Below are 55,080 nucleotides of genomic sequence, written 5' to 3'. Positions count from 1 at the left end.
ATCGCGAGTCCGCGGGCGCGGCGCAGCTGCGCCGCCTCACCGATACCAGCACCGAGGCGAGCCTCCTGCGGCTCGAGCAGCTCGCCCACCTGATGGACTCGGCCATCCTCCTGCCGGGCATCAACCGCCGCGTCGGTCTCGACGCGGTGATCGGTCTCGTTCCCATCCTCGGCGACATCGCGGGCATGGCGATCGCCTCGTACATCGTCTACGAGGCGAAGCGGCTCGGCGCACCGCGCTGGCTGGTTTGGCGCATGATGGGCAACGTCGCCATCGACGGCGCGGTGGGCTCGGTGCCGCTGGCCGGCGACCTGCTCGACGCGGCCTTCAAGGCGAACCGCCGCAACGTGCGCCTGCTGCGTCGCCATCTGGAGCGCAAGGGCGCGCTGCGGCCGAGCGAGATCGAGGGCACCGCAACCCGGCTCGACTGAGCCGGCATCGGCCGCCCGAGTGTGAGGGTTGGAGCCGATGAACGAGCACCTGCGACCCGAACTCGATGCGGTGCCCGTCACCGCACCGGGCAACGCGCCGCAGATGCGAGCCCTGCCGACCGCCACCCGCCGCGGGCTCTCGCCGCTCAATCGGCGGCGGCTCGCGAACTTCCGGGCCAATCGGCGCGGTTATTGGTCGGCGGTGATCTTCACCGTGCTGTTCGTGCTGAGCCTGTTCGCCGAACTCATCGCCAACGATCGCCCGATCGTGATGCAGTACAAGGGCGAGTGGCTGTTCCCCGTCCTGGTCGATTACACGGACGAGAAGTTCGGCGGCTTCCTGGCCCAGACCGATTACCGGGCGCCCGAGACGCGCAAGGAGATCGAGGAGAACGGCTGGGTGCTCTGGCCGCCGATCCCTTACGCCGACAACACCTTCATGCGGGATCTACCGACCCCGGCCCCCTCGCCGCCGACGTGGATGTTGAGCGACGCCGAGTGCCGCCCGGTCGCCGAGCGGGCGGGCGTGAAGGCCGAGGGGCGCGAACTCGGCTGCCGTGACATCGAATGGCACTGGCTCGGCACCGACAACGCCACGCGGGACGTGCTGGCGCGCGTCATCTACGGCTTCCGCATCTCGATCCTGTTCGGCCTCGTGCTCGCTGGCGTCTCCTCGGTTATCGGCGTGATCGCGGGGGCGGTGCAGGGCTATTTCGGCGGCTGGACCGACCTGATCTTCCAGCGGATCATCGAGATCTGGGGCGCGATCCCGACGCTCTACCTCATCATCATCATGTCGGCCTTCCTCGTGCCGAGCTTCTTCACTCTGCTCGGCATCCTGACGCTGTTCTCATGGACGGCTCTAGTCGGCGTGGTGCGCGCGGAATTCCTGCGGGCGCGCAACTTCGAGTACGTCCGCGCAGCGAGGGCGCTGGGCCTGTCGAACGTGCGCATCATGACACGGCACCTCCTGCCCAACGCCATGGTGGCCACGCTGACCTTCCTGCCGTTCATCCTGAACGGCTCGGTCACGACCCTGACCTCGCTCGACTATCTCGGCTTCGGCCTGCCACCCGGCTCCCCCTCGCTCGGCGAGCTGCTGGCGCAGGGCAAGGACAACATCAACGCGCCCTGGCTCGGGCTCACCGGCTTCTTCGTGGTGGCGACGATGCTGAGCCTGCTCGTCTTCGCGGGCGAGGCGGTGCGCGACGCGTTCGACCCGCGCAAAACCTTCGGCTGAACCGGGTCAGCGCCGCGCCTCGTCGCTGCCCGGCGGGCCGCGCCAGCCGGTCTCGACGGTGAAGCCGGCGCTGCGGGTGGCGATCGCGTCGCCGCCGACATGGGCGAGGTAGGTGCCGGCCTCCACCACCAGCGTACCATCCGGCTCGTGGTAGCCGAGGTCGCGCGCCGGCACGCGGAAGCTCGCGATACCGGTCTCGCCCGAGGCGAGATCGAGGAGCGCCACCCCCTTCAGCAGGCGCCTCGGTCGACTGCGGCTCGCCACCGGTTGGCCGACATAAAGCTGCGCCACCGCCCGGCCCGGACGCGTCCCATAGTTGGTGACGGAGGCGCGCACCTCCAGCATCGCGTCGTAGCGATCCCCGACGCCGACATGCGGCGTCACGATCTCCGGCTCGCCATAGGCGAAGCGGGTGTAGGAGAGGCCGTAGCCGAACGGGAACAGCGGCAGCGGCGATTCGTCGGCATAGCCCATGGTCCAGCGCGTGCCGGGGATATGCGGGCGCCCGCCCGGCAGGGTGTCGTAGGTCAGCGGCAGTTGCCCGACTCTACGCGGCCAGGAAACCGGCAGCCGGCCCGACGGGTTGGCGTCGCCGAACAGCGTCTCGGCCACGGCCGGACCGCCCTCGGTGCCCGGAAGCCACGCCATCAGCACCGCCTGCGCCTGCCCTAACGCATCCCCGAGTTCGGTCGGGCGCCCGCCGACCACGACGAGCGCGACCGGCTTGCCGGCCTCGGCGACCGCCGCGAGCAGATCGTGCTGCAGGCCGGGCCAGGAGAGGGAGGCGCTCGACGAGCCCTCGCCGGAACGGTCCCGCGGCTCGCCCATCACCGCCACGACGAGGTCGGCGCCCGCCGCCGCCTCGCCCGCGGCGGCAAAACCCGCGCGGCTGTCGCAGACACGCGAACAGCCCGGCGCGAAATCGATCGCGACACCGGAGGCGGCCGCCCGCTCGCGCAGGCCCGCCAGGATCGTCACCGCGTCCCATTCCTGCCCCGTGCCCTCGTGCGGCCCGACCTGATCCCAGGCGGAATCGGCGAAGGGACCGACCACGGCGATGCGGCGCACCTTGGCCGGATCGATCGGCAGCAGATCCTCGCGATTCTGCAGCAGGACGAGGCTCGCCCGCGCCGCCTCGCGAGCGAGCCGCCGGGTCTCGGGGCGCAGAAGTTTCTCCTCCGCGCCGTCCGGATCGAGCACGGGGCGGTCGAACAGACCGAGACCGAATTTGAGCCGCAGCACCCGGCGCACCGCCGCATCGACCGCGCCTTCGGGGACGCGCCCGGCGCGCACCTCCTCGGGCAGATGGCGGAGAAACAGCCCGCTCGTCATGTCCATGTCGACGCCCGCCGCCAGCGCCTTGCGCGCGGCCTCCGCGCCATCGCGGGCGACGCCGTGCTTCATCAGGCTGGAGATCGCCTGCCAATCGGCCACGACGAGGCCGGGAAAGCCCATCTGCCGCCGCAGCAGGCCCATCATCAGCGCCGGGTCGGCGGTGGCGGGCAGGCCGTTCAGGGCGGTCAAAGCCGTCATCACCGCGTCGGCGCCGGCCCGGATGCCGTCACGGAACGGCGGCAGGTGGAGGTCGTGCAATTCGGTGGGTGCCACGAAGGTGGCGTCGTAATCGCGCCCGCCGAGCACCGCGCTGTAACCCGCGAAATGCTTGAGCGTGCTCGCGAGCCCGCCATCGCGAAAGCCCTCGACCTGCGCGGCGGTGAGCCGCCCCGTCAGCCAAGGATCTTCGCCCAAGCCCTCGACCACCCGGCCCCAGCGCAGGTCGCGGGCGACATCCGCCATCGGCGAGAAGGTCCAGTTGAGGCCGACCATCGCCGATTCGCGCGCTTGCGCGGCGGCGGCACGGCGCACGAGCCCGGCATCGAAGCTCGCGGCCATGGCGAGCGGCAGCGGGAAGATGGTGCGGTAGCCATGGACGATGTCGAGGCCGACGAGGAGCGGGATCCCGAGCCGCGACGCCCGGGCGAGCCGGTCGGCCTGCGCCACGAGACCGGCATTGTTGAAGTTGATGACCGCCCCGACCTCGCCGCGGCGGAAGCTGTCGAGATCGAAGATCGGCTCATGCGAGATCAGGTTGAGCTGGCCCGCCTTCTCCTCCAGCGTCATCCGGGCGAGCAGCGCCTCGATCCGGCTCTCGACCGGCTCGACGGCGCTGGCCGGAGCGCCGAGGACGACGGCCCAGGCTGCGGCACCGCGGATGATCCACCGAGCCAGCCGTCGCATCGTCACCGTCTCCCCGGAGCGGTTTCCACCGCGCTCTCTTACGGGGCGTGACGATGCCTCACGAAGGGGCGTGCCGTCGATGGAGCACGGTCCGGCTTTTGATCGGCGGCAGGCAGATCGATGTGGACGGCGCTCACGGCGACCGCGTCCGGCTTCGCCGGCCCGCGTTGACGCGAAGGCCGGTGCTCGGGTCCGCCGCTTCGGCGAAGGGAAGACGATCCTCGCCGGCGGCGACCACCCGGTCGCGGCCCGCGTGCTTGGCTTGATACAGGGCGTCGTCGGCCCGGCGCAGGAGGTAATCCAGACTGCCGCCGATCTGGCTTTCGGCCGCGACGCCCACGCTCACGCGAATTGCCAGTTCCGGGTAATCCGGGTGCGCGAAGCGAGCGATTGCGGCACGGACGTCCTCGGCGATGCGCATGGCCGCCCGCTCGTCGAGCCGCGGCAGCAGGCACGCGAATTCCTCGCCGCCCATTCGCCCGAACACCGCCCCGGGCGGCAGCAAGGGGTCCGCGACATGGCAGAAAGCGGCCAGCACCGCGTCGCCGACGCTATGGCCGTAGCGGTCGTTGACCGCCTTGAAGTGGTCGAGGTCGAACAGGAGCAGGGCAGCCGGTGCAACGGCGAGGTGCCGCTCGGCGCCCGCGACCAGCGCACGGCGGTTGGCGATGCCCGTGAGTGAATCGGTCTCGGCCGCCAACCGCTGCTCACGCTCGGCCCGCTCCTTCGTCAGCGCCATGAACACGAAGGCGATTGCGACCGAGAACAGCGTTCCGGCAAAGCAGAGGATGGCGAACCACGGCGAGGCGATCGCGACGGAGGCCGGGATCGGCATGGTGAAGGCCAGCGGTAGGCGGATCCAGTAGAGGCCGGCATAGGTGGCAAGCAGCACCAGCGCCGGATAGCGGGAGACCAAGGGCTCGTCGCGGCCCTGCCAGATCGTCAGCGCGCCGGAGGCGCAGTAGAGCCCCGCGAGCGTCGAGGCGAGGCTGACGCGGGCGGCGAGTGATTCGAAGAAGGGGGGAATCAAGCAGGCCGCGATCCAGAGCGCCCCGCCGCCCACGGCCCAACCGAGCCGCAACGAGCGGCCCTCGAAGGCCCGCACGCCGCTCCAGATCAAGCCATAGCCGCCGATCATCATCGCGTTGGCGAGGCCGATGGACAGGCTGTCCGGGATCTGGCCGCGCAGGGCCAGCATCAGCGAAGCAACACTGCCGACGATATGGGCGATGCCCCAGACCGCCAGCGCCCGCTCGCGGCGGGTCTGGCTCCACGACAACAGGAACAGCACGCCCACCATGAAGGTGACGGCGACCGTCATCAGAAAGAGCGTCGGGAGATCGAGGCGCATCGTGTGTTTGGCACCGGCCCGATCGGACCGCTGCGCCGCCTCCCCTTCATCGTGGTGGCTTTAGAAATGGTCCGGGAACGACTTTGAAGTCAACAGCATCGCTGAACACTTACGGCAACGACTTATAAAATTCCGTTGCCGAACCGACCAACAAATGAAAAACGTATGCTTCAATACGGTTCGTCAGAAGAAACACTGCTCGCCTCGATCTGATCGCCCCGATCGTTGAGTGGGTGAAGATCGCGCATCATGCCTTTCAAACGTTCATCTAGGACGTGGGTATAGATCTGCGTCGTCGAGATATCGGCATGGCCCAGCAATTCTTGGACGATACGCAAATCCGCGCCGTTCTGGAGCAGATGGCTGGCGAAGGCGTGGCGCAGAACGTGCGGGCTCACCCGGTCGGTCCGCAGGCCGGCGGCGGCAGCGGCGGTCTTGAGGTCGCGGGCGAAGGCTTGCCGGGTGAGATGACCGCTCTCGCTCTCGGCGGGAAACAGCCAGGCCCCCTCGGCGGTCAGGTGCGCGACGTGGGTGCGCATCGCCTCGCGCGCGAGGTCGGTGAGCGGCACGAGGCGCTCGCGCCCGCCCTTGCCCTTGACCACGAGGTAGCGCTCGCGGGTGGCGGCGGCCGAGCGCGGCAGGGCGACGAGTTCCGAAACGCGCAGGCCAGTGGCGTAGAGGAGTTCGAGCAGGCAGAGCATCCGCGCGGCCGAGCGGGCCTCCGCCCGGTCGTCGCCCGCCGCCTCGACCCGCTCGCGCGCCGTCGCGAGCAGGCGATCGACCTCCGCCACCGACAGGACCTTCGGCAGGCCCTTGGCGCGCCGGGGGGCTGCGACCGGCGCGGTCGGATCGGTTTCCGAATAGCCCTCCGCGTAGAGGAAGCGGTGGAAGCCGCGGATGCAGGAGAGGCGCCGGGCGGCCGACGACGCCTTCAATCCGCGCGGCTCCAGGGAGGCGATGTAGGCGCGAACTTGCTCGGCCTGCGCCTCCTCCGGGTCGATCCCGCCTTCCGCGAGGTATCCGAGATAGTCGTCGAGGTCGCGCCGATAGGCGGCCAGGGTGTTGGCCGCCGCACCGCGTTCGGCGGCGAGCATGTCGAGAAAGAGCTGACCCGGATCCTCCGCCCCGCCTGGGAGCGCGGAACCGTCCCCGCTCATCGCCCGCCCGGCTGGAGCTTCGATGGGGGAATGGTGACGCTGATCTCCCGCGGCGTCGGCTCGACGAAGGTCGCCAGCGCGAACATGCCGGCGAAGACGAGGCCCGCGAGGATCGCGATCGTGGCAAGGAAACGGAACAGGGTGGGCAAGGGAACCGGCCTTTCGCCGAGGATACGCGGACGAGCGGGTCGTGTTGCGATGCGCAAACCGTGGGTTTCGATCACATGCCGGAGGCTCGAAGGCAAGGTCTGGCGGAGCACAGGCGGCGCGGTCAAGGGACAGGCCGCCGGCCAGCATGGCAATCGCTCGACGGCGATGGCCTTGGTTTGTTGCTGGCCTCAATCGCCGACGCCAGCCTCCGCAGGCTCAGGCTTCGAGCGATAGCCCTGCGCCGCCTCCTGCCTGCTTCTCAGAAGCGGTTCTTCCAGGCCCGCAGCGCGGTGAACACCGCCGCCGGGTCGGAGCCCGGCTCAAGGCCCGCCGAGCGAGCGAGGACCGGCTGGCCCACCCGCAGGAACGGGTTCGTCGCCTTCTCCTGGCCGATGGTCGACGGAATCAGGAAGCCGCCCTGCGCAGCAAGCCGCTCGGCCTCGGCCACGCGCTCCTTCAGGTCGGCGTTGTCCGGATCGGCAGCCAGGGCGAAGCGGCCATTCGAAAGAACGTAATCGTGACCGCTATAGACCGCGGTCGCGTCGGGCAGGTCGAGGAAGCGGCTGAGGGAGCGCCACAGCGTCTCGGGCTCGGCCTCCATCACCCGGCCGCAGCCGAGGGTGAACAGGGTGTCGCCCGAGAACACGACGCCGGCATCGGCGAAATAATAGGTCACGTGGTCGGCGCAATGCCCCGGCGTCTCCCAGACCGCGGCGGTGAGACCGCCGACCGTCACCGTATCGCCCTCCTTGACGGTGCGCGCGGCACCCGGCACCGCCCCGCGCGCCTTCTCCGGCACCGTCACCCGCGCGCCGGTGCGCTCCACCACCTCGGGGATCCCCTCGATGTGGTCGCCGTGGCGGTGGGTGACGAGAATGTCGGTGAGCTGCCAGCCCTCCGCGTCGAGGGCGGCCAGCACGGGCCCGGCCTCCGGCACGTCGATGGCGGCGCAGGCGCCGCTGGCGGGATCGCGGATCAGCACGCCGATATTGTCGCTCCGGCACAGGAAGGTGCGGATTTCGGGGGCCGCTCTCGTCATCGAAGACCTTTCGCGAAAACTGACTTTTCCACTCGCACGGTCGCGGGGAAAAGGTCCGCCGAGCGTGACCGGCGCCGAGGCGCGCGGTACAAACCCGGCCGAGGAACCGTTACATCGCGGTGACGGTTCCGGGATCGGAGGCGCAGCCACGCTTGCCCCAGGCCTCCGCGATCCCCATTGATGCCGCATCAGCCCTACGGAGGACAACCGGCCGTGCCGGCACCCCATCCGATGCGCCTCGACGTCACGGACCTGCGCGCTTTCTACGCCAGCCCGCTCGGCGTCGTCACGCACCGTGTCGTCGGCCGGACGATCCACGGCTTCCTCGGCTCGGTCTCGGGGCTGCGCGTGCTCGGGCTCGGCTACGTCACGCCCTATCTCGGCCCGGTCCACGTCATCGCGGAGCGGACGCTGGCCTTCATGCCGGCGACGCAGGGCGTCGTGAACTGGCCCTCCAGCGGGCGCTCGGTGACGGCGCTCGCCGATCTCACCATGCTGCCCCTGCCCGAGGCCGCGGTCGATCGCGTCATCCTCGTCCACGGCCTCGAAGCGGTGGAAAGCCCGAGCGAGCTGCTCTCGGAAGTGTGGCGGGTGCTGACGCCCGGCGGACGCCTGATCCTCGTCGTGCCCAACCGCACCGGCGTATGGGCACGACGCGACGCGACGCCCTTCGGCCACGGCCAGCCCTATAGCCGCTCGCAGCTCTCGCGGCTGATGCGCGACACGCTGTTCTCGCCGGAGGGCTGGGCCGAGACGCTCTACATGCCGCCGATCCGCAGCCGGTTCTGGCTCCGCACCGCCGCGGCCTGGGAGCGGTTCGGCACCGGCCTCGCCATGCCGTTCGCCGGCCTGCACGTCGTGGACGCGACCAAGCAGCTCTACCGGCCGATCGCCGTGCGGCAGGTGCGCCGGCTGGAAAGCCGGGTGCCGGCGCGGGTGCTGGTGCCCGCCGGACAGCCGGGCTAAAGCCGGCGCGTTTCCCCCGTCGCCGAGCCGAGCGAGCATGCTGCCATCCATTGGCTTCGAGACCGTGCTGACGAGCTTCCTGCTCGCGCTGTCCAGCCTGTTCTCGATCGTGAACCCGGTCGGCTCCGCGCTGATGTTCGCGCAGATCACGTCCGACCGCTCGCAGGCCGAGCGGGCGGAGCTGTCGCGGCGGATCGGTTTCTATGCCGCCCTCGTGATGCTCGCCGCTCTGTGGGCCGGCGCCCCGATCCTCAATTTCTTCGGCGTGTCGCTGGCGGCCCTGCGCATCGCCGGCGGCCTGTTCGTGGCGGCCTTCGCCTGGACCATGCTCACCGCCCCCGAGGCGCGGGAGGCCCGCAAGCATGCCGAGGTCGAGGCCGAGCCGGAGGCTGGCGAGAACCTCGCCGAGGTCGCGTTCTTTCCGCTCACCCTGCCCTTCACCACTGGGCCCGGCACCATCGCCGTCGCCATCGCGCTCGGCGCCAACCGCCCCTCCGAGCCCGGCGAACTCGCCGGCTTCTTCCTCGGCGCCTCCCTGGCGGCCCTGGCCATCGCCGGCGTGATCCGTCTCGCCTACGGCTCGGCGGACCGGGTCGTGACCCTGATCGGATCGGTGCGGGCACGGGTGCTCGGGCGTCTCTCGGCCTTCCTGCTACTCTGCGTCGGCACGCAGATCACCGTCAGCGGCGTCTCGGACGTGCTCGGGCCGTTGATCGCCTCGCAACGGGTATAGACAGTCAACGGCCGCCATCCGCGCTATGAGCGCTGGGTGAGCCGGCCATTCATCGGAGCGAAGAGTCGATCATCATGAAGCTCGTCGTTGTGGGCGCCGAAGGGCGCATGGGGCGGATGCTGATCCGGGCGGTGGCGGAGGCCGAGGGCTGCACGCTGCACGGCGCCGTCGAGCGCCCGGGCTCGGCCGTCCTCGGCCAAGATGCCGGGCTCTTGGCCGGGATCGGCGAACTCGGCGTGCCGGTGAGCGACGACCCCCTGTCGCGGTTCGTGGCCGCCGACGGGGTGCTGGACTTCACCGCGCCGGCCGCGACGGTGGCCTTCACCGAACTCGCGGCGCAGGCCCGCATCGTCCACGTCGTCGGCACCACCGGGCTTTCCGAGGACGACCTGACGCGGCTGAAGGCAGCGAGCTACCATGCCCGCGTCGTGCGCTCGGGCAACATGTCGCTCGGCGTCAACCTGCTGGCCGGACTCGTGCGCAAGGTCGCCGCGACGCTGGGCCAGGAATTCGACATCGAGGTGCTGGAGATGCACCACCGCATGAAGGTCGATGCGCCCTCCGGCACGGCGTTGCTGCTCGGCGAGGCGGCGGCGGAGGGCCGGAACGTGGCCCTGGCCGAGACCCGCGTCTCGACCCGCGACGGCCATACCGGGGCGCGGCGGCCCGGCGATATCGGCTTCGCGACCCTGCGCGGCGGTTCGGTGGTCGGCGACCACAGCGTCATCTTCGCCGGCCCCTCGGAGCGGATCACCCTCTCGCACCATGCCGAGGACCGGGCCATCTTCGCCCGCGGTGCGGTGCGGGCGGCGCAATGGGCCTTCGACAAGCCGCCGGGCCTCTACGGCATGGACGACGTGCTGGGGCTTCGCGACTAGACTGACGTCCGAATAACGAATCCAACAGAACGTCAGGCTTAGGCTTGGGAGGCGCCGCTGCCTCTGGTAGAGGCCCGCCCACGATCGCGAGGCGCCGTGCGGCGGCCTCGCCCCCTTCTCCGGAGAGACCCATCCCATGGAGCGCCTGCTCGTCCTCGCTCGGCATGGCCAGAGCGAGTGGAACCTGAAGAAGCTGTTCACCGGCTGGCGCGACCCCGAGTTGACGGAGCTTGGGATCGACGAGGCACGTCGGGCCGGGCGCTGGCTCAAGAGCCAGGGCACGCAGTTCGACGTCGCTTTCACCTCGAACCTGCGGCGCGCCCAGCATACCTGCTCGCTGATCCTCGAGGAGATGGGCCAGGGTGGCCTGGAGACGATCCGCAACGAGGCGCTGAACGAGCGCGACTACGGCGACCTCTCCGGCCTCAACAAGGACGATGCCCGCGAGCGCTGGGGCGATGCGCAGGTCCACGAATGGCGCCGCTCCTACGACGTGCCCCCGCCCGGCGGCGAAAGCCTCAAGGACACCGCCGCACGGGTGCTGCCTTACTACATCCAGACGATCCTGCCGCGCGTCATGTCGGGCGAGCGGGTGCTGGTCGCGGCCCACGGCAACTCGCTGCGGGCGCTTGTGATGGTGCTCGACGGCATGACCACCAAGACGATCGCCAGTCTCGAGATCGCCACCGGCATCCCCCTGGTCTACCGGCTGAAGGCCGACACCACGGTCGAGTCGAAGACGGTCCTCGACAAGGATATCGACCAGGACGACTGAGGCGCGGAGAGGCGCAGAGACCTCACCCGGCCCCCAGCACCTCCTCCACGGCCCGCGCCACGCGCGCCGTGGAGCCCGACTCGTCGAGCGGGTTGCGGCGCAGGCGGTGACGAAGCGCGCTCGGCGCCACCTGCCGCAGATGCGCGACCGAGACGATGTCCGCACCTTCGAGGGCCGCGAGTGCCCGGGCGGTGCGCATCAGCGTGAGTTCGCCGCGCAGTCCGTCGGTGCCGAGCGCAAGGCAGAGCCGGGCTGCGTTCTCCAGAACCGCATCGGGCACGCTCACGCTGCCGAGACGCTCGCAGGCTGAGAGGATCGTCTTCTGGAGCGCTTTTTCCGCCTTCCCTTGCGCGGCGCAGAACGCCTCGCCGTCGCGCTCGTAGGCGTCGCGCCGCCGCACCACCTCGATGCGCGTGGCGATATCGGTCGGTGTCGTTACCTCGCAGGCGAGGCCGAAGCGGTCGAGAAGCTGCGGACGCAGCTCCCCCTCCTCCGGGTTGCCGCTGCCGACGAGGACGAAGCGGGCCGGATGGCGCAGCGACAGGCCCTCGCGCTCGACCGTGTTGACGCCGGACGCCGCCACGTCGAGCAGGAGGTCCACGAGATGGTCCTCAAGCAGATTGGCTTCGTCGATGTAGAGGAAGCCGCGGTTGGCTCGCGCCAACAAGCCCGGTTCGAACGCCTTTTCCCCCTTCGTCAGCGCCCGCTCCAGATCGAGCGCGCCGACCACCCGGTCCTCGGTGGCGCCGAGCGGCAGTTCGACCACCGGCACCGGGATCTGGTGACTCTTTCCCCGCCCCCGCGCGCAATGCGGGCAGGCCTCGGCCGGACTGTCGGGCGAGCAGGAATAGGGACAGCCGGCGACCGCCCGGATCTTCGGCAGCAGCGCCGCGAGGGCGCGCACCGCCGTGGACTTGCCGGTGCCCCGGTCCCCGAAGACGAGAACGCCGCCGACCGACGGATCGACCGCGGCGATCAGCAGCGCCTGCTTCATCTCCTCCTGGGCGACGATGGCGGTGAAGGGAAAGGCAGGCACGCGCGATCAGCTTCCTGAGCCGGAGGGACCCGAACGAGGCTCACGGGCGGTTGTACCGATCATGCACGAATTGCGCGGCACGAACAGCCGCGCTCGCGCTCACATCGGGGCCATCGCTCTTCGCGCGGAGGCGCGTCACATCCCGCGGCAGCGGCTGCGCAGGAGGCCCGAGAATTCCTTTTCCGAGGTCTGGACCTGGGTCAGGCGCTCGGTCCGTTCGGGGCCGGACAGGCAGCGGCCGTAGACGCCGGCGATCCGGCGCATGGTCTCGACATGGCGGCGCCAGACGCGGCACAGGCTCGCCTCGTCCTCGCCGCCGCCTTCGAGTTGCTCGATCGCCTGCCGCTGCATCGAACCGGCGACGAGCACGTCGCGGGCGCAGGCCGCCTCGCCTTCCGCATGCAGGCTGGTGGGCGTGAGGAGCGCCGCCAGAACAAGGGCGGCGCGCGGAGAGAAAACGGCCATGTCAGGCAGCCTGGGTCGTCGGGCCGTTGGCGAGCAGGGCGTAGAGAGCGGTCGCGTCGCGGGCGCTACGGATGCGCTCCAGCATGCCGGGCTCGCGCAGGAGCCGGGCGACCTGGGCCAACGCCTTCAGGTGGTCGGCCCCCGCGCCCTCGGGAGCGAGCAGGAGAAAGGCGACGTCGATGGGCTGGCCGTCGAGGGCGTCGAAATCCACGGGCTTTTCCAGCCGTGCGACGAGGCCGAACAGCCGGTCGAGCTGTGGGAGCTTGCCGTGGGGGATCGCCACGCCGTCGCCGATCCCCGTGGAGCCGAGGCGCTCACGGTGGAGCAAGGTTTCGAAGACGTCCCGCTCGGACAGGTTCGGGAGGCGGCGGACCGCATGGGCGGCCAATTCCTGGAGGACGTGCTTCTTGTCCCGCACGCGCAAGGAAGAGACGACCGAGTCCGGGTTTAGAAATTCGAGCATCGGCATGAAAACTAAACGCCTCGTGGGCGGGATCCATCCAGAGATCCCGCGTTCCCATGCACGACTGCCGAAACCCAATGGTCTCGGCACGGAGCGCCGCACGAGCCCGTCCGGATCCCGGAATCCGTCTCCGGCACCGGTCTCCGGGGCTTCGTGACGGGCACCTGAGTCCCCATCCGAGAAGGCTTGAACCGGCCCTTGCCTCAATCCCGCTCGCCGGGCGGATCGACCCATCCGATCGCACCGTCACTGCGCCGATATACGACGTTGATGCGTCCGGTGCCAGCGTGAACGAAGACGACGACCGGGGCGCCGGTCATGTCGAGGGCGGTGACCGCCTCGCTGACGGATTGGCGCTTGAGCGTGCGCGTGCTCTCGGCCACCACCGGCGGATGCGCGCCCTCCTCCGCCTCGGCGTCGAGCGGGTCCTCGTCCACCTCGTCGTCGGGCGCGGCGAAGACGGCGTAGGCCGCCTCGATATCCGCCCCGTTGTGGCTCGCCGCGCCGTGATCCTTCAGCTTGTGCTTGTAGCGGCGCAGGCGCTTTTCGAGCTTGTCGGCGGTCTGCTCGAAGCTCGCATGCACGTCGTGCGCCGCGCCCGAAGCTTCTAGCGTCAGCCCGGTGACCAGGTGCAGCACGCAATCGGTTCGGTATGCCGCCCCATCGCGCCGCAGCGTCACGTGCCCCGTGCAACTGCCGCTCATATGCGGATCGAGATACTTCGCGAGGGTCGCCGCCATGCGGTCCTCGACCCGGCCTCGCAGGGCCGTACCGAGATCGAGGCCATGCCCCGTCACCCGCAAACCTGCCATCGACGTCTCCGCTCTTCCTCCCGGGACATCGAGAGTTAGAAAGGGGGACGGGGCAAGTCAAACACGAAGGCGAGCCGGCGCAGGGCTTTCACGCGCCGACGAGGCGACCGGGATCAGCGGACGGCCGTGGCCATCTTCTCCCGGCGCCGCTCGATCGACGAGGGGATCCGCAGCGACTCCCGATACTTGGCGACGGTGCGGCGGGCGATGTCGATGCCCTCGTCGCGCAGGCGCTGGACCAGCGCGTCGTCGGACAGGACGTCGGAGGCCTCCGCATCGACAAGTTGTTTGATGCGGTGGCGCACCGATTCCGAGGAATGGGACGCGGCACCGGCGGCGCCGGGGATCGCGGCGGTGAAGAAGTACTTCATCTCCAGGGTGCCGCGGCTGGTGCCGATCGACTTGTTGGAGGTGACGCGGGAGACGGTCGATTCATGCATGCCGATCGCCTCGGCGACCGTCTTGAGGTTGAGCGGACGCAGGTGGGCGACACCGTGCAGGAAGAAGGCGTCCTGCTGGCGGACGATTTCGGTGGCGACCTTGAGGATGGTGCGCGCCCGCTGCTCCAGGCTGCGGGTGAGCCAGTTCGCCGTCTGCAGGCACTCGGACAGGAACGCCTTGTCGCCGTCCGCCACCGCGCCTTTCGAGACGCGTGCATAGTAGCTCTGGTTGACCAGCACCCGCGGCAGCGCCTCGGAGTTCAGCTCCACCAGCCAGGAGCCGTCCGGCGCGGGGCGGACGAACACGTCGGGGACCAAAACCTCGACCGCGTGGGCGCCGAAGGCGCGGCCGGGCTTGGGGTCGAGACGGCGGATCTCGGCCAGCATCTCGACGAGATCCTCGTCGTCCACGCCACAGAGGCGGCGCAGGGCCGGGAAATCGCGCTTGGCCACGAGATCTAGGCGCGAGACCAGCGCCTGCATCGCCGGATCGAACCGATCCTGCTCGCGAAGCTGGATCGCGAGGCATTCGGCGAGGTCGCGGGCGGCCACGCCCGGCGGATCGAAGGTCTGGACGAGTTTCAGAATGCGGGCGACGTCATCGAGCGAGGCGCCGAGCCGCTCGGCCACGCCGTCGATGTCCTCGCGCAGGTAACCCGCATCGTCCACGGCATCGATCAGGAAGCTGCCGATCAACCGGTCTGAGGGGTTTTGCGTCGCGAGATCGAGCTGTGCGGCGAGGTGCTCGCGCAAGCTGGTCTCGGCGGTCAGCGTCGCCTCGAAATCGGGAAGCTCGCCGTCGAAGCTGCCGCCAGCATTGCCGTAAGGGGCCGGGGTCAGCGAGAGCATGTCCCCGGTCCCGGTCTCGCGCGGGGTGGGGTTCTCGTCGGCGAACACGTTGTCGAGGCGCGTGTCGAGGTCACCCTCGATCTCGCTGCGGCTCTGCGTCATCTCGGAGCCGAGCCAGGTCTCGGCTTCCGGCCCGTCGCCGCCGTCGTACTCGCCGTCGCCCGAAGCCTCCGGCGCCTCGCGCTCGGATTCCCCTTCGGACTCGGCGCGCTCCAGAAGCGGATTGCGCTCCAGTTCGGCATCGACATAGGCCGAGAGATCGAGCTGCGAGAGCTGCAGGAGCTTGATCGCCTGCAGCAGTTGCGGTGTCATCACCAGGGCTTGGCCCTGGCGCATCTCGAGCCGCTGGAGCAGACTCATCTCGACGCCCAACCTTCAGAAATCATTGACAAATCGCAGCTCGCGTACGAGCCGCGCCGAACTCGGCACGTTCTTTGCTTCTCCTTTGATAGGTCTAGCGCCATCGGCCCGACACGTCAAAGCGGTTTGTCCGGCCGTCACCCAAATTCTCGCATCGCGGTAGCCGCGCAACAGAGGCGGACCACGCCGGTTCACTCTATTGGCGATCACACACGCATTGCCACGCCTGCATTTGTCAGAGGCAGACGAAGAAAGGGTTTCCGGCGGGGTGGCCACGGTGAGCGTGGTTCAGCGGTCGTTACCGGATCGGCGAAAACTCGCTCCCGACGGTCCGCGACCGCGACCGGGGGAGGACGCCCCCAGGGCCCGACAGGCGTGAAGAGGAGCCATCAGGCTCTCGAGACGGCATCGTCACGCAGGGCAGCGCCCAACGAAGTGCAGCGCGGCGAGAACGTGTCTTAGCCTGCGTGCTGCTGCAGTCCGTTACGGGAGAGAATGGACGCCGTTTCAGTGCGGGTCGATCCGGCTGCCGATCCTCGATGCCGGCCCAGCCTTTGAGACGTCCGATCCGACCTAAAGCCGGAAATCCTCGCCGAGATAGAGCCGGCGGGCGTCCTCGTTGGCGACGATCTGCTCGGGCGTGCCCTCGGTCAGGATGCGGCCGGAATGGGCGATGTAGGCGCGATCGATCAGGCCGAGCGTCTCGCGGACGTTGTGGTCGGTGATGAGCACGCCGATGCCACGCTGCTTCAGGTGCTTCACGAGATCCTGGATGTCGCCGACGGCGATCGGATCGATGCCGGCGAAAGGCTCGTCGAGCAGCATGAAGGTCGGAGAGGAAGCGAGCGCCCGGGCGATCTCGCAGCGACGTCGCTCGCCGCCCGAGAGCGCGATCGACGGCGACTTGCGCAGGCGCGCGATGTCGAACTCTTCGAGCAGCGAGTCGAGCTTGCGCTCGCGGGCCTTGCGGTCCGGCTCGGCCACTTCGAGCACGGCGCGGATGTTGTCCTCGACCGTGAGCCCGCGGAAGATCGAGGCTTCCTGCGGCAGGTAGCCGATGCCGAGCCGAGCCCGCTGATACATCGGCAGGTGGGTGATCTCCATGCCGTCCAGGCTGATGAAGCCGCGGTCGGCCGGGACGAGGCCGGTGATCATGTAGAAGATCGTGGTCTTGCCGGCGCCGTTGGGTCCCAGCAGCCCGACCGCCTCGCCGTTATGGACGGTGAGCCCAGCCTCGTGGACCACGGTGCGGGCGCCGTAGCTCTTGCGAAGACCGCGCACGTGCAGCACGCCCGGACCACCGCCGTCCTCGGTGAGCACGCCGCCGGGCGCCGCCTGCGGTGCCGATCCAGCGCGCCCGAGAAGCCGGCCGAACCACGAGGCTTTGCGGCCCCGGCTCGCCGGCTTCGGCTCGGCGACCGCGCGAAGCGGCACGCCCGCAGGCATCCCGGCTCCCGTCACCGTCAGTTCGCCTGCGCCCGCGTCTTCACGGCCGGCTTCTCAGAACCCTTGTCGGCCCCCTTGGCACCAGGCTTGGCCGCGATAGCCGGCTGGGTGCAGCCCTTCGGCTGACTGCCCTTGGCCTGGCCGGCCTCGCCCGGAACGAACATCGCCGAGACGCGACCGCCGGCCACCGGGTCCATGTTGGCCCGGCCGCTCGCCATGTCGTAGACGAGGCGCGAGCCGCGGGTGACGTTCTGGCACTGGCTGAGCACGACGTTGCCGGTCAGCACGATGCGCTTGGCCTCCTGATCGAACACCGCATTGTCGCCGGTGGCGATCTGGTCCTTCTGCGCGACGGTCACGGGGCCGGCGCATTCGACCTTGCGGATGCCGTTGCCGCCGAGCGCCGCCTTGGCCTTGGCATCCTCGGCGGCTTCAGCCTCCGACTTCGCCGCGTCCTTGTTCGCGTCCTTGGACGGATCCTTGTCCTTGTCGCGCTTGTAATGGACCGTCATCGCCGAGCAGCGGATCGTGCTCTCGCCCTGCACCGCCACGACGTTGCCGGCGAAGATCGCCTTGTTCTCCTTGTCGAACACGTCGAGCCGGTCGGCGTCGATCTTGATCGGCCCCTTGCCGCCACCGACGGTGCCGAGCGCGGCGGGCTTCTCCTTCACCGTCTCCTTGGCCGGAGCCGCGGCGGCGGAATGCGCCAGGAGGAGAGCGAGGCCGACGGCAAGCGCCGGGCCGAGACGCGGCGTCATCGCGTGGGTTCCGCAGCGGAGGTGTGGATGCGCTCCTGATCCGTCCGCAGGGCGACCTTGGCACCGCTCTCCTTCTCGGCCTCGTCGCCGTGGAACACGGCATGGACGCGGCCGACGAAGGAGACGACCCGGCCGTTCTCGACCACGTCGAGCGTGTCGGCGACGATCGAGCCTGACGGGACCGTGACGGTGACGGCCTTCGACGAGCGCAGACTGCCGGTCTTGAAATCGACGGTGGCGACCGAGAGGCGCACTTCCTCGCCCTTGTCGGTCCAGAGGCGGATATCGTTCTCGAGGTTGAGCGATTCGCGGGTGGAATCGAACACGCCGCCCTGCGCCTGAAGGTAGGCACGGCCGCCCTTGTCGTCGGTGGCGACGTGGCCTTTCATGGCCTGAAGCTCGATGATGCTGGGCTTGCGCACGTCCTGCTGCGCCGCGTCGGCAACCACTTCGTAGCCGCGCTCGCCCTTGCGGAAGCCGGACAGGCGCGGATTCTCCATCGTCACCTTGGTGCCCGAGACGCTGATCGGGCCGAACGAGACGTTGGGAATGCTGCCCGTGAGGGGGCTCCAGAGCACGATCGCTGCGAGCCCCAGCACGGCGATGCCGGCGGTGACCGGGATCACCCGGCGCAGCGTGCGCACCTGCGCGCTGTGCCGCCGCGCGCGTCCATGCGCGCGCTTGCGACGCGCGTTCTCGTTCGCGGCGAGCGCGAGGAGATCCGTCTCCCCCTGGATGGTGTCGGCCGCCTGCATCGCGTTCCTGAAGGGTCGGCGCGCTTGCGGTCGCGCCCCGCCGGCCGGATGCCCCGGTGCGGTGGCGAAGTTATGGCCTCGTCTTTGCGAAATGATCAACGGCGCCCGCGTGCGTCCTCGCACCGAATGCGGCATGGAACACGGCGTCTCGGCACGAGTCCCGCGCGGCGTTGCCGGCTGGCATCGCTCGCGGCACCGCACGGACGCCGCTCGCTCAGCTGCCCTGCACTTTGCCGGATCAGCCCTCACCTTCGGGAAGGGCCCTGAGTCTCAGGCGTGGGCGAAGATGTCGATCTCCGGCCAGCCGGCGAGATCGAGCTTGGATCGGGTCGGAAGGAAGTCGAAACAGGCCTGCGCCATCTCGGTGCGGCCCTCGCGGGCCAGCATGGCGTCGAGACGCTCGCGGGCGGCATGCAGGTGGAGCACGTCCGATGCCGCGTAGTCGATCTGAGCTTGGCTCAGGGTCCCCGCGCCCCAATCGGAGGATTGCTGCTGCTTGGAGAGATCGACGCCCACGAGCTCGCGCACGACGTCCTTGAGGCCGTGACGGTCGGTGTAGGTGCGCGCGAGCTTCGAAGCGATCTTCGTGCAGTAAACCGGAGCCGGCATGACGCCGAACGCGTTGAACAGCACCGCCAGATCGAACCGGGCGAAGTGGAAGATCTTGACGACCCCGGCATCGGCCAGGACCGCCTTGAGCCGCTCCGGCGCCGGGTCGCCGGGCCGGATCTGCACGACATCGGCGCTGCCGTCGCCGCGGGACACCTGCACGACGCAGAGCCGATCGCGATGCGGGTTGAGCCCCAGCGTCTCGGTATCGATCGCGATCGCCGCGCCCGGCGCGAAATCGGGCGGCAGGTCGCCGTGGTGGAGGCGGATCCGGGAGGGGGCGGCAGCCATCGTTGGTTCAAGCGTCTTCAAGGGGCGGGACGGCCCGCGCGTAGCACCGCGCGCGCCGTCCCGATAGCTCCGCCGATCCGCGGGCGGATGCAAGTCTACTTCTGACCGTCTATTTCTGTTTGGCGATGATCTGGTCCTTGATGCCGGCATAGACCGCCTCCGGCACGATCTTCTTGCGGACCAGTTCGTCCTTGCCCCGGTAGGGGCGGCCCTTGACGATGGCTGCCGAGCGCGCCTCGCCGATGCCCTTGAGCCGGCTCAGCTCCTCGGCGCTGGCCGAGTTGATGTCGATGAGTTCCGCCTTCGCATCCGCCTTGGGGGCGGCGGAGGGCGTGGCGGCCGGCGCGGTCACGGGGGCGCTGGCCGGGGGCTTCGTGGCGGTGGGCGGCGTGGCCGGACTCGGCGCCTGTGCCAGGGCCGGGGCAGCAGCAAGCCCGATCAGAACGGTGAAGGTACGCAGCAGAGACGAACGCATGTCGATCTCCCGACATCTCGGGGCGGCGGGGCGCCGCGCCGGTTTTTGAGATGTAGGGCGGGCCGGTTGAACCGTCCTTGAACGCGGTCCGGCATCGATCCGGGCACTTCGGGCGACGACGTCCGTTGGAAACATATCGAGATTGGGCGCGGGCGACATGGCGCGATTGTGACTGTGGATCCGCAGGGTGGTGGCGGAACCCGAGAGTTCGCAACCCGTTCGTGCACCGCTGTCTGGTCGAGCTGACAACCGGCACCGAATGACGCTCCGCCCCGAAAGACGGCGCGACAGGCACTTTTCGAACGAGGAATGCGACCATGGTCGATGGGAACAGGATCACGGGCGCCGCCCGGGAGTTGGGCGGTAAGGTACAGGGCGCGATCGGCGACCTGGCCGGTTCCCACACCGACTCGGCCGAGGGCCGTATGCGCGAAGCCGCCGGCCGGGTGGAGAACATCTACGGTCAGGCCAAGGATGCCGCGCGGCACGCCGCGGACGAGGCCTACGACACCGCCGAGGACATCTACGATCGCGGTCGCCGCTCCCTGCAGGAGGGACACGAGCGCTCGGTCGAGTGGCCGCACACCTCCCTGCTCATTGCCGGCCTCGTCGGCTTCGGCCTCGGCCTTCTCGTGCGCGGGCGCAACTGACGCCTGACCACGTCTTCCTCGAACGACCCCAGACTCGGAGTACCAGCGTGACTTACCCATCCGGCTTCCAACCCTCGCCCATCGACGGCACGCGGAGCCTCGCCCACGAGACCGTGGCCCTCAACCAAGTCTCCTGGGGCGCCGTCTTCGCTGGCGCCGCGACGGCGCTGGTGACGCAGGTCGTCATCAACCTCGCGGGCGTCGCCGCCGGCCTCGCCTCGGTCGGCCTCGACACCGCAGAGAACCCGTCCGCGTCGAACTTCTCCCTCGGGGCCGGCGCATGGTTCGTCGTCTCCGGCATCGTCGCCTCCCTCGTCGGCGGCCTGATCGCCGGGCGCCTCGCCGGTAAGCCCCTGCGCGACATCGCCGGGCTGCACGGCTTCGTATCGTGGGCCGTCACCACCCTCGTCGTCCTCTACCTGCTGACCTCCGCTGCCAGCGGCGTCGTCGGCAGCGCGGTCAATACCGTGGGTTCGGCGTTGGGCGGAGCAGGCAACCTCGTCGGCGGAACGGTCCAGACCGCGGCGCAGGCCGTCGCTCCCTCGCTCAGCAAGGTCTCCAATCCGCTCGACCGGATCGAGCAGCGGGTGAAGGATCAGGCCGCCGGCCAGGACCCGCAGGCAGCCCGCGATGCCGCCGTCTCGGCCGTGCGTGCCCTGCTTTCGGGCGACGCCGCCGACAAGCAGCAGGCAGAAACGCGCGCCGCCGACGCGCTCGCCAAGGCGCAGAACATCCCGGTCGATCAGGCGCGCCAGCAGGTCCAGGACTACCAGAAGCAGTACGAGCAGGCGGTCGCCACCGCCAAGAAGCAGGCGGAAGAGGCGGCCAAGACCGCCAAATCGGTCGCGACCCAGGGTGCGCTCTACGCCGCGATCGCGCTGATCCTCGGTGCCATCGCCGCCTTCATTGGCGGGCTTCTCGCCGCGCCGAAGCCGGCATCCCTGACCGTTCGCGACTGATCCGTCGATCCGGTCCCGTTCCGGTGGTCATCCCGCCGCCGGACGCGGGCACCCGGTTCGCACGTTGTACAGAAGGGGCGCCGGCCGTTCGAACCGGCCGGCGCTCCCGTTTCGAGTCCAGTCTCGACGATTCAAGGAGTTTCCAGACTGATGAAATCGACCTTCGCCCTCACCGCCATGACCGCCCTCCTCGTTGGCACGCCGGCTTTGGCTGCACCCGCGCCGCAGAGCCCGGTTGAAGCCCTGGTTCGGGGCGACCTGCCGACCGACTATGTCCAGTACCGCCGCTACGGCCACCGCCCTTACGGGCACCGTCGCTACGGCTACGGTCGGGGTTATCGCCGCGGTCCGGGCGTCGGCGCCGCGGTCGGCGCCGGTGTCGCGGGGCTGGCGGCCGGGGCCATCCTCGGCGGCGCCATCGCCAACTCGCAGGCCCAGGCCGCGCCCGTCGTGGTCCAGGGCGGTGCCGACCCGGAGGCCGTAGCGGCCTGCGCCCGCCGGTTCCGCTCCTACGACGCGCGCAGCGGCACCTATCTCGGCAACGACGGCGCCCGCCACCCCTGCCCGTAAGCGCAACGGCTCACCCGCGCACGCACGATCTCGGTGCGCGGGTGGCCGGGCGGGGGCGCCTGTGACCAGGAGCTTCGGCCCGACGCGGCCGACAGCGCCGCCTGGTCAGGCCGCCGATCGGGTCTGATTCCGCCCGCCCGCCTTGGCCTCGTAGAGCGCCGCGTCGGCCCGCCGGTAGAGATCCTCGGCGGTGCCGCCGCCGGAATCTACGGCGAGGCCGAGGCTCACGGTGACTGTTCCGGGATCGATGCCGACGGAGGGCACGGCGAATCCGGCGATCGCCCGATGAATCGTCTCGGAGACGCGCATCGCGCCATCGTGGTCCGTCCTGGGCAGCAGGACGGCGAACTCCTCTCCGCCGACGCGAGCGACGAGGTCGCCCGGCCGGCGAACGCTGGCGCTCAAGCTGTCAGCCAACCCCCTGAGCACGGCGTCGCCGACCGCGTGGCCGTAGCGATCGTTGTAGCGCTTGAAGTGATCGGCATCGATCAGGATGAGCGCGAGCGGTGTGCCCGTGCGCCGGGACGTCCCCCAGGCCTGCGTGAAGACCGTTTCGAAATGCCGCCGGTTCGGCAGGCCGGTCAGAACGTCGGTCTGGGCGAGGCGAGCCAGTTCGGCCTGCATGGCCGCGCTGCGGCGCAGTTCCCGCCCGAACAGCAGCGAGAGCAGAACGGTCGATCCGCACAGGACGAGGACCGCCAAGCCGATGACCGCGGCCGTCTCCCGCCATTCCGCCTCGATCTCCCGCGTTCCGAGGGCGACGTTGAGGACGAGCGGCCAATCCCCGACCTGGGTGAAGGTGTAATAACGCTCGACGCCGTCGCGGACGGAGATGCCCTTGAAGCTGCCTTCGCGCTTGGCGACGAAGTTCTGGAAGGTGGGGGCACCGGTGATGTTGGCACCGATATCGCTCGCCACGAAGGGGTAGCGCATCACGCGGGTGCCGTCGCGCAGGTAGAGGTTGATCCCGCCTTCGCGACCAAGCCCGATCCGGGCGAACAAGCTGCTGAAATAGGACAGTTTCAGGCTCGCCAGCACCACGCCGCCGAAGCTGCCGTCCGGCTTGTCAATGCGCCGGCTCAGCACGATCACCGGTTCGCCGAGCAAACGCGAGATCAAGGGCCGGCTGATGTGCAAGCCGAGACCGGCCTGCGTCTTGTGGGCCTGGAAGTAATCGCGGTCGGCATTGTTGAGCCGGCGGGGCGTGTCGGCGTTCGCATCGATGATGCTGTCGCCGTTCTCGTCGATCACCAGCATGACCCCCATGTCGCGGGCGGTCGCGGCGCGATCGAACAGAGCGATGCGGCGCAAGGACGGGCTGGCACCGGCCAAGCCGGGCACCTTGAGGTTATCGACAACGCCCTGGAGGGACAGATCGATGATCTCGACATTGCGGGCGATGTCGCGCTCGATCACCTGAAGCAGGTTCTTCGAGGTCTGTTCGGCCTTGTCCCAAGCATCCTGGCGAAGCTCGAGCAGCATGATGGCTGAGAGCACCAGCATGCCGATCGGCGCGAGCACACCGAGGATGATCCAGCTCCGGGCGGAGCGGACGTGCCGGGACAGCGGAAGCCACCGCGCCGAAAGCGGGCGTCTCTCCATCCGGTTCTGTTCGCCTTCGGAGATACGCATCGGCTTCGGTCTGACGAATCGGTCGCCCTCTTTGGGTGCGGTGCTCTAAGCAAACCTTTCGCCGGGGCGCGATGCCGACGCCCGGTCCGACTATGGCTAAAGCGGCGTTACCGGCCGCCGCTTGCGACCGGCCGGGCGGTAGCGATCATCCCAATTCCACGGATTCGTGATCGCGATCTCGGGATTAAAATCCTCAGTAGTCGGAACGATCAGGCCGAGCGGGCTTTAGCGCCGGGATCGAACGGGCATGCGGTCGTCTCAAGACTCCGCTTGTGCCGCCCGACCCCTGGAAACGCCGATTTCGCAACGTCCTTTCCGGCGGCGGATCTTCGCCGTCCGGGACGCTGCGCTGACCCGTGGACATTGCCGATGCGTGGCGACGCACTTCCCTCGATCGATCCCGCGCCGCGTCAGCCCTCCCGGCGCGCATTGCGCGGACTCGACCTGCTCAACGTTACCCTCGCCGACGTGCGCGACGGCCTCGGCCCGTATCTCGCCATCTATCTTCTGGCCGTGCGCGGGCCCGACCAGGGCTGGAACGAGGCGACGATCGGCCTCGTGATGACGATCGCCGGCATTGCCGGATTGCTCGCCCAGACGCCCGCGGGCGCCCTGATCGACCGCACCAACGCCAAGCGCAGCGTCGTCATCGCCGCCGCAATCGTCGTCACGGTGAGTTGTCTCGTTCTGCCCTGGATCTCGAATTTCACGCTGGTGGCCGCCACGCAGGCGCTCGCCAGCATGGCGGGTTCGATCTTCGCGCCGGCGCTCACCGGCATCACGCTGGGCATCGTCGGCCCGAAATTGTTCTCCAAGCGCATCGGCCGGAACGAGGGCTTCAACCATGCCGGCAACGCGGTCTCGGCGATGCTGGCGGGCGGCTTGGCCTATATCTTCGGCCCCATCGTCGTGTTCTGGCTCATGGGCCTTCTCGCCGCCTGCTCGATCGTCGCGATGCTGATGGTGCCGGCAGAGGACATCGACGACGACCTCGCCCGCGGCCTCGATTGCGCCGAAGACCAGAGCTGCGAGCAGCCCTCGGGCCTGAGCCTGCTGCTGCGCAACCGCCACCTGATGCTGTTCGCGCTCCTCTGCGCCGCGTTCCACCTCGCCAACGCGGCGATGCTGCCCTCGGTCGGACAGTTGCTCACCAAAGTCGTCGGCAAGGACAACGCGACGTCGCTGATCGCGGTCTGCATCGTCGCCGCGCAATGCGTGATGGTGCCGATGGCGGTGCTGGTCGGCGCCAAGGCCGACAGCTTCGGGCGCAAGCCGATCTTCCTCGTCGCTTTCGGCGTGTTGGCCCTGCGCGGCGTGCTCTACACCTTCTCCGACAACCCGTTCTATCTCGTGGCGGTGCAGTGCCTCGACGGCGTCGGCGCCGGCATCTACGGCGCGCTGTTCCCGATCGTGGTCGCCGACCTCACCCGTGGCACCGGCCGGTTCAACGTCGCCCAGGGCGCGGTCGCGACGGCGCAGGGGCTCGGCGCAGCGTTGAGCGCGACGCTGGCCGGTGTGGTCATCGTCGGCGCAGGCTACTCGGCGGCCTTCCTCGTGCTCGCGGCAATCGCGGCGGCGGGCTTCACGCTCTACCTGCTGTTCATGCCCGAGACCTTTGCCTACGAGCCGCGCCCCACGGACGTGCCGCCCAGAGCTCCGTCGACACCTCTGGGGGCGCCGGCCGAGTAGGGCTCGCCTCCGGGCCCAGACCGCGCCTCGGCCGCATTCGCTGGAGCGCGCGGCCTCACCGCTCCGGCGGGATCGAGTAGGTGCCGGTGGCGTGGGCAACGAGCGCCTCCGCGCCGACACTTCGGATCGCGACCTCGCCCACCGCGAGTCGCCGGCCCAGCTTCATCAGGCGGCATTCGGCGACGAGGGCGGCGGGGCCGGGCCGGCGCAGGAAGTTGACGTTCAGGCTCGTCGTCACGGCGAGCGCGACCGGGCCGATATTCGCGAGGATCGCCGCGTAGAGCGCGTAATCGGCCAGCGCCATCATCGACGGGCCGGACACCGTGCCGCCGGGGCGCAGGTGGCGCTCGTGGTAATCGAGCCGCATCCGTGCGGAGAGCGGGCCAACCGCCTCCAGGTGGTAGTGGCGCCCGCCCGCATTCATCTGCGGGAAGTCGCGTTCGAGGAAGGCGGCGGTCTCCGCCAGGTTCATCACGGTCTCGCTCATGCCTGAGCCTTGCAGCATGCCGACGCATGGCGGACAAGGGCGGCATGATCCCGACGATCGACGACGCGCCTGACGGTATCGCCACACGGCACGACCGCTATCCCGATGCGCAGATCCGCGCCGTCCTCAGGGAGGCGCGCTCGATCGCCCTGGTCGGCGCCTCGGCCAATCCGGCGCGGCCGAGCTACATCGTCTTCAAGTATTTGGCCGAGCGCGGCTACACGGTGACGCCGGTCAATCCGGGCCTGGCGGGCCAGACCCTGCTCGGCCGGCCGGTGATCGCCCGGCTCTCGGAGCTGACCGGACCGGTCGACATGGTCGAGATCTTCCGCAATTCCGCCGCGGCGGGACCGCTGGTCGATGAGGCGCTGGCGCTGCCGGTACCGCCGAAGGTGATCTGGATGCAGCTCGGCGTGCGCGACGCCGCAGCCGCCGCGCGGGCCGAGGCCGCGGGCATCACGGTCATCATGAACCGCTGCCCGAAGATCGAATACGGCCGGCTCTCCGGCGAGATCGGCTGGACCGGCGTGAACTCCCGCATCATCAGCGCGAAGAAGCCGGTGATGGCGAAGGGTGGCGTGCAGAAGCGGACGATCGAGGGGACGTAACCTCCATTTCGCATCCTCATCCTGAGGTGCGCCGCGAAGCGGAGCCTCGAAGGATCTTCCAGGGATCGCGAGACCGCTGAAGGATCCTTCGAGGCCGCTTTCGCGGCACATCAGGATGAGGCGTGCATGGGATCAATGGTTGGAGGTCGCTTACGCCACCGTCAGGCCGACATCGACATTCCCCCGCGTCGCGTTGGAATACGGGCAGATCTGGTGGGCCGCTTCGACGAGGCGCTCGGCGTCGGCGCGGTCGAGCCCCGGCAGGCTGACCTTGAGGTCGGCGGTGATGCCGAAGCCGCCCTCGGAGCGCGGACCGATGCCGACTTGGGCGGTGACGGTGGTCTCGGCGGGCACCTTCAGCTTGAGCTGGCCGCCCGCGACCTTCAGCGCGCCGATGAAGCAGGCCGAGTAACCCGCAGCGAAGAGCTGCTCGGGGTTGGCGCCAGGGCCGCCCGCGCCGCCGAGTTCCTTCGGGGTCGAGAGCTGGACCTGGAAATTGCCGTCCTCGGTGCGGGCGGAGCCGTCGCGGCCACCCGTGGCGGAGGCGGTGGTGCGGTACTTCACATCGACGGTCATGGGTCTGTCCTCATGTTCGGGGCGAACGGGGATTGCTCCGCTCGGCTCCAAACCGGGATAGTCGCATTTTAAATTGCGCGCAATCTAAATCGTGCGCAATTCATTTTCTGGGCGGGACTACTCGGCTCGCCCGTGCGGCGTCAGGCGTCCCGCCCCGTCTCTGGCATGGCGATGACGGCGGCAAAGCTGATCCCCGCGGCGACGGCGAGATAGAGCCCGACGAAGCCGATGCCGCCCGACTCGGCGAGCCATTGCGCCGCGAAGGGTGCCCCGGAGGCGCCGACGATCCCGGCGAGATTGTAGGTCACCGAGGCGCCGGTATAGCGCACCCGGGTCGGGAACAGTTCGGGCAGCAGCGCACCCATCGGCCCAAAGATCCAGCCCATGGCGAACAGCGCGAGGCAGAGGAAGGCGAGCACCAGGGCGGGTTCGCCGCTGCCGAGCATCGGACCGAGCACAACGCCGAGCGCCCCCGTGACCGCGAGCCCCGAAAGCATCACGGGCTTGCGTCCGAACCGGTCGGCCGCCCATCCCGATAGAGGGATCGCCAGCGCCATGAACAGGATCGCCACGCACTCGAACAGCAGAAAGGATTTACGTGCGTAACCAAGCGTGCCGGTGCCGTAGCTGAGAGCGAACACCGTCGAGAGATAGAAGACGGCGTAGGCTGCCACCATCGCCAGCGTGCCAAGCAGCGTTGCGCGCCGATGTGCGGAGAAGATCGTGGCGAGGGGCACCCTTTCCGGCGGCGCTTGTTCGAGGGCGGCGCGGAAGGCCGGGGTCTCGGTGAGCTTCAAGCGGACATAGAGCCCGACGCCGACGAGGACAGCCGAGGCGAGGAAGGGCAGACGCCAGCCCCAGGCTTCGAAATCCGCCGGGCTCAATGCCACGCTGAGCCCGAGGAACAGAAGGTTGGCGGCGATGAAGCCGATCGGCGCGCCGAGTTGCGGGAAGATCCCGTAGAGCGCGCGGCGCCCCGGCGGCGCGTTCTCGACCGCGAGCAAGGCCGCCCCGCCCCATTCCCCGCCGAAGCCGACGCCCTGACCGAAGCGCAGCAGGCAGAGCAAAGCCGGCGCCCACCAGCCGATGCTGGCATAGCCCGGCAGGCAGCCGATCAGGACCGTGGACAGCCCCATGATCATCAGCGAGGCGACCAGCGTCGCCTTGCGCCCGATCCGGTCGCCGAAATGCCCGAAGGCCGCCGCCCCGATCGGCCGGGCAAGGAAGGCGATGGCGAAGGTGGCAAACGCCTGGAGCGTCTGAACGCCGGGCTCGCCATGGGGAAAGAAGATCGGCCCGATCACCAGCGCGGCAGCGGTGGCGTAGATGTAGAAGTCGTAGAACTCGATCGCGGTGCCGACGAAGCTGGCGACGAGGATCCGGCGGGCGGACGGAGCGCTCATGCGGCCGGGGGCTCCCACTGCCAGAACACCGTGCCGGTGAATTCGAAGACCGGCTCGCCGCGCTGATTTTGCGCGGTGTTGTGGTGCGTGGCGATGCCCCAGCCGGGCCGCGAGCGGGAGGCGCGCCGGTCGATGAGCGTGCTGGCATAGCGGATCGTATCGCCGGCATAGACCGGCCGCAGCCATTTCAGATCCTTGAAACCGGGCGAAGGGCCGAGCTGCGGCACCGAGCCGGAGCGGGCGGTGAGGGCGATGTCGCGGGCGAAGGTCGCGTTGAGCCGCTTCATCCAGACCGCCGCGGTCTGCCAGCCCGAGGCGCAGAGCGCGCCGAAATGCGTGGCCCGCGCCGCCTCCGCATCGAGATGGAAGATCTGCGGATCGTAGGCCCGCGCGAAGGCGATGATGTCGTCCGCCTCGAAGCGGTGGGCGCCGAGATCGCGGGTGGTGCCGAGTTCGGCCTCAGCGAGATAGGGCAGCGGCATCGCGTCGTCCGGCTCCGCCACGGGGCCCATCTCCGTCGAGCGTTCGACCGGGCGCGGTGCGGGCACGGCGCCGGCACGCGCGAACAGCACCGCGAAGGCCTGGGTCATCACCGCCTCGCCGCGCCCGTTCGTCAGCGTCATCGAGAGCCGCGCCATGCCGCGGTCGGGCTTCGAGGATGACGGGCGGACCTCCTCGACGCGGATCACCGCACTCAGGGCATCACCCGGCAGGACGGGCCTCAGCCAGCGCAGGGCGGTGATGCCGGGCGATCCCATCGAGGTGGACTGCGAAACCAGGGCCTGCGCGAACAGGCGCATGCCCAGCGCCGCTGTCTGCCAGCCCGAGCCGATCAGGGTGCCGACGAAGGTCTCCTTCGCGGCCGCCTCGTCGAGGTGGAAAGGCTGCGGGTCGTATTCTCGGGCGAAGGCGACGAGTTCGTCACGGCTGACGGTGATCGGCCCGGCCGAGTATTCCTGACCGGGTGCGAGATCGTCGAGGGAAAGCAGAGCCATGGGGTGCCGCGCCGCGGTGGAGGTCCGCGCGTGGCTACAGCATCGAACGGCCGAGTGCATCCGGGGATCGGGCCGAGGGGGCCGCTGGCCCCGCAGCCGCTTACTTCATCGCCTCGTAGACCTGGATACCCGCAGGCGTCAGGAGAACCACGAACAGCACCGGCAGAAAGAACAGGATCATGGGCACGGTCAGCTTCGGCGGAAGCGAGGCGGCCTTCTTCTCGGCCTCGGTCATGCGGTAGTCCCGGCTCTCCTGCGCCAGCACACGAAGGGCCTGCCCCACCGGCGTGCCGTAGCGCTCGGCCTGCATCAGCGCCGTGGTCAGCGACTTGACGATCTCCAACCCCGTGCGCAGGGCGAGATTCTCATAGGCCACGCGTCGCTCGGGCAGGAAGGACAGCTCGGCGGTCAGGAGCGCCAGTTCCTCGGCGAGCACGGCCGATTGGCTCGCGACCTCCAGGCTGACCCGCCGGAACGCGTTCTCGACCGACATGCCCGACTCGACGCAGATCAGGCACAGGTCGAGGGCGTCGGGCCAGGCGCGGCGGATTTCCGCCTGCCGCTTGGAGGTGATGTTCGACAGGTACACCTCCGGCAGCTTGAGACCGAAGAAGCCGGCAGCAAAGACGAGGCCGAGCCGGATGACGAACGGCTGGTCGAGCACTTCGAGCACGAACAGGTAGAACAGCGCGACGGCCGTGAGGGTGATCGGCATCACCAGGCGAAAGAAGAGGAAGGCGGTCTCCGCCCCGGCGCCGCGATACCCGGCCCGGATCAACTTGGCTTTGGCGGTCTCCGTCCCGAGCCAGCGGCCGAGGTTGAACTGCTCGACGACCCGCTTCATGTAGGCCTTCGGTTCCGCGCGCAGCGTCGTGCGGCTGTTGAGCCGCTCGCGTTCGCGCTGACGGATCTGCTCGCGCTCGTCGCTGACGAGCTTCATCCGCTTGGCGAGCGGGTCGCCCTCGATCAGCGGCTGCACCAGGGTGAAGGCCGTGGCCGCCGCGGCGACGCCCGCCAGGACCGCAGCGATGGTGCGGGGCGCGAACGCGGTGTTGACGAAGTCATCCAGCATCGGTGTCCGGCCCAGTCCGCCCCTTGCGGAGCGGCTCGAACCGCCCCTTCACGTCGCCTTCCGGCGCGCGACTCAGATGTCGAAATTGATCATCTTCTTCATCACGAAGACGCCGGTCAGCATCCACAGACCCGAGATCACGAGGGCGATCTTGCCGAACGAGGTGGTCCAAAGGAGCGCGGTGTAATCGGGACTCGACAGGTAGGTCCCCCCGCCGACGACGAACGGCAGGGCACCGATGATGGCGGCCGACGCCTTGGCCTCCATGCTCATCGCCTGGATCTTGCCGGCCATCTTCTTGCGCTCGCGCAGCACCCGCGACAGGTTTCCGAGGGCCTCCGAGAGGTTGCCGCCGGCCTTCTGCTGAATGCCGATCACGATCGAGAAGAAGTTCACCTCGGTGACGGGCACGCGCTCGTACATGCGCAGGATCGCGTCGGACATCGACAGGCCGAGCGCCTGGGACTCCATCGTCACCCGGAACTCGCTGCGCAAGGGCTCCTTCGCCTCGCGCGCGATCATGCGCAGGCAGTCGCCCAGGGGGATACCGGATCGCAGACCGCGCACCACGACATCCATGGCGTTGGGCAATTCCTCGATGAAGGCCTCGACCCGCCGCTTCTGCCGCCGCTTGAGCCACCAGGCGGGCAGGCCGAACCCGCCCACGAACAGGGCGAGCCCGGCGACGATCACATTATGCGAGACGAGGAAGGCGGCCAGCGCGAGGACGACGGCGGTGATCGCCGAGACGACCCGATACTTCTGTCGGCTCCAATCGAGGCCGGCGCGGGCGAGGCGCAGCTCGAGCGTGACCTTGGTCTTGTCCTTCTTGGCCTCCAGCTCCTTGAGGCTCTTGGCGACCTGCTCGCGGCGGCTGGCGGCCGCGCCGCGCTCCGCGAGCACGGCCTGCGGCTGACCCAGCGCCCTGCGACGCTGCTCGGCCCGCCGCTCGCCCGAGAGGGCGGGCATCAGGAACACGTAGGCGAGCGAGCCGGCGGCCACCGCCACGAGCCCGACCGCCAGAGGGGCGTTGAGCGCGCTCACGATGCCGCCTCCCCTTCGGCCACGGCGGCATCAAGGGCGGCGGCCAGCGCCCGCTCCTCGCCGTAATAGCGTGCCCGCTCCCAGAAGCGCGGACGGCCGATCCCGGTGGAGCGGTGGCGGCCGATCAGGCGCCCGTTCGCGTCCTCGCCGAGCACGTCGTAGACGAACAGATCCTGGGTGATGATGACCTCACCCTCCATCCCCATCACTTCGGTGATGTGGGTGATGCGCCGGGAGCCGTCGCGCATGCGCATGGCCTGGATGATCACGTCGACCGAGCCGGTGATCATCTCGCGCAAGGTCCGCGAGGGCAGCGAGAAGCCGCCCATCGTGATCATCGATTCGATACGCGCGAGACATTCGCGCGGGGAGTTGGCGTGCAGCGTGCCCATCGAGCCGTCGTGGCCAGTGTTCATCGCCTGCAGCAGATCGAAGGCTTCGGGTCCGCGCACCTCGCCGACGATGATGCGCTCGGGGCGCATGCGCAGGCAGTTCTTGACGAGGTCGCGCATGGTGACCTGCCCCTGGCCCTCCAGGTTCGGCGGCCGGGTCTCCAAGCGAACCACATGCGGCTGCTGGAGCTGAAGCTCGGCCGCGTCTTCGCAGGTGATGATGCGCTCGTCGTGCTCGATGAAGGCGGTGAGGCAGTTGAGCAGGGTCGTCTTGCCCGAGCCGGTGCCGCCCGAGATCACGACGTTGCAGCGGACCTTGCCGATGATCTGCAGGATCTTCGCGCCCTCGGGCGAGATCGCCCCGAAGCGCACGAGCTGGTCGAGGGTGAGCTTGTCCTTCTTGAACTTACGGATGGTCAGCGCCGGCCCGTCGATGGCGAGCGGCGGAGCGATGACGTTGACGCGCGAGCCGTCGGGCAGGCGCGCGTCGCAGATCGGCGAGGACTCGTCCACGCGGCGGCCGACCTGGCTGACGATCCGCTGGCAGATGTTCATCAGTTGCTGGTTGTCGCGAAAGCGCACGGAGGTGAGCTGGATCTTGCCGGCGACCTCGATGAAGGTCCGGTCGGCGCCGTTGACCATCACGTCGGCGATGTCGTCGCGGGCGAGCAGCGGCTCCAGCGGACCGTAGCCGAGCACGTCGTTGCAGATGTCGTCGAGCAGCTCCTCCTGCTCGGCGATCGACAGCACGATGTTCTTGAGACCGATGATCTCGGAGACGATGTCGCGGATTTCCTCGCGCGCCGCCTCGCCTTCGAGCCGTGCGAGCTGGGCGAGGTCGATCGCCTCGATCAGCGCGCCGAAGATCATGCTCTTCGTGCGGAAGTAATCCTCGGATTTCGGCTGCTGCGCCTGAGGAACCGGGGCGCTCGCCGCCTCGGGACGCGCGCGCACGGCCTCCTGCTGCAGGACCGGCGGGGTGACATTCGCCGGTCCGGCTGCAGGAGCGGCCGGGGCGGGAGCCGCGGCGGTATTGGAGCGTCGACCGAACATGGCGCCGCGCCTTCAGCAATCGTGGGAGGAAAGAGCGCAGGACACCGTCAGGACGCCTTCTTGCGGGTCAGCCGGGCGAGCAGCGGTTCCAGGAGGTTGGCCCGGACCCGGCGGATCTCGGTCCGGCCGGTCACCGCCGCGGCGAGATCGGAGAAGATCTCCGCCGGCTTGGAGCCGGCCTGGACCTCGGCGATCATCTGGCCGTTATTGGCGGCGGTGCCGAACAGGGCCGGATCGAAGGGAATGACCGCCTGGAGCGGGACGTCGAGCGCCTTGGAGAACTCGGCCGCCGCGATCTCGGGCCGCTTCGGCACGCCGACGCCGTTGAGGACGACCCGCGCCCGCGCATCGTTGGGGCGCTGCTGATGCAGCAGGGCAAGCAGGTTCTTGACGTTACGCAGGCCCGCCAGGTCCGGCGGGGCGACGATCAGGATTTCGTCGGCGCTGATCAGCACGCGGCGGGTCCAGGCCGACCATTGGTGCGGCACGTCGAGAACGATGCAGGGCACCGCCGCCCGCAGCAGGTCGGTGAGCGCATCGAAGGCCGGCTCGGTCAGGTCGACGGTGCGGTCAAGGGTGGCGGGCGCCGAAAGCAGGCTCAGGTTGTCGGCACATTTCGAGAGCAGGCGGTCGAGCAGATTGGCATCGAGGCGCTCGGGCGCGAACACCGCCTCGGCGATGCCCTGGGGCGGATCCTGGTTGAAGTTAAGGCTCGCCGTGCCGAAGGCGACGTCGAGGTCGGCGATCACCGTCGCGGTGCCGTGCTCGCGGGCCACCGTCCAGGCGAGATTCTGAGCCACCGTCGAGCTGCCGACGCCGCCGCGCGCGCCGTAGACGGCGACCGTACGCCCCACCGGCTTCGCGCCCGGCGCGGCGAACAGATCGGAGACTGCGGCGATCATCGCGACCGGCTCGACCGGCGCCATCAGGTACTCGCTCACCCCCCGCTGGATGAATTGCCGGTAGAGCAACACGTCGTTGACATGGCCGATCACCAGCACCTTCGTGCCCTCGTCGCAGACCTCAGCAAGCTGGTCGAGGCATTCGAGCGGCCGGGACTTGAGATTCAGGAATTCGAGCACGATCACGTTGGGCGTGGGCGCGTGCCGGTAAGCCTCCAGGGCTGCGGCTCCCCCGCCCATCTGCACCTTGACATGGGCCTTCTGCATCCGGCGTTCGGCGGCGATGCCCTCGATCATCGCAGCCGTTTCCGGCGTCTCGCAGAAAGCCTGGATCGTGATCCGCGGCACCGGGGCGATGGTCCGCTCTGAAGCCTCGTATGTGTCCGGCATGATGCGTGGTTTCCGGTTCTTTTGCCGAGTGGGCGCGGCCGGTGATCGACAGAGGCTCGAGGAGGCGCGCGAGCGGCCAGCGAGGCTACTGGCTCTTTACTTCGCTGCCGACATTGGTCTTTCCATCCTGACGCCATTGCGTTGACGGATCCTTGCCCTCGCGGAGCTGGCCGAGATCCTTGGTGCGCAGGACCGTGTCGATACGGCCCTCGGGCCGGCCGCGCACGAGGTCGATCGGATCGGCGACCTGGGCGGCGACGTTGGACTGCATCGCGCAGCCGAGATTCCATGTCGGCTCGTTCGACCAGTTGGCCCGCAGGTCGCTGGCGCCGAGGTCCCTCGGCCAGAGCCCGCACTTGTCGGCGACCTTGGCCTGCATCCGCTGGAAGCTCAGGCGCAGGGGCGAGGCCAAGGTGGGGTTGGCGATTGGGTAGGCAGCCACTCGCACGCCGGCGGCCGGCACGCCCATCTCCGTCGCGAGGCGCCGGATCGACGCGCCGGTGCGCTCGACGGGCCCGGCCAAAGCCGGCGATACGCCGCGCGGCAGCTCGACGAGGAGGATGCCGCGGCCGTAGCGCCGGTACTCGACGAGGAAGGCCTCGATGTCGGCGCGCTGACGCGGATCGATATGGCCGATTCCGGTGGGAAACACGTCGAGGGTGCGGTCGGCATCGGCGAGCACGATCGGGTGGCGGGTGCGCACGTCGATCGGGTAGGTCGAGCCGGTGGTCTCGACCCGATCCGCGCGGCAGGCGCCAAGCCCAGCGGCAAGAAGCACGGCGGCGGCGACCGGCCAGGCGCGGGAGACGGAGGTGCGGGCGGGGGAGGACATCGTGATTCGATCCTGATGGACGGGGTCAGTCGGCGATGAAGCCGACCCGGCCGCGATAGGCCGGCCCGAGGGTGCCGCCGCCGACCGTGCCGTAGATCTTGTTCAGACGTCCGAGCAGCACCGCCTGCCCGTCCGGCGCATCGACGAAGCCGTCGTCCGGCCGCTGCACCTGCCGCGCCTCCATCGGCTGCGCGATGTAGGGGGTGACCATGATCATCAGCTCGGTCTCGTCCCGCTGGTAGTCGCGGGAGCGGAACAGGGCGCCGAGGATCGGAAGGTTCATCAGCCCGGGCAGACCGGAGATGGAAGCCCGGCTCTTCTGTTGAATCAGGCCGGCGGTCATCATCGTGGCTCCAGAGGCGAGTTCGACCGTCGTCTCGGAACTGCGCCGCGTCGTCGCGGGAACGGGCGTGACCCGATTCGAGCCTGGGAAGGAGAAGCTGTAACTATTCTGCCGATCGAGTTCGGTCACATCGGTGGCAACTCGGATGGAGATGCGGTTCTCGGCCATCACGATCGGGGTGAAGGCGAGGCTTACACCGTAGGGCTTGAATTCGAGCGCGACTGTACAAGCCGCACCGGCCACGCCCGCGGAACAGTTCGAGGGAACCGGGATCTCGCCGCCGGCCGTGAATTTGGCTGACTCGCCGGAAATTGCCGTGAGTGTCGGCTCGGCGAGAATGCGAGAGACGCCGGCCTGCTCGAAGGCGCGCAGCGTCGCTTGGAGCGAGACGCCGCCGGAACGGATCGAGGCCGACAGCGCATTGCCGTCCGGCGAGTAGGCGCCGGTGAGCGGAAACGGCGTGGTGTTCGTAAGGACATTCCCCGTCGGGCTGAGAGGGTTCAGCGCTGCCCAGTTCCCCGTGACATTAATACCGAACTGCTTCAGAACGGTGCGCGCGACCTCGACCACGGTGACGCGGATCATCACCTGATCCTTGTTGCGGATCGTCAGGTTGTTGATGACGGCGCCGCGGGTCGCGACACCGCCGCCTGCCGCGATGCCGACGAAGGCGTTGGCGATGTCGAGCGCCTGCTGCGCCTCCGAGGTCGAGTTCACGCTGCCCGAGAGGACCAGCGAATCCCCGACCGCCTTCACATCGAACCGACCGCCAGGCAGGCTCAGCTGCAGCGACTGCCGCAGGACGTTGATGTCGCGGGCGATGGTGACGTCGAGCGCCGCGATCTGGCGTCCCTCGCCATCCATCACGAAGATCGAGGTGGCGCCGTTGTCGATACCGATCAGGAAGAGCTTGCGACTCGAGCGGACGACCGCGTTCGCGACCGCCGGGTTGGCGACGAACACCTCCTTGGCGTCGCGCGGCAGATCGACGATGAGGGACCGGCCCTTGCTCAGTTCGACCCGCCGGGACACCGCCGCCTCGTTGGCGCCGATCGTCAGGACGGGGGAGGCACCGGAGAGGCCGGCTTGCGCCGAGGCCGGGCCGGACAGCATCGCCGACGCGAGACCGGCGCCGGAAAGCAGGAGAAGGGCAAGTCCGCGGAAGCGGGAGGCGGTCGTCATCGGTCCTGTCCTCACCGGCGCTGCTGCTTGGCGACGCCGAATCGCACCACGGTCATGGGGCCCTCGGGCGGCATGCCGGCCTCCTCGGAGAGGGCGGCGGTCCGAGCGGAATCCTGGATGCTGCGCAGCACGAGGGAGAGCTGCCCGACCTTCTGTGCCAGCGTGACGGTTTCGGCCTGGCTCGGCGTGAGGGCCAAGGTGGCCGTCTCCGCCGTCACGACGTTGGCGCCGTTCTTCTCCTGCACGATCTGACCCACGGCGAGCACGCGCACGTCGGTCAGCAGCGTCTCGGCGAACTGCTCGGTGCCCTCGTTGCTGGTCTTGATGACGTCGACATGATCGTTCGGCAGGACGAAGCCGCCCGCCGAACTCGATCCGCGCGTATCCGTCGTGATCGCCACCGCCCGCATTCCGGGCGGCAAAATCGCCGACATGAAGCCGCTGCCGGCCTTAACCAGACGCTCCGGCCGGATCGGCTCGTTGGCCGAGAAGCCGGTCCGGATAATCGCGCCGACGGCGTCCTCTAGTCCTTTCGGGGCCGCGCGGCGCTCGATCAGTCCGGGCGAAATCGCCTGTTCGGGCCAGGCTAGCCAGCGCAGATCCTCGGGCTTGAGGGTCTGACCCATCGGCAGTTCGGCGGCAGCGACGAGGACTTCGCTCATTGGGACCGGCGCGACGGGCTCGGCCTTGGCGACAGGAACGGCCTCGGGTGCTTTCTCCTCCCCTTGCATCAGCAGGGCGGCGCCGCAGCCGGCAACGAGTGCGATCCCCAAGACGGCGAGACGGGCTGGTTTCATGGCAGGCGCGGAACCGTGACGACGGCTCCGTCGCCGTCTGGTCCCGACTTTTGTGCGCCAATCGTCAAGTTAAGGTTAATACTGTGTCACCGGACTCTTTTCCGCCCTGTAACGATCCCTGTCACGATCGAACCGAAGGAGCTTGGCGTCGCCGCGCGACGTTCCATGAAATAGGTTGCCGGACGACAGTCCTCGCGTATTACCTACTGGTAGCTTATCCAGTAGTCTATGCTGAAATAAGTTCAGCCCATTGCGTGCGGCAACACAGTCAATGCAGCAGCGGCAAGGGCGATTCCGTACGGAATACCAGTGCGGCTGTCATGCAGGTTGACAGCAAAAGGTAGCCGTAGGGTCGCCATAGGAAGCGGATAGGCGCGAGCGAAAAGGATTACGAGGGTGAGAACCCCTCCAAACACAGAAGCGACAATCAAATACTCCGCCACATACTCGATCCCGAGCCAGAGAGTTGCACCCGCAGCGAGCTTAGCGTCGCCTCCGCCGACCCATCCCCGCGCGAACATGACGAAAGACGCAACCAGGACGAGACAACCTGCAGCGATATGAAGTGCGAATTCACTCAGCATCATGCCGGCTGCAAGCGCATACAACACAAATGCAAACAAAACTAAACTAGTGACGCGATTGGAAATTCGCATCGTAAGGAGATCGCTCGCGGCTGCGTAAGCCATTAAGAAGGGGAACCCAAAGCAGGAAAGCAAGTAAGCTGCTGTACCGGACACAGGAACTTCCTTCTGATGTTGCAAAAAGCGATACATCTTCGATGAGATATATATCGATATATTTCAATTATGAAAATTTATCTCTTACTCATGTAATATAATGGAGAATACAATGTTCCCTGTCGTACACGGATAACTTGCGATGAAATTTTTTAGCTCATCACATCAGAATCTAACCAGTCTGCTTTTCAATAAAAAAAGCAACCTATAAATGGTATTAGAGCCGCAATTTGCTTGCGACTCTAATGCGCCCCACTCGAATGCAGCTTGCTACTTGATGGCGGTTGCCTGCGTGTTCAGCGCAGAGCCAATGGTAGTGAACGCGTTTCCAAGGCTAGTCCCGAAAGCCCTAAAAATTGTAACAACGGCGATGCCCATCATCGCAGCAACCAGACCATATTCGATCGCTGTGGCACCGGACTCGTCGGCGATGAACCGCTTGGTGATGTTCTTCACGATGATCTCCACTTGCTTAATTCTGCTGGGCGACCGTCGGAAGTCTGTAAAGGCCCCGATCGGCGACGGATTCAGGTGTAATCCCGACCGGTTGCGTTTGCGTTAAATCGATCTCGTAACCCAGGGTGCGTCTTCGCGTTTACGCGCATGGGTTAATGGGCGGTTTCTCGACCCACTCGATTTGTCGTCGCGACTTCGATCGCGATGCGCGCCTGGTGGAGCATCAGCCGATTAGCGCTTCCTTCACCCCTTTCCTACACCATTCGGGAAACCATAACCGCCTCGCGCTCGGGATCGTCCGGGATAGCGGAGCGGCCTGCCGACCCCATTGCGCGACCGGACCGACCGCCCATGCCCCGCCTGCGCTCCGCCCTACTCCCCGCTACCGTCTCGGCGGCGATAATGATGGTCGTCTTCGTCGGCCAGGCTCACGCGAACGAGCCGGTGCCGCAAGGCATCGTCTCGGTGGAGGTCGACAACGCGAAGGTGATCCGCCTGCCGGAGAAGACCCAGACCGTCGTGGTGGGCAACCCGATGATCGCCGACATCACCCTGCAGAAGAACGGCGTCGTGGTGCTGACGGGCAAGAGCTTCGGTACGACCAACCTGATCGCCCTCGACGGCAAGGGGGCGATGCTCGCCGAATCGACCATCAGCGTGCAGGCGCCGCAGGCGTCGATCATCACCGTGCAGCGCGGCCTCGATCGGGAATCCTATTCCTGCACCCCGAACTGCCAGCCCTCGGTGCAGCTCGGCGACGCCGCCAAGTATTTCGACGACACCAGCAAGCAGGCCGAGGCGCGCCGCACCATGGCGACCCAGAACCGCTAGAGCGCACTCGGACGAAGTGGCCACCGGTTCGTCGGAAGAATACGCGTCACCACAATGGCTTAGAGGCGCCGGCCTGATGCAATGGGGCCGGATACGGCTCTCGCATCCGCTCCTCCGAGGCGGCCTTCCGCCGTTGCCACGGGGGCCCATTGCGTGTATGGCCCGCCCGCGCCCTTGAGACACCCTTGGAGGCACGGGCGCGCTGGGGAACGGTCGGGCCGTCCGCTTCGGGCGGCCTTTGTCGTTGGTCCGGCTCCATATTTTACAAAAGGATCACGCCATGAGCGCCACCAAGACGCTTGAGGCCGTGGCACGCGACCGGGTCGGCAAGGGGGCCGCCCGGGCCGTTCGTCGCCAGGGCCAGATTCCCGCCGTCATCTACGGCGGCAACCAGGCCCCGCAGGCCATCGCCATCGACCTCATCCGCGCCCGCACCCTGATCTACGCCGGTGGCTTCAAGACCACCGTGTTCGAGATCGATGCTGGCGGCAAGAAGACCCGCGCGATCCCGCGCGACTACCAGCTCGATCCGGTCAGCGGCGTGCCGCTGCACGTCGACTTCCTGCGCGTCGTCGCCGGCCAGACCGTCACGGTCGACGTCCCCGTCCACTTCGTGAACGAGGATCAGGCGCCGGGCATCAAGCAGAAGGGCGGCACCCTCAACGTCGCGCTGCACACGGTGTCCCTCGAGGTCGCGCCCGACCAGATCCCCGACGCGATCGAGGTCGACCTCGCTGGCCGCGAGATCGGCGACGTGATCCACGCCTCCGACCTGCGCCTGCCGGCCGGCACCTACACGGGTGAGCCGACCGACACGGTCGCCAACCTTCTGCCGCCGACGGTGCTCGGCGCCGATGTCGAGGCCGAGGAAGCCGCGGTCGCCGAGGCACAGTCGGCCGAGTCCGCCGAGGGTAAGGCGGAAGCCGAGGCCGAGGCCACCAACGAGAAGAACAAGAGCGAAGCGTAAGCCGCAGCGGGCGCCGCGAGCGCCCGCCCTGCGAAATACGCGATGCCCCGGCCACCCGGCCGGGGCATTTGCATTTGTCGGGGCTGAGATCGGGAGCGCACATGCGGCTCATCGTCGGATTGGGAAATCCCGGCGCGCGCTACGCGCGCAACCGCCACAACATCGGCTTCATGGCCGTGGACGAGATCGCCCGCGTCCACCGCGCGGCCCCGTTCCGCCGCCGCTTCCAGGGCGAGGCGGCCGAGGTGATGCTCGGCTCCGAGCGTGCGATTCTGCTCAAGCCCCAGACCTTCATGAACGAATCCGGCCGCTCGGTCGGCGAGGCGCAGCGCTTCTTCAAGATCCCGCTCGCCGACGTGATCGTGCTGCACGACGAACTCGACCTCGCGCCGGCCAAGCTGCGGGTGAAGCTCGGCGGCGGCAATGCCGGGCATAACGGCCTGCGCTCGATCACGGCGCTGTGCGGCAACGAGTACCGCCGGGTCCGCCTCGGCATCGGCCACCCCGGCGACAAGGCGCTGGTCCACGCCTACGTCCTCAACGACTTCGCGAAGTCGGAGGAGCCCTGGGTCGAGGATCTCTGCCGTGCCACCGCCGACCACGCGCCGCTGCTGGCGGCGGGTGAGGATGCGAGCTTCCAGAATAAGGTGCATCTCGCCATGGCCGGCCGTGGCTGGGAGACGGTGAAGACGCCGGCCGAGGCCGGCAAGGCGAAAGCGCGCGACGCGAATTGACACGAGCCCGCCGGACCCCGATGCAGCGGGTTTCCGGGCGCGGCCCCCGACCGATCACAACGGATTTCTAGGACCAGCCATGGGCTTCAAATGCGGCATCGTCGGCCTGCCGAACGTTGGCAAGTCGACTCTCTTCAACGCGCTGACGCAGACCGCCGCGGCCCAGGCCGCGAACTACCCGTTCTGCACCATCGAGCCGAACGTGGGCGAGGTCGCGGTGCCCGACCCGCGCCTCGATGATCTGGCCCGGATCGCGTCCTCGAAGGAGATCATCCCGACGCGGCTGACCTTCGTCGATATCGCCGGCCTCGTGCGAGGGGCATCGAAAGGCGAAGGCCTCGGCAACCAGTTCCTTGCCAACATCCGTGAGGTCGATGCCATCGCCCACGTGGTGCGCTGCTTCGAGGACGGCGACGTCACCCACGTCGAGGGCAAGGTCGATCCGATCGCTGACATCGAGACCATCGAGACCGAGCTGATGCTGGCCGATCTCGACAGCCTGGAGAAGCGCGTCGTCGCCCTGGAGAAGCGCGCCAAGGGCGCCGACAAGGAGGCCAAGGAGTTTTTGGACCTCGTCAACCGCGCCCTGCCGCTCCTGCGCGAAGGCAAGCCGGCCCGGCTCGTGGAGCGCAAGCCCGAGGAGGAGCGGCTGTTCCAGCAGCTCGGACTGATGACGGCCAAGCCCGTGCTCTACGTCTGCAATGTGGACGAGGGCGACGCCGACAAGGGGAATGACAAGTCGCAGGCCGTGTTCGACCGGGCCAAGGCGGAGGGCGCGGTCGCCGTCGTCGTCTCGGCCAAGATCGAGAGCGAGATCGCGGTGATGCCGGAAGCGGATCAGGCCGAGTTCCTGGAGGCGGTCGGGCTGTCCGAGCCCGGCCTGAACCGGGTGATCCGCGCCGGCTACGACCTGCTCGGCCTCGTCACCTACTTCACGGTCGGCCCGAAGGAGGCCCGCGCCTGGACGATCACGAAGGGCACCCGCGCCCCGGCGGCGGCGGGCGTGATCCACACCGACTTCGAGAAGGGCTTCATCCGCGCCGAGACCATCGCCTTCAAGGACTACACCGCTTTGAACGGCGAGGCCGGCGCGCGCGATGCCGGCAAGCTGCGGCTGGAGGGCAAGGAATACGTGGTGCAGGACGGCGACGTGCTGCATTTCCGCTTCGCCAACTGATGGGAGGCCCGGCATGGAGCTTCACCCGCGCCATGCCTGGGACCTGACGCCGGCCGAGGCCGTCGCGCTCCAGCGCCGGCTCCGCAGCGAGATCGTGGCCGACCAAGCCATTGATCTCGGCGCGGTGCGGCTGGTGGCCGGCGTCGATGTCAGCGTGAAGAACGAGCGCTCCCGCGCCGCCATCGTCGTCGTGACCTTTCCGGGCTTTCTCCTCGTCGAGACGGCCTTCGCCGAGCGGCCGACGCCGTTCCCCTACATCCCCGGCCTCCTGAGCTTTCGCGAAGGGCCGGTGCTTGAGGAGGCCTTCGGGCGCCTGCGCGCCGAGCCGGACATGTTCCTATTCGACGGCATGGGCATCGCCCATCCGCGCCGCATCGGCATCGCCAGCCATATGGGCCTGTGGTTGGAGCGCCCGACCATCGGCGTCGGCAAGACGCGGCTCGTCGGCACGAACGCGCCCCTATCCGAGGAAAAGGGCGCGCACGTCCCCCTGATCGATCGGGGCGAGACGATCGGCGCCGTGGTCCGCACGCGCACGGCCACACTCCCGCTGTTCATCTCGCCGGGCCATCGTGCCGACATCCCGAGCGCGGTCGAACTCGTGCTGGCTTGCTCGCCGAAATACCGCCTGCCGGAGCCGATCCGCCTTGCGCACAAGGCGGCGGGTGACTTCTGATCGACCGATCCTAGCGATCAGGACGGTCTTCACGCTGAGGTGCCGAGCGCAAGCTCGGCCTCGAAGCACGCCTGAACGGTCGATCCGACGGCAACGATCTGTCGGGAAAAGCGTCGCGGCGTGTTTCGAGGCTGCTGACGCAGTGCCTCAATGAGGAGCGTTGTGACTTCCGGGATCGGGCCCTCAGTGCGCCTCTTCCCAGTTGCCCGCCGCCCGCGCTTCGACCACCAGCGGCACCCTCAGCGTCAGGGCCGGCGCGGGCGCCTCTTCCATCACTCCGGCGATCACGGGAATCGTCGCCTCGACCTCGTCGTCGGGCACCTCAAACACGAGTTCGTCGTGCACTTGCAGCAGCATCCGCGCGGTGAGCCTTTTCGCCTCCAGCGCATCCTCCATCCGCGTCATGGCGCGGCGGATGATGTCGGCGGCGGTGCCCTGGATCGGGGCGTTGATGGCTTGGCGCTCCACGCTCGCCCGCTCGGACGGGTTGTTCGAGCGGATCTGCGGGTAGTGGCAGACGCGGCCGAACAGGGTCGTGACGTAGCCCTTCTCGCGGCACGAGCGCTTGGTGGTGTCGATGTAGTCGCGGATGCCGGGAAACCGCTCGAAATACTGCTTGATGAAGGCCGATGCCTCCTCGCGACCGATGCCGAGGCGGTCGGCCAGCCCGAAGGCCGAGATGCCGTAGATGATGCCGAAATTGATCGTCTTGGCCCGGCGCCGCAGATCGCCGGTCATCTGGTCGAGGGCGACGCCGAACATGGCCGACGCCGTGGCTGCGTGGATGTCGATTCCCTGCTCGAACGCTTCGCGCAATTGCGGGATGTCGGCGATGTGGGCGAGCAGGCGCAGCTCGATCTGGCTGTAATCGGCCGAGATCAGCTTCTTACCCTCGGGCGCGACGAAAGCGCGGCGGATGCGCCGCCCCTCCTCCGTGCGGATCGGGATGTTCTGCAGGTTCGGATCCGAGGAGGAGAGCCGGCCGGTCGTCGTCGCCGCGAGGGCGAACGAGGTATGGACGCGGTTGGTCCCTCGGTCGGCGTGCTGCTGCAGCGAGTCGGTATAAGTCGATTTCAGCTTGGAAAGCTGGCGATAGTTGAGAATCTTCTTCGGCAGGTCGTGGCCGGCCTGGGCCAGCTCTTCGAGAAGCGTCGCGGGCGTGGCCCACTGGCCGGACGGTGTCTTCTTCGCGCCGGGCAGGCCCATCTTGCCGAACAGCACATCGCCGATCTGCTTCGGCGAGGAGACCTGAAACCGCTCGCCCGCGTCCTCCTGAATCTCCTCCTCCAGCCGCGCCAGGATCTGCGAGAAGTCGCCGGAGAGACGGCTCAGCATGTTGCGGTCGATGGCGATGCCGGCCCGCTCCATCCGCGCCAGCACCGGCACCAGCGGGCGCTCCAGCGTCTCGTAGACGGTCACCCGGTGCTCGGCGACGAGGCGCGGCTTCATCATCCGCCATAGCCGTAAGGTGACGTCGGCGTCCTCCGCCGCGTAGGCGGTCGCCTTGTCGATCGCCACGCGGTCGAAGGTGACCTTGTTGCGGCCGGTGCCGGCGACGTCGGCGAAGGTGATCGGCTGATGGCCGAGATGGCGGCGGGCGAGTTCGTCCATGCCGTGCCCGCCCTTGCCGGCATCGAGCACGTAGGAGATCAGCATCGTGTCGTCGAAAGGCGTCACGTCGATGCCGTAGCGGTGCAGCACCGAGAGGTCGTATTTCAGATTTTGTCCGACCTTGAGCGTGCCGGCATCCTCGAGCAGCGGCTTGAGCAGCTTGAGGGCGGTGTCGAAATCGATCTGCCCGGGCTGCCTGTCGGACGCATCGGCCCCTGCCCCGCTCTCGCCGAACAGGTCGCCGCCCTTCACCTCGGGCTTCACGTGGGCGAGCGGGATATAGGCAGCCCGCCCCGGCGCGGTGGCGAGCGAGACGCCGACGAGTCCCGCCTTGGCCGCGTCGAGCGCGTCGGTCTCGGTATCGACCGCGATCACCCCGGCCTCGTAACTCTCGGCGATCCAGGCCTCGAGCTGCGCCACGGTGGCGATCGTCTCGTAGGCGGCCGTATCGAACGGCTTGACCGATTCCGCCGCACGGGCGGCCACGAGGGTCGCGGGCGTCGGCTCGTTGGAGCCGCGCTTCTTCTTCGGAGCCTGATCCGGCAGGTCGAGATCGGCGAAGGGATCGGCCTCGCCCGCGTCGGGCGGGGCCTCCCCATCCGTCCGCTCGGGTGCGGCGGCGGTCTCGGGATCGACCGGTACGGCGTCGCCGAAGAACGGCACGGCGTCACTGCCGCCGGCCGCGTTGGAATAGGCGTGGGGCTGTGCGCCCGGCAGCAAAGCCGGATCGGGCTTCACCGCCTCGGGATCGACATGGAGCATCTGCGCGATACGCCGCGTCAGGGTGTTGAACTCCATGGCCTTCAGGAAGCCGACGAGCTTCTGCGGATCGGGCTGCGGCACGCCGAGTTCGTCGAGCGGCACTGGCACCGGCACGCTCTCCTCGAGCGCGACGAGGCGGCGCGAGAGCTTGGCCTGATCGATGTTGGCGAGCAGCATTTCCCGGCGCTTGGGCTGCTTGATCTCGCTGGCCCGCTCCAGGAGCTGCTTCAGGCTGCCGTATTCCTTGATGAGCGCGGCCGCCGTCTTCAGGCCGATGCCGGGCACACCCGGCACGTTGTCGGAGGTGTCGCCGATCAGTGCCAGGGCGTCGCCGATCTGCTCGGGCGCGAGGCCCTCCCACTTGGCGATGATCGCTTCGCGGTCGAGGTTGCGCTCGGGGCGGTAGCCGGGCTTGCCCTTGGCGCCTGACTCGAAATCGTAGAATCGGATCTTGTCCGAGACGAGCTGCATCAGGTCCTTGTCGGAGGACACGATGATGACCTCGGCGCCGCGCGCCTCCGCTTGGCGCGCGTAGGTCGCGATCAGGTCGTCGGCTTCGTAGCGCACCAGCTCGACCGCATGCAGCCCGAAGGCGCGCACGGCGTCGCGCATCAACGGCATCTGCCGCTTGAGGTCGTCCGGCGCGTCGGGGCGGTGGCCCTTGTAGTCGGGGAACAGCTCCTTGCGGAACGAGCCCTCGGACTTGTCGAAAACGATGCCGAGATGGGTCGGCTTCACACCCGCCGCACCCTCCTGAAGGAACTGCGCGATCTTGGTGCAGAACAGGCGCACCGCGCCGGTCGGCAGACCGTCGGAGGGCCGCGTGTTGTACTTCTGGTCCTGATTGATCGACTGGAAGTACGCTCGGAAGATGAAGGACGAGCCGTCAACGAGGATCACCCGGTCATCGGCGCAGACGGGCTTGGCCGGTTGCGGTTGCGTCTCTTCGGTCATCGGTCGAACAGCCATCGGCGAATGGAGGCCCAAAGGCGGGGCCGCCGATCCATAGAGCATTTTCGCCGCTACAGAACATCGCCCCGGCGCCGGGAAATGCCGCAGGTCCCCGGTTCTCTGGCCCCCGACGGCCGGCATGGCAGCGAGCCGGTCTTGTACATCGCGAAAGCACTCGAGCCGCGCGAGAGGCGAGACGCTTAAAAAATCGTCGAGCCCAGGTTCTATGTGCGCTCGTGCACCAGGCAGAATCGAGTGGCGGATTTTGCAGCAACCCCTTCTCAATCATGAGCTTTTTTGGCTGCGCGCAATGTCGCTGCATGAAAGTTCGAGTGCGGTCGGTGCTTTCGAAATATATCGATGGTGCACTGCGACAAACCGGCTATTGTCTCCGAAGAGTTCGGCACCAAATCCCGTTCATCGAAGACGGGTGACAGCCTATCCTGATCGATCGAAAGATCAGGCCAAGTGCATCTGCGCCCGCATGAATAGATATGAGGACCGATCATGACCCATCGCACCAAGATCACCGCTGCCCTCGCTCTGGCCCTCGGCCTGGCCGCGACCCCGAGCCTCGCTCAGGGCATCGCTTCCGACAGCGCCAGCTACAACCGTGACGGCACGCTCAACGTATGGGGCGCACATATCGACCCGGTGCGCGAGCGCGGCGGCCTCCTCGGCGGCGTCGGCAATGTCGTCGGCGGTACGCTTGGCGCCGCCGGTAACATCGTCGGTGGAACCGTGGATGCGGCCGGCAACGTCGTCGGCGGTGTCGTGGGTGGCACGGCCAATGCGGCCGACAGCATCGTCACGGGCTCGGTCCGCCGCCCGGCGGGTTACAGCGCCTATGGCGCACAGCCGGTCGATCGTGCCGGCGCCTACGGCCGTGCCGCCTACTGAGACCAGTCCACTCTTGAAGTTTGACGAAACGGCGGGGCGCGAGCCCCGCCGTTTTCTTGTGCGCTAGGCAACGGAAGGACGGTGAAGCTTCCCGTCGAAGGCCGAGACTCTGACGATCCTGTCCGGCTCGTTCGATCACCAGCATGGCACCGCGATCGAACGGGCCCGTGCCGACGCGGTGCGGACGGATGGCTTCGTGTGTCTGCCCGAGAACACGCTGCACGCTCTTCGGACGACCAACGAACCGGTGGTCCTTCAAGGCTACGGAAGCGGGCCGTTTGGCGTGAACGACCCGCATCCGGCCGACGACCCGAGCAAGGCGTAGAACTGATGTAGAGGGGCCGCCGTCAGGCGGCCGCCCCCACCGTGTCCGCCATGCGGGCGTCACGCGTGCCGAGCGGCTTTGGCGCGCCGACCGTGGTGTCCTTGGCAGTCTGGTGTTCGAGTTCGGCGTTGAGCTGCGCGCCGAGCAGCACGATCGTGGTCGAGAGCCAGATCCAGGTCATGAAGCCGATCGCGGCGCCGAGCGAGCCGTAAGTCTTGTCGTAGCTGCCGAAGTTCGAGACGTACCACGAGAACAGCAGCGAGCCGGCCAGCCACAGGAAGGCGGCGAACATACCGCCCGGCGTCACCCAGCGCCATCGCGGCGCGTCCCGGCTGGGACCGTAGCGGTAGAGCACGGCGAGCATCAGGATGACGATCACGAACAGGATCGGCCAGCGCAGCAGCGCCAGCCACCACGCGTCGCCCGACAGACCCAGAAACTGAATCGCGACCGGTACCGCGACGATGCCGGCGAGCGCGAGCACGACGAAGAGCAGCGCGCCCGCGGTGAAGGCCAGCGAAACAAGGTTGAGCTTGAAGAAGCCGCGTTGCTCGCGCTCGTTGTAGACGAGATTGAGCGCGTCGAAGACGTGTTTCACGCCGCCATTGGCGCTCCAGACGGAAAGGGCGATGCCGACGAGGGCGGTCAGCCCCAAGGTCGTATCCCCCTTCTCCGTCAAACGCTTCACCTGCTCGGCGACGATGTCGACGCCCCCCGAGGGAAGGACGCCGCGCAACGCTTCGATCTGGTGGTTGATGGTCGAGACGTCGGCAATCAGCCCGTAGACGGAAACCAGCGCAGCGATGGCGGGGAAGATGGCGAGGAGGACGAAGAAGGTGACACCCGCCGATACCAGGGTCAGGCGGTTCTCGCCAATATCCCGGTAGGTCCGCTTGAGGACATCCTTCCACCCTTCGACCGGCACCTCCGTCGGCTTGTCGGCGGACCGGCCTCGATCCTGCTCGGTCTGCGCGACCCGGTGGGCGTCGGCGCCCTCATGCGAGGGGGATTCCTTGCGCGCCCCATCGCCGTCCGACGCGCCGCGCGAGTGATCCCCGTCACGGTCCGCCGCACGATCCGCAGGATGTGCCGACCGGCGTGGGAGAGCGACGATCCCGAGGAGCGCCGTCGCCAGTGCCATGGTCCACAAAGCCGGGTAGCGGGGGTTGTCCGTCGCGGCAGCGGCGTCGGGAACGACGCGATCGGATGTAGGCATTGCGGGATTGGCTCCGTCCAGCGCGCGAAGAGGCGGCGCTGACAGCAACCCTTTGGCCCGACTTTCGGTTCACAGGGACGTGAGCCTACGGCCAAAAGCGTTTCGCCGCTGCGTATTCGACCGGCGCACTCATGAAAAATTCACATTCTCGCCAAGTTCTCGCCGGAACCGTTAAGATCGGCTCCGGTTGACAGCGCACCGGTCGAACGCGACCGCCTCGCTTCAGGAGCCGTCGATGCCTTCGACCCCGCGCCGCTCCAGACGACGCCTCGCGCTCGTCCTGGCCTCTTCCGCCTTCATCCTCTCCACTGCTGCCGGCGTTCACGCTCAAGAGGGCGGACTTGGCGGCTTATTTCAGCAACTCTTTTCCCCGCAGCGGGCCGCGCCCGCTCCGGTGGTGGCCCCGATTCAGGTTTACGGCGGCGGCGAGGTCAACGAGCGTTATCGTTGGCGCCGGCACCGCAGTACGGCGGATCGGAGCCGGCCGAAGGTGCGTTACGCCGCCCTGCCGAAAGATGACGGTCTCGGGATCAGCGGCAAACAGCCGGTCGATTTGAAGGCGATCGCCGCCAATCCGACCGCGGCACTCCTGCGCGACGAAACACTTCGCCCCGGCGACATCGTGGTCATGCCGGGCGGCCCGAAGGTCTTCAAGGGCCATGACGATCGCGGGCGCGGCGCCAAGGCGGCCCGCCACCGGATGAGCGACTTCGAGGATGTGAAGCACTCGCGCACGATCAATGCGAAGACCCGCAGCCAATTGATGGCGATGATGCTGCCACACGGCGCTATGCCGGCCGAGGAGGCCCGTAAAGTGCTCGCCAAAGCCCGCCGTCTGGCGCCGCAGGAGGCAATCGAGCCGCTGACCCGACAGGCTCGCGCCGAGACCGGCCCGAAACCCACCCGCATCATCAGCCCCTGGCAGATAGACCGTTAAGGTCCAGGCGAAGCAGCGAGAACCCGATCGGGCATCAAACGGCGGTCACAGGATGATCGACCCCAGCCCGAGAGGGATCCTGCTGAGCAGAACCCTCGAGACTCGTGCTGCGGACCATGCGCGATGGTGGCGGGGTCGATGGCTTGAGTTGTGAGGGCTATGCCTACGGCACTTCGTCCGAGCGATCATTCAAGCCACGCCGCAGCGTTCGGCGCTATCGCCTGAACCGCTCGGTCGCTCTGTCATTCTTGGGAAGGTATGATGGTGGAGCCTAACGGGATCGAACCGATGACCTCTTCCATGCCATGGAAGCGCTCTCCCAGCTGAGCTAAGGCCCCATCATTTTGGCCGTGACCGTCTCCGGTTTCTGGCCTCGCCGGCGGCGCTGAGTGCGTCGGCGATGAGCGGTTCTATACGGAGAGGATCGGCGGGACTCAACCCCTTTTTTGAGGCGGCGCGGAATTTTTGAGCCGCCTCCTCATCCCCCGCGGGGCCGGCACGAAACGTCGGTCGGCCAGCCTCAGCCCGACGGCGGATCGTTCGCGGAGTCCGAAACCCGGCCGGAACGCCAATCCCGGCTATGCCCGGCTACTGCTGAGCCCGAACGACGTAACGCTCCATCAGAAGCCCGATGGTGAGGCTGCCGAACACCCAACCGAAGAGATAAAGATAATCGATCTGAGCAGGGATCGTCGGGTCGTATCCCAGGCGCACCCATTCGATGAGCTGCGTGATCGGATTCCATTTCATGTAGTAGTAAATTTCATCGGGCATATAACATGCCATGAAATAAACACCGCTTGTCAAATACAAAGTCAGCGTTACCAAGATGTAGCCAAGCGCCCATCCTGGAAAGACAGAACAGATCCCGACATTGATTGTCCCGACACCGATACCGAGTGCGATCGCGGTCAGGTAGCCGGTGATGGCCATCGTCATGTCGGTGGGAACGGGATCGGCACCGAAGCAGATGAGCACGACACCAACGAGGCAGACGCCCAAGAAGCTGCTGACGATCTCGACAAGGATGCGTGCGACAACGGTATCGAAGCGCTTCACTTGCGGGAAGTACGTCAGCGGCTTGTGAACCATGTAACCTTTCATCACCTCGCGGGAGATGTACTGAAAGGCGAGAGCCGGCAAGGCGCCCGAGGCGACGAAGACCATCGAATCATCGCCCATGGGCGACTTGATTCCACGGAATGTCATGGCGCCGACGATGATGCCGAGATGCACGCAGGGCCAGAGCACCTGCACGAGGTAGCCCCAGTAGGTTCCGCCGAAGCGGCTGCGCATGTCGCGCAGCATCAGGGCGCTGAGGACGCGCAGGTAGACGTCGAGATGGCTCTGACGGCGCGGCAGGGACGAGGCGTAGGCGTTCATGGTATCCGTCGCAACGGGGCGGTCGCGCCGTTATGCTCGCCTGCAATCGCGACGAAATCGAGGACGGGTCAGGTCTCGCTGCGGCGGCCCGCCTCGTCCGTGCGCGAAGCGATGCGGTAGAAGGCCGCCAGCACCAGCAGGAAGACGATGGGGCCGAGCCACGGCCCTGCCCCGCCCAGCGCACCGGCCGCGAAGGCGAGGGAGCCGCCGCGTCCGCTCAGCGTATCGGCGGCGGCGAGCAGGACACCGACGACACTCTCGCCCACGAGGAAGCCCGAGGCCAGCAGCACGCCGCGGCGGCGTCCTCCGGCCCGCGTCGCCTCGCCCGCCCCGCGCAGCCGGCGCTCGGCGAGGCGTCCGACGAGGCCGCCGCAGGCAATCGTCACCACCACCTCCAGCGGCAGGTACATGCCGATGCCGACGGTGAGCGCCGGAAACGAACGGCCGCTGCGGCGCAGACGCGCCTCCACCGCAACGAGGATCGCCCCGAGTCCGGCCCCCGTCGCCACCATCGACCAGGGCAACTCGTTGCGCACGATGCCGCCGGCGATCTGTGTCATCAGTGCGGCCTGAGGTGCCGGAAGGGCGGCCGCCTCGTCCATCCCCTCTCGCGGCAGGGCACCGACGAAACCGTAGGCGTTGTAGAGCAGGTCGAGCAGGGGGGCGATCACCAGGGCCCCAACCACGACGCCCGCCGCCAGCGCCACCTGCTGGCGCCACGGCGTGGCATCGACGAGCTGACCGGTCTTGAGATCCTGAAGGTTGTCGTTGGCGATCGAAGCCGTGGTGACGACGATGGCCGACAGGAGCAGGACGGCGGCGACGACGAAGCGCTCGCCCTCCGGCCCGGCGGAGCGGCCGAGCAGGAGCGGGAGCAGTAGGGCGGCGAGGAGCGTCGTGAGGATGCCGATGCCGGAAATCGGGCTGGAGGACGAGCCGAGAAGGCCCGCGAGATAGCCGCAGGCGGCCGCCATCAGGAAGCCGAAGCCGACCGTGAAGACGGTGGCGACTGCAACCAGCGCGAAGCGCAGACCACCCAGTTCGGCCTCCGCGCTGAAATGGAAGAACAGCCAAGCCAGGGGCAGCGCGAGCAGGAGCGAGCTGCCCGCAACCCAGGTGATCGGCAGGTCACGCTCCTGGCGCGGCAACTGGCGCAAAGCCTTCCCGCCGCCCTGCGCCGCACCGAAGGCGGAACGGATGCTTCCCAGGATCGAGCGGCCGAGGGAGGCGACCGTCCAGATCGCGCCGACAGCGATGATGCCGGCGCCGATGAGCCGGACCTTCTCCGACCAGACCGCCCTCGCCGTCGCCTCCGCCGAGCCGGCGCCGGCCCCGTCCCCAAGGGCCGTGAGCAGCGGCACCGCGGCTCCCCAGGCCAGGGCGACGCCGGCCAGAAGGGCGAGGCAGGCGCCAAGCCCGACGAGATAGCCCACCCCGACCAGGGCGGGGGAGAAGCCCGTAGCGAGCCGAAACAGGGCCGGCCCCACGGCAAGGGTGGTGTGGAGGCCGTCGGCGAGGAGGCGCAAGCCGGTGGTGGCGAACCCGATCAGCCCGCCCGCTCCCGCCGCGCCCAGCAGGATGCGCAGACCGCCCCGGTCGCCGGCCTCACCCGCATGCAGCACTTCGGCCGCGGCAGTGCCCTCAGGATACGGAAGCCCGGCGCCCATCACCAGGGCGCGGCGGAGGGGGATCGAGTAGACGAGGCCGATCAGACCGCCGATCAGGCAGACGGCCGTCGTCTGCCAGAACGGGAAACCGTGCCAGTGGCCGATCAGAACGAGGCCCGGCAGGACCAGGATGACGTTGCACAGCGTGCCGGCTGCCGACCCCTGGGTCTGGACGATGTTGTTCTCGAGGATGCCGGACCCGCCGAACAGGCGCAGCAACCCCATCGACAGCATCGCCGCGGGAATCGAGGTCGAGAAGGTCACGCCCGTCTTCAGCCCCATATAGAGGTTGGCGGTCATGAACACGACGGTGATCACCGCCCCGAGCAGAAGCCCGCGCAGGGTGAGTTCGGCGGCATGGCGAGGGTGAGTCCCGCCGGCCTCGCCGTGCGGGGTTGAGCGTTCGTCGGATCGTGCGTCCACGGGCAGGCGTCTCCGGTGCCGCCCCGCGGCTCGGGACGTCGACATTTTGTTGGGAACCCAACGGGCCCCTCGTCCGATCCCCCGTCGTGACACGGCGGCGGCCAAGCTTGGGGCCGCTGCCAATCGGCGCGCGAACCCGCGGGCCTTACCTGCTGCAAGGAGAGAACCACGGATGAGCCGACCGGTGCGCCATGAGATCCCGCCGCGCTCGGGGGCGGCCTTCACGCTGGATCGCGGCCAGCGCCTCACCGTGATCGACCCCCAGGGCGAGCAGGTGGCCGACCTCGTGGCCTTCCGCCGAGACGATCTCGATGAGGTGATCTCCTCGGGCCGCACCATCGACTACGCCTCGCGCATCTTCCTGACGACGGGCGACCCGATCTACTCCAACCGCTCCAACGTGCTCCTGCGCATCGTCGAGGACACGGTGGGCCGGCACGACTTCCTGCTCACGCCCTGCTCGGCCGACACCTTCCGGATCATCTACGGCGACGAACACCCGCACCGGGGCTGTTTCGGCAACCTCGCCGAAGCGCTGGCGCCCTACGGGATCAAGCCGGACCGCATCCCGGTCGCCTTCAACGTGTTCATGCATGTCACCGTCGATGGGCAGAGCGGCGAGATCGCGGTGCGCCCACCGCTCAGCCAAGCCGGCGACCGGGTGAGTTTCGTGGCCGAGACCGACCTCGTCGTCGGCCTGACGGCCTGCTCGGCCCTGCAGTCGAACAACTTCTCCTTCAAGCCGATCCATTACGAGATCGAATCTTGAGGCTCCGCCGCGAAGACACGGTCATCAGCCGATAGAATACTGCGCTACGATGCCGCGGCGGATCAAGACAATACATAGATGAAACCGGCATCGTAGCCCTCTGGTTATCCCCAGACCCGGCGGAACAATGGTCACAGACTGAGGTTCCCCCGCGCAGTTCACCTTCTCCGAGGGTTGGCGGACTGCATCACGGTCGCCTTCTCTCCCACGATCTTCCCCGTACCGGGTCGACAGGCTCGGTCGCGTCGTTCGTTTGCCTGCGTTCCACGAGGTGTCATGCTGCTGCCTACCGACGACACCGGCCATCCGCTCGCTGAGCGTTTCCGGCACTTCATCCGCCAACAGCCCTTCCCTTGTGTCGGCGCCAAATCCGCTCTGTCCCGTGGCCAGCTGAAGGTTCTGGTCGCCCGAGACGTCGCCTCCGACAGCGACGACGCGCGGATCTATCCGGCGCTGCTAGCCTTCATCTGCCGCTATCGCGCCCGGCGCGACCAGTTCCAGAGCTTTGCCGTCGTGTTCGAAGGTCCGCACCACCTCTCCGAGGAGGCGTTCGAGGCCGCACTCTGGCGGCGGATGCAGTCGCTGTCCGACCGCGACAGCGAGCTGGGTCATGCCCAGGATCCGCGCGTGTCGGCCAACCCGGAAGACACGCATTTCTCGATGAGCCTCGGGGGCGAAGGCTTCTTCATCGTCGGGCTGCATCCCGGCGCGAGCCGCAAGGCGCGCCGCTTCGAGCACCCGGTGCTGGTGTTCAACCTGCACGACCAGTTCGAGCGCCTGCGGGCCGAGGGGCGCTACGACCGGCTGCGCGACTCCATCGTCGAGCGGGACGTGGCTTGGACTGGGTCAGTCAACCCGATGCTCGCGCAGCACGGCGAGCGCTCCGCGGCCCGGCAATTCAGCGGACGCGCCGTGCCGGACGATTGGGTCTGCCCCTACCACCGTCAGGAGGGAGCGGTGGAATGGGATGCGCAGCAGGTCGCGGCGGATCTGCGCTCCGGCGCCTTCCTCGCCGGACAGATGGAGGGTTGAGGATGACGATCGCCGACGCTCCATCGCATCCCGCGACCTCCCAGGAGCCGGACGCCCGCCATGAGGACCGCGAGGACGCGCTCCTCGCCCTCGCTCGCGCGGTGCGGGACACCGGCTATCGGTTCACCACCGTCACGCCCGCCACCCATGCCCGGGTGAACGCCCGGCCCGAGAACGCCCTCGCGCGATCGCTACGGGACGTGCTGGGCTGGAGCCGCCCGTTTCGCGAC

Annotated in this window: 54 protein-coding genes and 1 tRNA gene (2 of these 55 only partly in view); 21 read left to right on the top strand and 34 right to left on the bottom strand. The window is 68.2% G+C overall.

Annotation, left to right across the window (positions count from 1 at the left end; translation table 11 throughout):
* Nucleotides 1-431: the 3' portion of a DUF4112 domain-containing protein gene (locus tag OVA30_RS08725; protein ID WP_012253929.1), read on the top strand. The gene continues 94 nt to the left of window position 1, outside the view; 431 of the gene's 525 nt are visible here — the last part of the coding sequence; the start codon falls outside the window, past its left edge; it ends in the stop codon at nt 429-431.
* 37 nt (nt 432-468) lie between these two features.
* A complete protein-coding gene (locus OVA30_RS08720; RefSeq protein WP_268175215.1) occupies nt 469-1,671 on the top strand; it encodes an ABC transporter permease in 1,203 nt (400 codons plus the stop codon).
* A 6-nt stretch (nt 1,672-1,677) separates the two neighbouring features.
* Here OVA30_RS08720 and OVA30_RS08715 read toward each other — a convergent pair whose 3' ends face one another.
* The 5 genes from OVA30_RS08715 to gloB form a co-directional block, all read right to left on the bottom strand.
* Complete coding sequence (locus OVA30_RS08715) at nt 1,678-3,909, bottom strand: glycoside hydrolase family 3 N-terminal domain-containing protein (RefSeq protein WP_268175214.1); 2,232 nt, start codon at nt 3,907-3,909, stop codon at nt 1,678-1,680.
* A gap of 133 nt (nt 3,910-4,042) precedes the next feature.
* Nucleotides 4,043-5,260 carry a GGDEF domain-containing protein gene (locus OVA30_RS08710; protein ID WP_182567241.1) on the bottom strand — a complete coding sequence of 406 codons (1,218 nt, stop codon included), beginning with the start codon at nt 5,258-5,260 and terminating at the stop codon, nt 4,043-4,045.
* A gap of 170 nt (nt 5,261-5,430) precedes the next feature.
* On the bottom strand, nt 5,431-6,417 hold the full coding sequence (locus tag OVA30_RS08705; protein ID WP_268175213.1) for a site-specific tyrosine recombinase XerD: 987 nt from the start codon (nt 6,415-6,417) through the stop codon (nt 5,431-5,433).
* Complete coding sequence (locus tag OVA30_RS08700) at nt 6,414-6,566, bottom strand: hypothetical protein (RefSeq protein WP_012253924.1); 153 nt, start codon at nt 6,564-6,566, stop codon at nt 6,414-6,416. Before OVA30_RS08700 ends, OVA30_RS08705 begins: the two co-directional genes overlap by 4 nt.
* Before the next feature lie 260 nt (nt 6,567-6,826).
* Complete coding sequence (gloB, locus tag OVA30_RS08695) at nt 6,827-7,606, bottom strand: hydroxyacylglutathione hydrolase (RefSeq protein ID WP_003598068.1); 780 nt, start codon at nt 7,604-7,606, stop codon at nt 6,827-6,829.
* 231 nt (nt 7,607-7,837) lie between these two features.
* Between gloB and OVA30_RS08690 the strand changes: the two genes are divergently transcribed.
* The 4 genes from OVA30_RS08690 to OVA30_RS08675 all read left to right on the top strand — a co-directional run bounded on the left by OVA30_RS08690 (nt 7,838) and on the right by OVA30_RS08675 (nt 10,958).
* A complete protein-coding gene (locus OVA30_RS08690) occupies nt 7,838-8,572 on the top strand; it encodes a class I SAM-dependent methyltransferase (protein ID WP_012253922.1) in 735 nt (244 codons plus the stop codon).
* Between the two features lie 37 nt (nt 8,573-8,609).
* Nucleotides 8,610-9,305 carry a MarC family protein gene (locus tag OVA30_RS08685; RefSeq protein WP_003598071.1) on the top strand — a complete coding sequence of 232 codons (696 nt, stop codon included), beginning with the start codon at nt 8,610-8,612 and terminating at the stop codon, nt 9,303-9,305.
* 74 nt (nt 9,306-9,379) lie between these two features.
* On the top strand, nt 9,380-10,183 hold the full coding sequence (gene dapB / locus OVA30_RS08680) for a 4-hydroxy-tetrahydrodipicolinate reductase (protein ID WP_268175212.1): 804 nt from the start codon (nt 9,380-9,382) through the stop codon (nt 10,181-10,183).
* Between the two features lie 136 nt (nt 10,184-10,319).
* Nucleotides 10,320-10,958: a 2,3-bisphosphoglycerate-dependent phosphoglycerate mutase gene (locus OVA30_RS08675; protein WP_003598075.1), complete on the top strand. Its 639-nt coding sequence runs from the start codon at nt 10,320-10,322 to the stop codon at nt 10,956-10,958.
* 22 nt (nt 10,959-10,980) lie between these two features.
* Here OVA30_RS08675 and bchI read toward each other — a convergent pair whose 3' ends face one another.
* The 10 genes from bchI to OVA30_RS08625 form a co-directional block, all read right to left on the bottom strand.
* On the bottom strand, nt 10,981-11,994 hold the full coding sequence (gene bchI, locus OVA30_RS08670; protein WP_268175211.1) for a magnesium chelatase ATPase subunit I: 1,014 nt from the start codon (nt 11,992-11,994) through the stop codon (nt 10,981-10,983).
* Between the two features lie 135 nt (nt 11,995-12,129).
* Nucleotides 12,130-12,459, bottom strand: a complete 330-nt coding sequence (locus OVA30_RS08665) for a hypothetical protein (RefSeq protein WP_268175210.1) — start codon at nt 12,457-12,459, stop codon at nt 12,130-12,132.
* Nucleotide 12,460: 1 nt separating this feature from the next.
* Nucleotides 12,461-12,928: a PTS IIA-like nitrogen regulatory protein PtsN gene (gene ptsN, locus OVA30_RS08660; RefSeq protein WP_003598085.1), complete on the bottom strand. Its 468-nt coding sequence runs from the start codon at nt 12,926-12,928 to the stop codon at nt 12,461-12,463.
* A gap of 197 nt (nt 12,929-13,125) precedes the next feature.
* Complete coding sequence (hpf, locus tag OVA30_RS08655) at nt 13,126-13,734, bottom strand: ribosome hibernation-promoting factor, HPF/YfiA family (RefSeq protein ID WP_003598087.1); 609 nt, start codon at nt 13,732-13,734, stop codon at nt 13,126-13,128.
* Between the two features lie 113 nt (nt 13,735-13,847).
* The gene (gene rpoN, locus OVA30_RS08650; RefSeq protein ID WP_041358660.1) at nt 13,848-15,383 is read right to left on the bottom strand and encodes an RNA polymerase factor sigma-54; all 1,536 of its coding nucleotides are present in this window, start codon (nt 15,381-15,383) and stop codon (nt 13,848-13,850) included.
* A 573-nt stretch (nt 15,384-15,956) separates the two neighbouring features.
* Nucleotides 15,957-16,829 carry an LPS export ABC transporter ATP-binding protein gene (lptB, locus tag OVA30_RS08645; protein WP_268175209.1) on the bottom strand — a complete coding sequence of 291 codons (873 nt, stop codon included), beginning with the start codon at nt 16,827-16,829 and terminating at the stop codon, nt 15,957-15,959.
* 17 nt (nt 16,830-16,846) lie between these two features.
* A complete protein-coding gene (locus OVA30_RS08640; RefSeq protein ID WP_268175208.1) occupies nt 16,847-17,587 on the bottom strand; it encodes an LptA/OstA family protein in 741 nt (246 codons plus the stop codon).
* Nucleotides 17,584-18,342, bottom strand: coding sequence for a hypothetical protein (locus OVA30_RS08635; RefSeq protein ID WP_012253915.1), 759 nt, complete (start codon nt 18,340-18,342; stop codon nt 17,584-17,586). Before OVA30_RS08635 ends, OVA30_RS08640 begins: the two co-directional genes overlap by 4 nt.
* Nucleotides 18,343-18,612: 270 nt before the next feature.
* On the bottom strand, nt 18,613-19,242 hold the full coding sequence (locus OVA30_RS08630) for a ribonuclease D (protein ID WP_015822868.1): 630 nt from the start codon (nt 19,240-19,242) through the stop codon (nt 18,613-18,615).
* Nucleotides 19,243-19,351: 109 nt separating this feature from the next.
* Nucleotides 19,352-19,717, bottom strand: a complete 366-nt coding sequence (locus tag OVA30_RS08625; RefSeq protein WP_268175207.1) for a ComEA family DNA-binding protein — start codon at nt 19,715-19,717, stop codon at nt 19,352-19,354.
* Between the two features lie 317 nt (nt 19,718-20,034).
* Between OVA30_RS08625 and OVA30_RS08620 the strand changes: the two genes are divergently transcribed.
* The 3 genes from OVA30_RS08620 to OVA30_RS08610 all read left to right on the top strand — a co-directional run bounded on the left by OVA30_RS08620 (nt 20,035) and on the right by OVA30_RS08610 (nt 21,896).
* Nucleotides 20,035-20,367 (top strand): CsbD family protein, encoded by a 333-nt coding sequence (locus OVA30_RS08620; RefSeq protein WP_268175206.1) that lies wholly within the window; start codon nt 20,035-20,037, stop codon nt 20,365-20,367.
* 47 nt (nt 20,368-20,414) lie between these two features.
* A complete protein-coding gene (locus tag OVA30_RS08615; protein ID WP_268175205.1) occupies nt 20,415-21,326 on the top strand; it encodes a PhnA-like protein in 912 nt (303 codons plus the stop codon).
* Nucleotides 21,327-21,476: 150 nt separating this feature from the next.
* Entirely contained in the window at nt 21,477-21,896 is a 420-nt protein-coding gene (locus tag OVA30_RS08610) for a BA14K family protein (protein WP_265222044.1), read from the top strand.
* A 105-nt stretch (nt 21,897-22,001) separates the two neighbouring features.
* On the opposite strand, the gene OVA30_RS08605 is transcribed toward OVA30_RS08610, so the two are convergent.
* Nucleotides 22,002-23,498: a sensor domain-containing diguanylate cyclase gene (locus tag OVA30_RS08605; RefSeq protein ID WP_442786092.1), complete on the bottom strand. Its 1,497-nt coding sequence runs from the start codon at nt 23,496-23,498 to the stop codon at nt 22,002-22,004.
* A gap of 399 nt (nt 23,499-23,897) precedes the next feature.
* Between OVA30_RS08605 and OVA30_RS08600 the strand changes: the two genes are divergently transcribed.
* A complete protein-coding gene (locus OVA30_RS08600) occupies nt 23,898-25,217 on the top strand; it encodes an MFS transporter (protein WP_268175203.1) in 1,320 nt (439 codons plus the stop codon).
* A 55-nt stretch (nt 25,218-25,272) separates the two neighbouring features.
* Here OVA30_RS08600 and OVA30_RS08595 read toward each other — a convergent pair whose 3' ends face one another.
* Nucleotides 25,273-25,704 carry a PaaI family thioesterase gene (locus tag OVA30_RS08595; RefSeq protein WP_238506510.1) on the bottom strand — a complete coding sequence of 144 codons (432 nt, stop codon included), beginning with the start codon at nt 25,702-25,704 and terminating at the stop codon, nt 25,273-25,275.
* 44 nt (nt 25,705-25,748) lie between these two features.
* Between OVA30_RS08595 and OVA30_RS08590 the strand changes: the two genes are divergently transcribed.
* Nucleotides 25,749-26,312 (top strand): CoA-binding protein, encoded by a 564-nt coding sequence (locus OVA30_RS08590; RefSeq protein WP_268175202.1) that lies wholly within the window; start codon nt 25,749-25,751, stop codon nt 26,310-26,312.
* 150 nt (nt 26,313-26,462) lie between these two features.
* On the opposite strand, the gene OVA30_RS08585 is transcribed toward OVA30_RS08590, so the two are convergent.
* The 12 genes from OVA30_RS08585 to OVA30_RS08530 form a co-directional block, all read right to left on the bottom strand.
* Nucleotides 26,463-26,888, bottom strand: coding sequence for an organic hydroperoxide resistance protein (locus OVA30_RS08585; RefSeq protein ID WP_056120536.1), 426 nt, complete (start codon nt 26,886-26,888; stop codon nt 26,463-26,465).
* A gap of 140 nt (nt 26,889-27,028) precedes the next feature.
* On the bottom strand, nt 27,029-28,291 hold the full coding sequence (locus OVA30_RS08580) for an MFS transporter (RefSeq protein ID WP_268175201.1): 1,263 nt from the start codon (nt 28,289-28,291) through the stop codon (nt 27,029-27,031).
* The gene (locus OVA30_RS08575; protein ID WP_268175200.1) at nt 28,288-29,286 is read right to left on the bottom strand and encodes a MaoC family dehydratase; all 999 of its coding nucleotides are present in this window, start codon (nt 29,284-29,286) and stop codon (nt 28,288-28,290) included. Before OVA30_RS08575 ends, OVA30_RS08580 begins: the two co-directional genes overlap by 4 nt.
* Before the next feature lie 100 nt (nt 29,287-29,386).
* Nucleotides 29,387-30,358 (bottom strand): type II secretion system F family protein, encoded by a 972-nt coding sequence (locus OVA30_RS08570; protein ID WP_003598115.1) that lies wholly within the window; start codon nt 30,356-30,358, stop codon nt 29,387-29,389.
* A gap of 72 nt (nt 30,359-30,430) precedes the next feature.
* Nucleotides 30,431-31,402, bottom strand: coding sequence for a type II secretion system F family protein (locus OVA30_RS08565; RefSeq protein WP_015951040.1), 972 nt, complete (start codon nt 31,400-31,402; stop codon nt 30,431-30,433).
* A complete protein-coding gene (locus OVA30_RS08560; protein WP_015951039.1) occupies nt 31,399-32,847 on the bottom strand; it encodes a CpaF family protein in 1,449 nt (482 codons plus the stop codon). Before OVA30_RS08560 ends, OVA30_RS08565 begins: the two co-directional genes overlap by 4 nt.
* Before the next feature lie 47 nt (nt 32,848-32,894).
* A complete protein-coding gene (locus OVA30_RS08555; protein WP_003598119.1) occupies nt 32,895-34,139 on the bottom strand; it encodes an AAA family ATPase in 1,245 nt (414 codons plus the stop codon).
* An 85-nt stretch (nt 34,140-34,224) separates the two neighbouring features.
* Nucleotides 34,225-34,971 (bottom strand): CpaD family pilus assembly protein, encoded by a 747-nt coding sequence (locus tag OVA30_RS08550; RefSeq protein ID WP_268175199.1) that lies wholly within the window; start codon nt 34,969-34,971, stop codon nt 34,225-34,227.
* 25 nt (nt 34,972-34,996) lie between these two features.
* Complete coding sequence (locus OVA30_RS08545) at nt 34,997-36,496, bottom strand: type II and III secretion system protein family protein (RefSeq protein ID WP_015951036.1); 1,500 nt, start codon at nt 36,494-36,496, stop codon at nt 34,997-34,999.
* 11 nt (nt 36,497-36,507) lie between these two features.
* The gene (gene cpaB / locus OVA30_RS08540; protein ID WP_268175198.1) at nt 36,508-37,293 is read right to left on the bottom strand and encodes a Flp pilus assembly protein CpaB; all 786 of its coding nucleotides are present in this window, start codon (nt 37,291-37,293) and stop codon (nt 36,508-36,510) included.
* A 242-nt stretch (nt 37,294-37,535) separates the two neighbouring features.
* Nucleotides 37,536-38,033, bottom strand: coding sequence for an A24 family peptidase (locus OVA30_RS08535; RefSeq protein WP_268175197.1), 498 nt, complete (start codon nt 38,031-38,033; stop codon nt 37,536-37,538).
* Nucleotides 38,034-38,303: 270 nt separating this feature from the next.
* Nucleotides 38,304-38,489, bottom strand: coding sequence for a Flp family type IVb pilin (locus OVA30_RS08530; RefSeq protein WP_268175196.1), 186 nt, complete (start codon nt 38,487-38,489; stop codon nt 38,304-38,306).
* Between the two features lie 402 nt (nt 38,490-38,891).
* On the opposite strand from OVA30_RS08530, the gene OVA30_RS08525 reads away from it, so the two are divergent.
* From OVA30_RS08525 to nfi, 5 genes are all read left to right on the top strand, one after another.
* Nucleotides 38,892-39,320 carry a pilus assembly protein N-terminal domain-containing protein gene (locus OVA30_RS08525; protein ID WP_268177471.1) on the top strand — a complete coding sequence of 143 codons (429 nt, stop codon included), beginning with the start codon at nt 38,892-38,894 and terminating at the stop codon, nt 39,318-39,320.
* A 280-nt stretch (nt 39,321-39,600) separates the two neighbouring features.
* Complete coding sequence (locus OVA30_RS08520) at nt 39,601-40,287, top strand: 50S ribosomal protein L25/general stress protein Ctc (RefSeq protein WP_003598131.1); 687 nt, start codon at nt 39,601-39,603, stop codon at nt 40,285-40,287.
* A gap of 101 nt (nt 40,288-40,388) precedes the next feature.
* Nucleotides 40,389-41,021, top strand: a complete 633-nt coding sequence (gene pth / locus OVA30_RS08515; protein ID WP_003598133.1) for an aminoacyl-tRNA hydrolase — start codon at nt 40,389-40,391, stop codon at nt 41,019-41,021.
* A 79-nt stretch (nt 41,022-41,100) separates the two neighbouring features.
* Nucleotides 41,101-42,198, top strand: coding sequence for a redox-regulated ATPase YchF (gene ychF / locus OVA30_RS08510; protein WP_003598135.1), 1,098 nt, complete (start codon nt 41,101-41,103; stop codon nt 42,196-42,198).
* 13 nt (nt 42,199-42,211) lie between these two features.
* Nucleotides 42,212-42,874 (top strand): deoxyribonuclease V, encoded by a 663-nt coding sequence (gene nfi / locus OVA30_RS08505; protein ID WP_268175195.1) that lies wholly within the window; start codon nt 42,212-42,214, stop codon nt 42,872-42,874.
* 183 nt (nt 42,875-43,057) lie between these two features.
* Here nfi and polA read toward each other — a convergent pair whose 3' ends face one another.
* A complete protein-coding gene (polA, locus tag OVA30_RS08500) occupies nt 43,058-46,201 on the bottom strand; it encodes a DNA polymerase I (RefSeq protein WP_268175194.1) in 3,144 nt (1,047 codons plus the stop codon).
* 504 nt (nt 46,202-46,705) lie between these two features.
* On the opposite strand from polA, the gene OVA30_RS08495 reads away from it, so the two are divergent.
* Entirely contained in the window at nt 46,706-47,098 is a 393-nt protein-coding gene (locus OVA30_RS08495; RefSeq protein WP_082290700.1) for a hypothetical protein, read from the top strand.
* Nucleotides 47,099-47,445: 347 nt separating this feature from the next.
* On the opposite strand, the gene OVA30_RS08490 is transcribed toward OVA30_RS08495, so the two are convergent.
* Nucleotides 47,446-48,639, bottom strand: coding sequence for a YihY/virulence factor BrkB family protein (locus tag OVA30_RS08490; RefSeq protein WP_268175193.1), 1,194 nt, complete (start codon nt 48,637-48,639; stop codon nt 47,446-47,448).
* Nucleotides 48,640-48,874: 235 nt separating this feature from the next.
* Here OVA30_RS08490 and OVA30_RS08485 point away from each other — a divergent pair, with 235 nt between their 5' ends.
* Nucleotides 48,875-49,576, top strand: a complete 702-nt coding sequence (locus tag OVA30_RS08485) for a hypothetical protein (protein ID WP_268175192.1) — start codon at nt 48,875-48,877, stop codon at nt 49,574-49,576.
* A 262-nt stretch (nt 49,577-49,838) separates the two neighbouring features.
* Here the strand turns inward: OVA30_RS08485 and OVA30_RS08480 are convergent.
* From OVA30_RS08480 to OVA30_RS08470, 3 genes are all read right to left on the bottom strand, one after another.
* Nucleotides 49,839-49,914: transfer RNA gene (locus tag OVA30_RS08480), tRNA-Ala, on the bottom strand.
* A gap of 250 nt (nt 49,915-50,164) precedes the next feature.
* Nucleotides 50,165-50,959: an ABC transporter permease gene (locus OVA30_RS08475; RefSeq protein ID WP_268175191.1), complete on the bottom strand. Its 795-nt coding sequence runs from the start codon at nt 50,957-50,959 to the stop codon at nt 50,165-50,167.
* A 68-nt stretch (nt 50,960-51,027) separates the two neighbouring features.
* The gene (locus OVA30_RS08470; RefSeq protein WP_268175190.1) at nt 51,028-53,049 is read right to left on the bottom strand and encodes an OPT family oligopeptide transporter; all 2,022 of its coding nucleotides are present in this window, start codon (nt 53,047-53,049) and stop codon (nt 51,028-51,030) included.
* Nucleotides 53,050-53,221: 172 nt separating this feature from the next.
* On the opposite strand from OVA30_RS08470, the gene OVA30_RS08465 reads away from it, so the two are divergent.
* From OVA30_RS08465 to OVA30_RS08455, 3 genes are all read left to right on the top strand, one after another.
* Nucleotides 53,222-53,818, top strand: coding sequence for an urea carboxylase-associated family protein (locus OVA30_RS08465; protein ID WP_268175189.1), 597 nt, complete (start codon nt 53,222-53,224; stop codon nt 53,816-53,818).
* A gap of 276 nt (nt 53,819-54,094) precedes the next feature.
* Nucleotides 54,095-54,850 (top strand): guanitoxin biosynthesis heme-dependent pre-guanitoxin N-hydroxylase GntA, encoded by a 756-nt coding sequence (gntA, locus tag OVA30_RS08460; RefSeq protein ID WP_012253888.1) that lies wholly within the window; start codon nt 54,095-54,097, stop codon nt 54,848-54,850.
* A 2-nt stretch (nt 54,851-54,852) separates the two neighbouring features.
* Nucleotides 54,853-55,080, top strand: partial view of a class I SAM-dependent methyltransferase gene (locus OVA30_RS08455; protein ID WP_268175188.1) — the beginning only. Its footprint extends 798 nt past the window's final position; 228 of the gene's 1,026 nt are visible here — the first part of the coding sequence; the start codon lies at nt 54,853-54,855; its stop codon lies beyond the right edge, outside the window.

The organism is Methylorubrum sp. SL192 (assembly GCF_026672325.1).
Taxonomy (GTDB): Bacteria; Pseudomonadota; Alphaproteobacteria; order Rhizobiales; family Beijerinckiaceae; genus Methylobacterium; species Methylobacterium extorquens.
The sequence above is the reverse complement of the archived record's forward strand: the minus strand, read 5'-3'. Positions and strand labels throughout refer to the sequence as shown.

Bases quoted from the DNA above. Each gene is read 5' to 3' on its own strand.
- polA (WP_268175194.1), bottom strand. From the start codon at position 46,201: ATGACCGAAGAGACGCAACCGCAACCGGCCAAGCCCGTCTGCGCCGAT.
- OVA30_RS08545 (WP_015951036.1), bottom strand. From the start codon at position 36,496: ATGACGACCGCCTCCCGCTTCCGCGGACTTGCCCTTCTCCTGCTTTCC.
- OVA30_RS08720 (WP_268175215.1), top strand. From the start codon at position 469: ATGAACGAGCACCTGCGACCCGAACTCGATGCGGTGCCCGTCACCGCA.
- OVA30_RS08475 (WP_268175191.1), bottom strand. From the start codon at position 50,959: ATGAACGCCTACGCCTCGTCCCTGCCGCGCCGTCAGAGCCATCTCGAC.
- dapB (WP_268175212.1), top strand. From the start codon at position 9,380: ATGAAGCTCGTCGTTGTGGGCGCCGAAGGGCGCATGGGGCGGATGCTG.
- OVA30_RS08555 (WP_003598119.1), bottom strand. From the start codon at position 34,139: ATGCCGGACACATACGAGGCTTCAGAGCGGACCATCGCCCCGGTGCCG.
- OVA30_RS08590 (WP_268175202.1), top strand. From the start codon at position 25,749: ATGATCCCGACGATCGACGACGCGCCTGACGGTATCGCCACACGGCAC.
- OVA30_RS08605 (WP_442786092.1), bottom strand. From the start codon at position 23,498: ATGGAGAGACGCCCGCTTTCGGCGCGGTGGCTTCCGCTGTCCCGGCAC.
- OVA30_RS08610 (WP_265222044.1), top strand. From the start codon at position 21,477: ATGAAATCGACCTTCGCCCTCACCGCCATGACCGCCCTCCTCGTTGGC.
- OVA30_RS08665 (WP_268175210.1), bottom strand. From the start codon at position 12,459: ATGGCCGTTTTCTCTCCGCGCGCCGCCCTTGTTCTGGCGGCGCTCCTC.
- OVA30_RS08570 (WP_003598115.1), bottom strand. From the start codon at position 30,358: ATGCTGGATGACTTCGTCAACACCGCGTTCGCGCCCCGCACCATCGCT.
- OVA30_RS08575 (WP_268175200.1), bottom strand. From the start codon at position 29,286: ATGGCTCTGCTTTCCCTCGACGATCTCGCACCCGGTCAGGAATACTCG.
- nfi (WP_268175195.1), top strand. From the start codon at position 42,212: ATGGAGCTTCACCCGCGCCATGCCTGGGACCTGACGCCGGCCGAGGCC.
- OVA30_RS08525 (WP_268177471.1), top strand. From the start codon at position 38,892: ATGATGGTCGTCTTCGTCGGCCAGGCTCACGCGAACGAGCCGGTGCCG.
- OVA30_RS08705 (WP_268175213.1), bottom strand. From the start codon at position 6,417: ATGAGCGGGGACGGTTCCGCGCTCCCAGGCGGGGCGGAGGATCCGGGT.
- rpoN (WP_041358660.1), bottom strand. From the start codon at position 15,383: ATGAGTCTGCTCCAGCGGCTCGAGATGCGCCAGGGCCAAGCCCTGGTG.
- gntA (WP_012253888.1), top strand. From the start codon at position 54,095: ATGCTGCTGCCTACCGACGACACCGGCCATCCGCTCGCTGAGCGTTTC.
- hpf (WP_003598087.1), bottom strand. From the start codon at position 13,734: ATGGCAGGTTTGCGGGTGACGGGGCATGGCCTCGATCTCGGTACGGCC.
- OVA30_RS08600 (WP_268175203.1), top strand. From the start codon at position 23,898: ATGCGTGGCGACGCACTTCCCTCGATCGATCCCGCGCCGCGTCAGCCC.
- lptB (WP_268175209.1), bottom strand. From the start codon at position 16,829: ATGCCTGCGGGCGTGCCGCTTCGCGCGGTCGCCGAGCCGAAGCCGGCG.
- ychF (WP_003598135.1), top strand. From the start codon at position 41,101: ATGGGCTTCAAATGCGGCATCGTCGGCCTGCCGAACGTTGGCAAGTCG.
- OVA30_RS08640 (WP_268175208.1), bottom strand. From the start codon at position 17,587: ATGACGCCGCGTCTCGGCCCGGCGCTTGCCGTCGGCCTCGCTCTCCTC.
- pth (WP_003598133.1), top strand. From the start codon at position 40,389: ATGCGGCTCATCGTCGGATTGGGAAATCCCGGCGCGCGCTACGCGCGC.
- OVA30_RS08675 (WP_003598075.1), top strand. From the start codon at position 10,320: ATGGAGCGCCTGCTCGTCCTCGCTCGGCATGGCCAGAGCGAGTGGAAC.
- ptsN (WP_003598085.1), bottom strand. From the start codon at position 12,928: ATGCCGATGCTCGAATTTCTAAACCCGGACTCGGTCGTCTCTTCCTTG.
- cpaB (WP_268175198.1), bottom strand. From the start codon at position 37,293: ATGAAACCAGCCCGTCTCGCCGTCTTGGGGATCGCACTCGTTGCCGGC.
- OVA30_RS08625 (WP_268175207.1), bottom strand. From the start codon at position 19,717: ATGCGTTCGTCTCTGCTGCGTACCTTCACCGTTCTGATCGGGCTTGCT.
- OVA30_RS08485 (WP_268175192.1), top strand. From the start codon at position 48,875: ATGCCTTCGACCCCGCGCCGCTCCAGACGACGCCTCGCGCTCGTCCTG.
- OVA30_RS08715 (WP_268175214.1), bottom strand. From the start codon at position 3,909: ATGCGACGGCTGGCTCGGTGGATCATCCGCGGTGCCGCAGCCTGGGCC.
- OVA30_RS08595 (WP_238506510.1), bottom strand. From the start codon at position 25,704: ATGAGCGAGACCGTGATGAACCTGGCGGAGACCGCCGCCTTCCTCGAA.
- OVA30_RS08630 (WP_015822868.1), bottom strand. From the start codon at position 19,242: ATGGCTGCCGCCCCCTCCCGGATCCGCCTCCACCACGGCGACCTGCCG.
- OVA30_RS08560 (WP_015951039.1), bottom strand. From the start codon at position 32,847: ATGTTCGGTCGACGCTCCAATACCGCCGCGGCTCCCGCCCCGGCCGCT.
- gloB (WP_003598068.1), bottom strand. From the start codon at position 7,606: ATGACGAGAGCGGCCCCCGAAATCCGCACCTTCCTGTGCCGGAGCGAC.
- OVA30_RS08520 (WP_003598131.1), top strand. From the start codon at position 39,601: ATGAGCGCCACCAAGACGCTTGAGGCCGTGGCACGCGACCGGGTCGGC.
- OVA30_RS08550 (WP_268175199.1), bottom strand. From the start codon at position 34,971: ATGTCCTCCCCCGCCCGCACCTCCGTCTCCCGCGCCTGGCCGGTCGCC.
- OVA30_RS08620 (WP_268175206.1), top strand. From the start codon at position 20,035: ATGGTCGATGGGAACAGGATCACGGGCGCCGCCCGGGAGTTGGGCGGT.
- OVA30_RS08495 (WP_082290700.1), top strand. From the start codon at position 46,706: ATGACCCATCGCACCAAGATCACCGCTGCCCTCGCTCTGGCCCTCGGC.
- OVA30_RS08490 (WP_268175193.1), bottom strand. From the start codon at position 48,639: ATGCCTACATCCGATCGCGTCGTTCCCGACGCCGCTGCCGCGACGGAC.
- OVA30_RS08635 (WP_012253915.1), bottom strand. From the start codon at position 18,342: ATGCAGGCGGCCGACACCATCCAGGGGGAGACGGATCTCCTCGCGCTC.
- OVA30_RS08580 (WP_268175201.1), bottom strand. From the start codon at position 28,291: ATGAGCGCTCCGTCCGCCCGCCGGATCCTCGTCGCCAGCTTCGTCGGC.
- OVA30_RS08710 (WP_182567241.1), bottom strand. From the start codon at position 5,260: ATGCGCCTCGATCTCCCGACGCTCTTTCTGATGACGGTCGCCGTCACC.
- OVA30_RS08690 (WP_012253922.1), top strand. From the start codon at position 7,838: ATGCGCCTCGACGTCACGGACCTGCGCGCTTTCTACGCCAGCCCGCTC.
- OVA30_RS08585 (WP_056120536.1), bottom strand. From the start codon at position 26,888: ATGACCGTCGATGTGAAGTACCGCACCACCGCCTCCGCCACGGGTGGC.
- OVA30_RS08465 (WP_268175189.1), top strand. From the start codon at position 53,222: ATGAGCCGACCGGTGCGCCATGAGATCCCGCCGCGCTCGGGGGCGGCC.
- OVA30_RS08685 (WP_003598071.1), top strand. From the start codon at position 8,610: ATGCTGCCATCCATTGGCTTCGAGACCGTGCTGACGAGCTTCCTGCTC.